The sequence below is a fragment of the Flectobacillus major DSM 103 genome (assembly GCF_000427405.1).
GTDB classification, from domain to species: domain Bacteria; phylum Bacteroidota; class Bacteroidia; order Cytophagales; family Spirosomataceae; genus Flectobacillus; species Flectobacillus major.
In genome coordinates, this window is the sequence record NZ_KE386491.1 from 470344 (window position 1) to 528014 (window position 57671).

Genomic DNA, 57671 nt, shown 5'->3' on the forward strand with positions numbered 1-57671 from the left:
AATGTACGACTGACGGCCGATTATCTGAATGTCAAAACTTTTGTAAAACCACCTATTAAGGTGAATTTGGGCGATGGGGCTTCTGATTTGAATATCAATCCTGATGTTACGTCCTTATTGTTTAGTGCCAAGTTTGACTGGCATCCTTTTCGCCAAAAGATTTTCAAGCTTGTAGCAGGGGCATCGTATGGGTCGGGTGATTTTTTGGTTGACGTTGAGCCTACTCAAAAAACAGGGCGGTTTAAATTAACCAAGGATGTTGAACTCGATGCCGAAGAATTTGGTACAGCCAAGTTGATCGTAACAGGTAACAATATCAGACCCTACTTAGGACTTGGTTTTGGCCGAGCTATTCCCAAAAAGCGATTAGGTTTTGGCGTAGATTTAGGTGTTTACTATTCGGGTTCGCCCAAGTTGGCGGTTGCAAGAACAGGGCTTATAGAGTCTATCTTGACCGACCAAAATATTGCCGATATTGAGCGAAATGTAAAAGGGTATGCCTTTATGCCCAACTTAACTTTTAGCCTTACTTACAAAATTGGTCAATAAGCTTAACACTTATCAATCATCCATTAAACATTTATCTTATGAAAAAGTATATATATACAATCCTTACTGTAACAGCGATTATGTTCTGGTATGCTTGTACTTCTCCACTAGAGGGTATTACCCTAAAACTGCCCGTTGCCCTGGCCAACTCCAATGTAATTGTGGAATTTAAGCCCGATAATAAAGATGCAGGTACACTTCCCAAAGATTTGAAAATTACAATAGCAGGCATTGATTCGGCCAAAGTTGTTAATAGTGTAGGAGGCAAAACCTTTAGCGTAAAGCAAAATATACTAACTCTGGCAGCCAAACCTACCGAAACGCCAAGTGCTAGCTCGCCCATAAAATTCAAGGTGATTGCTGAAGCTGAAGGGTATTTAAGAAGTATTACGTCTGTCGAAATTACCAGTACTACCGACCAAGTCGTCACTGTAGCGTTAACCAAAATATCAGCTCCTCCAGTGGGGGTTACTGTTGCACAGCAGCCTGCTACAGTAGCAAGTTCGGGAACTACCAGTGCGGCTATTGCCGTAACAACCCCATCAACTAATGGTGTTGCCGAAAAAGCATCTATCAATATTCCGAGTGGAACAACCATGTCGGATGAGAATGGAAAGCCTGTTGGTGGCAATATCAATATTGTGATTACAAAAGCCGATGCTACCCAAACACCCGTAGCAGTTAGCTTGGCCAATGTTGATAAGGTTTTGGACAAAAATAACCAACCTATTCCTTCATTCAATATTATACCAATTGTAGGAATGAATATAGAGATGTCGAACGAACAAAACCAGAAAGTGAAGAAGTTTTCGGGTCAGATAGATGTTCAGACAGAATTACCTGCTGGAGCAAAAGACCCTTCGACGGGTAAAATCCTTCAAGAAGGTGATTTGATAGCCATTGGCTCGTATGACGAAGATACAAGGATATTCAAATACGAAGGCTCGGTAAAATTGGTAAAAAACGCTGCAGGAAAACTAGAAGCCAAAGGTACTATTAATCACTTAACTTCTGTGTTTTTTGCCTCGTTTGGGAGTATAACGGTATCGGGCAACACTAATTCGGCCGAAGATTTGGCCAAAGCCCAAGCGGCTTTTGGGGCTACTATTACCAGCGAACAAATAGCTAGTATTCCGAGTTATTTTATATCGTTTGGCGGAGCTGTTGCCCAATATGGTAACGACCGATTCGAGGTGATTATCAATGATGGTATCCTGACTTTTGCTACTACCGACCGTGTCAATAACAAGGTAGTAACGCCCAATACAATTACAAAAATTGAGGTTAGAGATATTAATGGCAGTTCGATTATTTCGGTGAGAAATCCTTTTTCTCTTACTAATAGTGTAACACTCGACCTTCCTGTACCTAGTAATGTAATAGAACTAAGAGCTAACCTGAAATGTAAAAAGGCAGGTGAAAGCTCGAATGCCGATAATATTCACATGTATGCACGAGTAGCGGGTTTGTCGGGCGACTATTTTTATATTGGAAAAGCCATCAGAAATACAGAAGGTTTAATTACGGCAAGTTCTACGCTTTTGAGAAGAGGAGGTACTTACGATTTTAAATTTGATGTAGGTGGTACACTCTTTTATTATGATAACCAAACCGTAACCAATGGTAGTGTTCATTCGATTGATAGCACTATGCCCGATATTTTGTGTAAGTAATAGTTTATCTGTAGAATAGAAAAACATGAGTCATCCCAAATTTAGTGGATGAGTGATTATGTTTGAAGATGCTTTTCACCAGTAGAGATGTAATACTGTGCGGCTAAAGATGAATCATTTAACAAGTAAAAGGCGTTCGAAAAACTAATTTCGAACGCCTTTTGCTTGAATAGCCCCTAATTTTCTATCATTTGAGCGATTGATAAGCCTCTTCAATAAATTCGGGATGACTCATGTTTTCGGTAAGAATAATTCAATTATATATTTTTATGGAGAATGTCACTAATCTTTTACAAACTCACCATTGGCTTTTAATTCGATTTCGTCGCTCACAACAGCAGTAGGTGTTTTGCCAAGTTCAAAATCTGAACGTTTGATATTACCCACAACTTTGAATCCTGCTAATTTTTTATTGCTTCTCGGATTTACACCTGTACCATTTAGGGTGGCATCTAAGGTAATAGGTTTGGTTATACCGTGCAAAGTGAGGTCGCCATTGATTTTAAATTTCTTGGCATCAACTTTCTGAACAGAAGTACTTTTGAAAGTAATAGTAGGAAATTTGGCTGCATCAAAAAAATCGGGGCTTTTTAAATGATTATCTCTCATATCGTTGTCGGTATTGATACTGCTAACATCGGCGGTAAGCTCAAATACTGCATCCGAGAAATCATCTTTTGAAGAAGTAATAGTAGCATCTACTTTTTTGAATGAACCCTCTACATCCGATAATAACATGTGAACAACACTAAATGATACTTTCGAGTGAGATTTGTCGAGCGACCACTTTTGGGCAAAAGTGCTCATAGATACCAATAGGACAAGCGAAAGAATGGTGATTTTTTTCATGGTAATGATAGTTTAACGGGTTAAAAAGAAATCAATATGACCATTGGCAAAATACCAATAGCAGGTAACTTAGAAAATGCTAGCGTGTTGTATTGTTTCATGAAATACTTGAAATAATACAAAAAGTAAAATAAAAGGATAGTTTTTCTACGAAATGATATTGATGAAGTTAGAAAGAAAAGGCTTGTCTCGAAAAGGACAAGCCTTTCTAAATTATTATCCAAAAAACACAATTATATTGTGTGTCCTAGATAACGGGAATATTTTGACCAACGCCACGATTCCCCTAAGGTATATTGTTACAAAAGTAGTTTCAATACTACAGAGGCTTGGCTCTGAGGTTTTATTTGGGTCTTCCACCGCCAGCAGGTGTAGCTTGTTGTGTGCCGCTGTCTCCTCCGCCATCACCTTTTACGTCGTCGTTATTTACAGAACGGGTTTTCTTTGGAGCGGCAAAGCTCATTTTACCTATTTTATAACTAAACGTTACTTTTATGCTCGAATTGTATATTTTGTTTTGACTTGTTTGTTGGAATTGTGCTGTATTCAGGTTTGTTTCCATCAAGAAGCCATTGGTAAGGAAGTTTTCGGCAGCAAGACCAATACTTCCTTTTTTGTTGTTCAGATCTTTCTTTACACCTAAAGAATACATTTGAAACCCTGTTTGAGTTCCCTGTAATTGCACTTGTTTTCCTCTAAAGAAGCCAAATCCTTGAACTCCCCAGCCACTTCCTAGCTGAATCTGTGTCATTAATCGCCCACTTACTACCAATCCTGAGTTGTTGGTGGTGTAAGATAAGCCATTAATATCTTGTGCCTGTCCTTCTAAGTAGGTATGTACCAAGTCGATGCCGCCATTTAATGTCCATTTTGATGTAAGAAATACATTGGCAAAAATATTAGCACCATAATTTTGTTGTTTTCCGATATTTTGGAAAGTCGTTACCAATGCTCCCGATAGCGTATCCGATACAACTCTAATCTGTGAAATAGCATTATCGGTTTGGCGAGCAAAAGCCGATATATTCAAATACGTTTTTTTGATATTTGTACTCAATCCTAATTCAAAATTATCGGTTAATTCTGGGCTTAGGTTCGGATTACCCACTCTGATGTCTTGTGGGTTGGCTGTATTAAAGTTGGGGTTAAGCTGTTGAAGGCCAGGTCTTTGAATACGACGGTTATAAGCGGCTTTCAGTGTAGTAAGCTCACCAAGGCTTTTCGATACATTGATGCTTGGAACAAGATTGCTGTAATCTGGAATCGAAATGGTGTTTTCTAACGAATTAGCTTTTATACTGGTGTATTCGTAACGAGTACCTAATTTGAAGGTGTATTTGTTGGCGGTTGTCAATGTGTACGATACATATCCCGCAGCTACATTTTGGCTATAATTTAATAACCCCGATGGGCGATTGGCATCGTTCGAGAATATTTCCGAATTACCCGCTGCTGTTAAGTACTGAAAATTGCTATTTACCTGTCTGAAAATACCCTTTCCACCAAACTCTAGCAATTGATTTTTGGTAATAGGCGTTTGGTAGTCGGTCTGGATAGTAAATTCTTTGTTGGTATTTAAGTTAAGGTTTTTTTGACGGCTCAAAATATCGCTAGCTGTTCCCAACAAATCTGATGTAAAGTTGTTGGTCAAATTGTTTTGGCTGTATTGTGTCGAAATCGACCATTCTTGTTGTGGCTTGAAAGTACGCACATAATCAATATTAAAGTCCATCGAGTTCGATAAATCTTTTGATACTACATCACGATTGGCAAGGCTTTGTAAAACATCGTCTTTGAATAAACTCGTAATCTGGGTTTGGTCGCGGGTGAGGTTTCTTACGCCAAATCGGGCACTTGCCGATAACGATTGGTTTTTGGCAATATCATAATCAAAACCAAGGGTGTATTGTCCAAACAAGCCATTGTCAAAAGCATCGGTAGTTTGGTTAGTTTTGATTGAAGCACCATTCTGAATAGTCGACTGAGTAAGCGTACCCGACGATGGATTATAGAAAGCACGACCAAAACCACTCAAACTAAAGCCCATTTTGCCTTTTCTGTAATTACCATTGAGGCCTAAGTTTGAGGCACGATTACCCGCCCCCGAATCAACATTCAATGTTAAGCCTTCAAGCGTAGTTTTTTTGGTAATAATATTGATAATCCCGCCCGAACCTTCAGCATCGTATTTGGCCGATGGCGACGTAATTACCTCTACAGTTTTGATCATATCGGCAGGAATCTGTTTGAGGGCATCAGCTACGCTACTTGCAACAATAGTTGATGGCTTGTTGTTGATTAATACCCTGATATTAGAGCTACCCCTCAACGAAACGTTACCGTCCAAATCGACTGTAAGCATTGGTACTTTTTTCAAAACATCCGAGGCATCGCCACCTTTCGAGGTAAGGTCTTTTTCAGCATTAAAAACCAAACGGTCTACTTTTTCTTCAATCAACGATTTTTCGCCAGTTACAGTAACTTCTGCCAACATTTTTGTACTTGATGAGAGTTTCACTACACCCAAGTCGAGGTCGTCGCCTTTTTTCAAGGTAATGTTGTCAATCGTTTTGTTGCTAAAACCCACAAACGAAATTTGAATTTTGTAGTTGCCAGCCGCTAGCCCTTTCATCACAAACTTACCTTTTTCGTCGGCTACAGTACCATCTACAATTTTGTTGGTGGCTTTGTTGAAAAGAGCAATATTGGCAAACTCGACCGCCTGTGTAGCAGCAGAGTCGATTACATAACCTGTAATTTTGGCATTGCCTTTGGCTACAGGAGCCGCAAGTACAGCCGACGCTTCTGTTTTTTGTGGAGGTCGACTTTGCCCAGCAGGTATTTGAGCTTGTACCAAATGAGTACTTCCTAAAAGGGCCAGTATTGTGATGAAATGTTTCATATCTTGAAAATGTTTTATTGCGACTTTCATTGCTGCTATTGAATTTGATGCAACAAAACAATAACAATTTTCTGAGCTTTATTTTAGTATTATACCTTTCAGTGTATTGACTCGACAATTCGGCCAAATACTCGATTAAGCGGAATTATGGATAAAATGAGGGGAATTATCGTATATTATGGAGATTTGGTAGAATATAAAGCCCTTATGTGGCTATTATTGAATGAATAAATTAACTTTCCTTTGTTTTCTAATTTACCCCACCAAATTATTCAAGCTATAATGAGTACACAGTCATATATTCAACGCCACAGGATTTTGTTTATACATCTATCGTTTTGGTGTGTTTACTTTTCCTTCTTTTATTATCAATTTACTTTTCCAAAACATGGCCAAGAACCCAACTGGGCTACTGCTTTTTTCGATGTCTTTTTTCAAGTATCGTGTATGGCTACTATAGCTTACAGCAATTATTTTTATTATTTACCCCGCTTTTTACAACATAAAAAACTGTTTCAATACTTGGCAGGTTTGGCTGTGCCGTTTACTGTGGTAGTGGTGGTTTTGGTACATGGCAAAAGGTGGATTGTCGATGGCTATACTTATAAGGCTTTTTATCTGTATTCCGACCGATTCACTGTGAGCTGTGTGCTGAGTACTTTGTTTATTGTAGTTTTTGTGGGCTTGCTCAAATTTGTGGAAGATTGGTTTGAGTTAGAAGCTAAAAAGAAAGAACTCGAAAACGAAACGCTTATGGCCGAGCTGCGTTTTTTGAAGGCTCAAATCAATCCTCATTTTTTGTTTAATACGCTCAATAATTTATACTATTTGGCCTTTACCAACTCGCCCAATACTACCGAAGTAATAGCCAAGCTGTCGCAAATGATGCGGTATATGATTTATGATTCTAACCACAACAAAGTACCCTTGACCAAGGAAATAGAATATATGGAAAACTATATATCTTTGGAAGAACTACGCCTCAACAACGAAATACCTATTCATTTTGAGGTAGTTGGCGAACTCAACGGTATTTCGATTGTTCCTCTTATTCTGATTACTTTTCTAGAAAATGCTTTCAAGCATGGCGTAAGTAATAATGCCAAAGAATCGTATATTAAAATAAAGGTAGAAGTTCAGCATCAGGAATGTTGGTACTCGGTTGAGAATAGTAAAATTCCTAAAAATACCAATAACGAAGAGAAGTCGGGTATTGGATTACAAAATGTAAAACGTCGTTTGGAACTGAGCTATCCTAATCAATATGATTTGAAAATTGAAGATTCAGAGAAGAAATATTGTGTTAACTTAAAACTAAATCTGTCATGAAAATAACGTGTTTGATAGTAGAAGACGAACCTTTGGCACGGAACTTACTGATAGAATATGTCAAAAAAGTACCTTATTTAGAGCTACTCAGGGCGTGTTCCAATCCTTTGGATGCTATTGAGTTTTTGAGGGCAAATCCTGTGGATGTATTGTTTTTGGATGTACAAATGCCCGAAATTACAGGTATTACATTACTGAAAATTTTACAGAAAAAACCGCTTGTGATTCTTACAACGGCCTATTCGGAATATGCTTTGGAGGGCTACGAACTCGATGTTATGGACTATCTACTAAAGCCTATTACTTTTGAACGATTTTTGAAAGCTGTCGAAAAAGCAAGTCAACGCTTGGGTGGAGGCCCCCCCCCCGCCACTCAGCCTGTTGAGCGGATTATTCATGAAAAAATACAAATTGCAGACAACTCTCCTGCATATATTTTTGTAAAAGATGGTACAAAATTGGTCAAAATACGCCTCAATGACATACTATATGTTGAAGGCTTGAAAGACTATGTGTCTATTCATACGCCATATCAGAAAATCGTAACACTTCAACGTTTGAAATCGTTGGAAGACCAACTGCCCGAAAATCAGTTTGTTAGAATTCATAATTCCTATATTGTTTCGCTAGAGGCTATCGACTCTATTCACAAAGAAAAGGTACAAATAGGGCAGGCATATTTGCCTATTAGCGATACTTACAGGCGGTCGTTTCGGGAGTTTATTGAGCGAAACCACATTGGTGGCGATGTCTAAAAGATAGGGTTTTTAGGCAAATATTGGCCTTTCGTATCTTGCTATTCAGATTGCTTCTGTATTTTTTGTATCTTTGTAAAATGCAATTACAAGAAAACATTCAAACGATTATTTCTAATTTGGGTATTGCCGAACTCAATCAGATTCAGCAAGATGCCTTCAAAACGATTCAAAAAGAAGCTGATACTTTGCTTTTGGCCCCAACGGGTTCGGGCAAAACTTTGGCTTTTTTGCTGCCTATATTTACCAAGCTAAAAACAGACGAAAAAAGGGTTCAGTGCCTAATATTGACTCCCTCACGTGAACTAGCGATTCAGATTGAACAAGTCTGGAAAAAAATGTCGACAGGCTTTAAAGTAAATGTATGTTATGGTGGCCACAATGTGGCAGTTGAGGTACAAAACTTTAGCGAACCACCAGCGTTGTTGGTAGGTACTCCTGGCCGTATTGCCGACCATATTACCCGCCGTTCATTTGATTTGTCGGGTATTCAAACTTTAGTTTTGGATGAATTTGACAAATCTTTGGCTTTGGGTTTTCATGACCAAATGTCGTTTATTTATCAGCACCTTCGCACGCTCAAAACCAAAGTGTTGGTATCGGCTACTGCTAAAATCAAAATTCCAGAATTTACAGGTATTAGCAATCCTTGGGTATTGAATTTTACCAAAGACATAGAAGAAGAACCCCGCTTACAACTTCGTAAGGTGATTTCGGAATCAAAAGATAAAATCGACTGCCTTTTTAATTTAATATGTAATTTGGGGGCAGCACCTACGATTATATTTTGTAATCACCGCGATGCTACCGAGCGTACTAGCGAACTGCTGTGGGAAATGGGTGTAGAAAATGCTTTTTTTCATGGAGGAATGGACCAGCTTGCTCGTGAAAAAACTTTAATACAGTTTCGTAATGGAAGTACCAACTTTTTGGTGGCATCTGATTTGGCGGCTCGTGGATTAGATATTCCTGCTGTAAAAAATGTAATACATTACCACCTTCCTCTCAAAAATGAAGATTTTGTGCATAGAAACGGCCGTACTGCCCGAATGAATGCCGAAGGAAGTGCTTATATTGTTTTGCATAGAAATGAACATTTACCTATTTATTTGAATGAATCGCCTGAAGAGTTTGTCTTGACCGAAGACCTTTCGGCACCTAAAATGTCGGATTGGACTACTTTATATATTAGTGGTGGCAAAAAAGATAAACTAAGCAAAGGTGATATTGTGGGCTTTTTGGCCAAAAAAGGGGAATTGGGAAAAGACGACATCGGTTTAATCGAAATTATGGATTTTATGTCGTTTGTGTCGGTGAAGAAAGACAAGCTTAAAGCATTATTATCGTTGATTCAAGCTGAAAAAATGAAAGGTAAAAAATACAAAATTGAAGAAACGGCTCTGAATGGCTAGAGGCTATTTTTTAGGGTGGGCTTATCATCAAACATGAGTCATCCCGAACTTTGGATTTATCCAAGTGTATATCAAAAAAGCGATCAAAAATTGTTTTTCGATCGCTTTTTTGATATTATTTTTAGACACAAAATATTACGTCTCTATTGCTGCAGGGTAGATATAAAAAATAATCACTATTCTCTAAATTTGGGATAACTCATGTTTGGTGATAACGCTGATACCAATTTTTTATCGAAGGCCAACTTGTGCTTTTTTAGCATCTACAACAGTTTGGCTAAAACTAACGGCCGATGTACCAAACCACCCTGCTGCTTTTTTGGTAGAATTAGGGTTGATATTGACTACATTGGTAGGGATATTGGCCGCTGGACGCGAGAACAACCCTCCATTGTTAATTTCACTTCTGGCTTGATTCCAGAAATTGTAATGGCCTTCGGTAATAGAACGAAGCTCGACTTTGATGGTGTCTTTTTCTAAATAAAGCTCTGGCGAAATAGAGCCACGTACTGGTAACGAAAATACAATGCCGTCGGCAGCACCATTACTTTTCTGAATAGCAGCATCGTAGGCAATAGACACCGTATTGCTGAGCTCAAGAGCTTTCCCATTCTTGTAAGGAATAATACGATAGCAATCGCCAATACCCGTAAAATCGCGGGCATAAAATTGGGCATCGTATCCTTCTTTGGGTTTATTTTTATCGTCATCACGTTGGTTAAAACGGGCTTCGTCAAACTGATATGCAATAGAATCAATCACAGGTACACGTTTTAATTCAGAAATGGCTTGATACGTTTCGCCATTGGCCACAATTTTTAAGGTATAGGTTTTACCAACCACCCCAATTGCAGGAATATTGGCCGAAGGTTTCCATACATACTTTCCGTTGTTTTGTAAATCCTTAAATTCAAAAACCTTGCCTTCGTTGTCGGTTATGGTAACTGTAGCTCCCAAAATTGGCAGAACGGGTTTGCTACTGAAATAGTCTTGCGATTGTGTAAGGGTAATTACCTGATTTTCGGGTACAGTAGTTACGCTACCATCTACAATCAGAAGGCTTTCGCTGTTGATAATACCCTCCAAATTAATTACATCTTCACAGCTTGTTAAGGAAAGTGTTGAAAGGGCAAACAAAATGCTTAAAATCTGCTTTTTCATATTCTTATATCTTTATAATTACTAAGAGTGTAAATTCAGTTTAAAATCCAACTTCTACAATTGCTTGAAAATCAATTGATTATTTTTTTTTGAATCACTCTTGTTTAAGTATTTTAAAATTTAAAATTGTAAGTAACCGATGGTACAAACGACCCAATGATAGATAATTTAACAGCTTCAGATTTTGTTGGGTCATTTTCGTTTGGACGAGTATAAATCGAGAATGGGTTGCGGCGGTTGTAAAGGTTGTATACCGAGAATACCCACTCAGATTCGCCTTTGCCAAAGAGTGCTTTTTTGTTCTTTTTGGTTGCCGAAATATCTAAACGGTGATATGCAGGAACTCTAAAATTGCCTCTTGTGCCCGACGGAATATAAGGATAAACCCTACCCTCAATAACCATTTGTTGCGATGGCAATGTATAAGGTACACCTGTTACATAAGCAAAGTTAGCTCCAAACGACCATTTCTTGTTTAATTCATATTGCGTAACCACATTGAGCGTATGGGTACGGTCGTAACGATTATAATACCATTCATTATTGTTTAGCAATTCGATTTTGCGTTCAGAGCGTTGTAAGGTATAACTAATCCAGCCCGTAAAAGCTCCTTTATTTTTCTTGACAAAAAGCTCAAGACCATACGCACGGCCTTTGCCAAAAATCAAATCTTTTTCAAATAAAGGATTCAAGAATAGGTTAGCACCGTCGGCATAATCAATTTGGTTCTGCATTTCTTTATAAAATACCTCGGCCGACGCTTCGTAGGTATTGTTGGCCAAGTTTTGGAAATATCCCAAAGCCACTTGGTCAGAAATTTGTGGTTTGATATTGTTGGTACTCGATGTCCATACGTCCAAAGGCGTAGAGGCTGCCGTATTTGACATCAAGTGGATATACTGCGAAAGACGGTTGTAACTTGCCTTGATAGAACTAGCCTCGCCAGTAGTAATATTGGCCGAAAAACGAGGTTCAAAATTTTGATAGCTACTAATGGTTTTGCCTTTGGTATTAGGAATCAAATTGAGTGTGTAGCCCGACTGGTTGTCGGCCGAAATACCCACAAATTGTCTTTCATAATAATAATCTTCTTGGCTTGAATAATCATATTTCGAGAATCTCAAACCATATTGGAGCGATAGCTTTGGAGAAACCTTCCATTCGTTGCCAATATAGGCCGAGTATTCAATACCATTTTTACGTTCTTGGCCAAAAGAGCGAACCTCGCCCTGCGAAGAAGCCGTTGCTGCACCTGGCTTGAAATTATAAGAAAGTACTTGTCCGCCAAAGGTTAAAGTATTGTTAGGCGAAATATAATAAGTAAAATCAGGCTTGAAACTATAGTTGGTAATATTTGACGACCATTTGAAAGCATTGTTAGGACGTTTGTTTTTCAAATCTGAGTCCAAAGCATAGTCATAATTACTATAGAAGGCAGTGGTATTTAAGAATAGCTTATCACTAAATACATGATTCCAGCGTGCCGAAAGGGTGCTATTACCCCAGTTAAAGCCAAACTCTTGGCCAAATACGTCACGACCAAAATAACCAGACAAAAAAACTGTATTTTTTTGATTGATATTATAGTTTACTTTGGCGGTTAGGTCATAAAAATTGAAAGACGCATCGGCACTATTGCCTGTCAAAAAGGGTTTGGCCAGAATATCGATATACGAACGACGAGCCGCCACAATAAACGACGCTTTATCTTTTACAATAGGGGCTTCAATCGACAAACGACTAAAAATAGCTCCAATACCGCCATTTACTTCCAGTTTTTTGGCATTTCCTTCCTTCATTCTAACATCCAAAATAGAAGAAGCACGACCGCCATATTGGGCTGGTATACCTCCTTTAATGAGTTTTACGTCTTTTACGGCATCGGGGTTAAATACCGAGAAAAAACCAAATAAGTGCGAAGAGTTGTACACAGGGGCATCGTCCAATAAAATAAGGTTTTGGTCAACACCACCACCACGAACATTGAAGCCAGAAGCCCCTTCGCCGACCGTTGTAACACCTGGCAAAAACTGAATAGCCCGTACCAAATCTACTTCGCCCAATAAGGCTGGTATTTTTTTGATAGTTTTCATTTCCACCTTATTTACCGACATCTCGGTCGACTTTACGTTGTCGTCGTCACGTTTGGCTGTTACTACTACTTCGTCTAGCTCTTGTCCATCTTCCTGAAGTTCTATATTGAGTGTTAAACTTTGCTCATTAAGCTTGATGTCTTTGAGGCTTTTGCGATAGCCAACCGAGGTTACTACCAAGGTATAATTGCCCTTGGGCAAGGTAAGCGAATAGAATCCATAAGTATTGGTTGTAGAACCAGTCATGAGTTCCTTTACAAAAACAGAAGCTCCAATAAGCCCTTCGCCATTCTTTGCGTCTTTGATATACCCGCTTACAGTAAGCTTTTGTGCTTGCAGACTTATAGGAAATAAGAAAAGTGCAACAAGTAAATGTTTAATATACGTTTTCATTTTGGAATAATGGAATAAGTAAAATGATTTTAATGATATAACTTGATAATAGGGGGTTAGGTTTGAAAAGTACAAATTTAGCCTAGTCAATCGGGATACCCTACTCAAATTTGTTGAACGGTGTTTAGTAATTGACAAACGAAAAATACAATCCCCCTACGGGTCTTACCAATGATTTGTAAAATTCATGATGTCTTAATGTGATTCGTGAAATATCTGTATTTAGGCTTAATATGAATTGTGTTGTAGGTAATATATTGCTTCTTTTTGAATTTTCTACTCTTTGAGAAATCAAGTTCAGAACTATAATACCTGAAAAGAAAACTTTTTTTGAAAATCATGATTTTTCCCTCTGAAAAAAGAAGCGTTTAAATACGATTTAGAGGGTTTTATCGAAGATTTATCGAAAACTGTAAATTATTTTTAATAAATCGGAAATATAATGCCGAATTAAAATTTGTAATTCAAAATAAAGAATTATATTTGCATAAAAATAAGTAATATATTTCCCAAAAATATGAACTTTGAACAACTAGGGCATATCATCCGAGAAAGAAGAAACGAACTTTCTTACAGTCAAGAGATACTCAGTGATAAAAGTGATGTTGCAATCAAAACAATTCACTCTATCGAACTTGGCAAAGCCAATCCTTCTCTCAAAACCTTATCGAAGGTGTTAGGGGTATTAGGGTTAGAACTCATTGTAGTGAGCAAGAAGGAATAATATTACTTGCTTTTTCAAACAGTATTCAAACAAATAGTATATAACCAAGATTGTGTGCCCTTTAGGACACATATTTTCAAACAACTATGGAACAAGCCATTAGCTACGAACGTATCCCAACACGAATCTATTCAAATTCAGATGAAGCATCTCGTTCTGTTGCTCAAGAGATTGCTTCAATTATTCGCCAAAAGGCCAACGAAGATAAACCTGCTGTATTAGGTCTTGCAACGGGGTCTTCTCCTAAAAAGGTGTATGCCGAACTTATCAGAATGCACCGTGAAGAAGGTTTGAGTTTCCAAAATGTGGTAACTTATAACCTCGACGAGTATTATCCGATGGAACCCGATGCGGTACAAAGTTATGTACGCTTCATGCGTGAGCAACTTTTCGACCACGTTGATATTCCTTCGGGCAATTGGCATGTACCAGACGGAACGCTTCCTTTAGAAAAAGTAGCTGATTTTTGTCGTACTTACGAAGAACAAATCGAAAAGTACGGTGGTTTAGATTTCCAATTGTTGGGTATTGGTAGAAATGGCCACATTGGGTTTAACGAACCGGGTTCGTTGGTTAACTCAAAAACTCGTTTGATGACCCTCGACCTTACTACTCGTATCGATGCTGCTGCTGATTTTGGTGGTTTGGCAAAAGTATCGAAAAAGGCCATTACCATGGGTATCAACAAAATCATGGAAGCCAAACGAGTTGTATTGCTAGCTTGGGGCGAGCACAAAGCGGCCAATGTTGCTAGAGCGGTCGAAGGTTCGGTGTCGGCCGATGTTCCTGCGTCTTACTTGCAATTGCACAACAATGCCGCTTTTGTAATTGATACTTCTGCTGCAGCCGACTTAACTCGTATTAGTACGCCTTGGCTTGTTGATGCAGTCAATTGGGATAGACCAATGGTGAAAAAAGCTGTCACACATTTGGCTTTGCAAGTGAAAAAACCTGTATTGAAGTTGACCAATGCCGACTACAACGAAAATGGTTTGTCCGACCTTCTAGCTTTGTATGGTCAGGCTTATGATATTAATATTGAAGTATTTAATTATTTACAACATACTATTACAGGTTGGCCAGGTGGTAAACCAAACGCCGACGATTCTAACCGTCCTGAGCGTGCTTATCCAGCCAAAAAACGTGTAATAATCTTTAGCCCACACCCAGACGACGATATTATTTCGATGGGTGGTACTTTCCAACGTCTTGTAGACCAAGGGCACGATGTACATGTGGCTTACCAAACTTCGGGTAATATTGCTGTAGCCGATGACGAGGCATTGCGTTTTGCAGAATTTGTGGTAGATTTCAACGAGAAATTTGAGGCCAATAATCCAAAAGCCAACAGAATTTATCGTGAAGCCGTAAAATTCTTGAAAAACAAAAAAGATTCGGAAGTAGATACAGCCGAAGTACGTTATATCAAAGGTTTGATTCGTAGAGGTGAAGCCAAAAACACTTGTCGTTATGTAGGGCTTCCAAAAGAAAATGTACATTTCTTGGATATGCCTTTCTACGAAACGGGCATGGTACAGAAAAACCCTATCGGTGAAGCAGATATTTTGGTAGTAATGGATTTGATTGAAGAAATTAAACCTCACCAAATTTATGCTGCAGGTGACCTAGCCGACCCACATGGCACGCACAAAGTATGTTTGGATGCTATCATGGAAGCTGTAACTCGCTTGAAACACCGTGAGTATATGAATAGCTGTTGGGTATGGTTGTACAAAGGTGCTTGGCAAGAGTGGGACATCGACCAAATCGAAATGGCTGTGCCTATGTCTCCAGACCAAGTGTTGAAAAAACGTTATGGTATATTCAAGCACCAATCACAAAAAGATGGTGTGCCATTCCAAGGAACAGACTCGCGTGAATTCTGGCAAAGAGCTGAAGATAGAAATAGCAATACCGCCGACCTTTATAACCAGTTGGGTTTGGCCGAGTACGAGGCTATGGAAGCTTTTGTTCGCTGGAGATTCTAGTTGAAATAATATCAAAAGGAATTGATTATAGTGTTTGATTATCAGGCTATTAGCCTGATGTGGGTTAGCCGTTAGACGTTGTCTGGCGGCTACTTTGTTTTATGCCAATAATTGGCTAATAACGAGCCAGTTATATTCATAATAGGCCCAAATAAAGCAGGTGCTAAGCCTACTGTAGCTACTTTGCCCATTTGTAGGGCTATCCCCGAAGCTAATCCGCCATTTTGTAAGCCTACCTCAATAGCCACTGTTCTACAATCTTGCTCTGGTAATCCCGCAAGTTTTGCTCCGCCATAACCAAGCAAGTATCCCGATAGATTGTGTAATAAAGTACACAAAATTAGGGCAAAACCGATACTTAAAAGGCTATCTCGTCCAGTGGCTGTAATAATACTAATAATGATAATGATACCCGCCATCGACACCAAAGGCATTATGCGATGAAGAATATGAATATATTTCCTGAAAATCCAGTTGATTAGCAAACCTAAAAAAATAGGAAGTAATATCATCTTGGCAACGTCTAGCATCATGGTACTTACCGAAACCTCAATGAATTGGCCAGCTAATAGCTTCATCAATAAAGGGGTTAGAATAGGTGCTACAAGGGTAGCAATAGACGTAATCGTGATAGATAAGGCTACATTGGCTTTGGCAATATAGGCCATAACGTTTGAAGCCAAACCACTTGGCGAACAGCCTATCAGTATTACTCCTGCGGCAACTTCGGCAGGAAAGCAAAACACATGAACAAGGGCAAATCCTACTAAGGGCATAATACTAAACTGACATACCAAACCCACCAAAACTGCTTTGGGCATTTTGAGTACGCCCCTAAAGTCTTCGAGCGACATCGTTGTACCCATTCCAAACATAATCACCTGAATAAGAGGTACAATCAGTTTTTTGAGAGGAAACCCATTTATTGAAAGAAAAAAAGAAGGAAATATCAGTGCTAAACCTGCCGAAATAAGAATAAAAAGGGTAAATAAATAATTTTTTAGCGTTTGTTTCATGATAAAAGCTAGTTTCTGATAAGAAATATACAAAAAAAGCTTGTAATATAAATAAAACTCAACGAAAACAAACATATTCAAAACTCAATCAAGCAGATAAGTAAAAATGCTAAAAAGGAGTATTAAAGAACTAGTGCGAAGTGCTAAGGTTTAGCCATAGGCTATCAGGAGAATACTTTAAAAAGAAGGCTTAATTTAATCTTACAAGAACAACCAATAAAATCAACAATCACGAGCCAACTCACTTACCTATCACCCCTTTAGCAATTAAATAAGGAATAATAAGCCATAACAGCCCCTTTATCAAGAAGAAAAAGAAGCCAGCCCATCCTAATTTTTTGAGCCAAACAGCAAATGATTTTTTGGGTTTTTCAGAAGAATTCATAGAATAAAAAAGGCAAGCTGTTTCCTTAAAACGGCTGAAACCAGTAGAATGTTCCTTGTTTAAGTAAAAATTGCAAAAAAGAGGTTCGACTAAATACTCCAATGCTATTATATTGCTGTGCAAAATAGTAATTTCAAAGGTAAAGTTGCCAAATTTGGCATAAATTTGGCAATATATTTTACAAAAGTACATGTAAAACGCAACCCCCTAATGGCAAAGTCAAAACCCTCTAATCAAACGTCAAAACCACATCAACCTATTGTTGATGTAAGCCAAAAAAAGCAAGAAATCACGCCCTTTTTTGAAAAACTGTCCGATCCCAAGGCCTTATTTATGCTTTGGGCTTGTGTATTGCTGATTTGTTTGGCTATTTTCAAAGATTATATTTTTCACAAAAAATACTACCTCTTTCTCGATTTAGGGGCAGATTCTATCAATATTATCTATACCAACCTAATGTACTATGCCGAATATTTCCGTACCGAAGGCTTTCCTGCATGGTCATTCAAGGCTGGTTTAGGGCAAAATATCAACCCTTTTTGGCTCGACCCTATTGCTAGTATCTTGTTATTATTTGGTAAAGAAAATATAGCAGGCGGATTGGTATTTGTGGTGATAACGGAGATTTTTTTAGCAGCCACTTTCTTTTTCTTGTTTTTAAGAACCTTGCTTGTCAATCGTTTTTCGGCTATTGTTGGAGCTATCAGCTATTCATTCTGTGGTTATTTAGTAGTTTGTAGTACATGGGACTTAAACAAATACCCTACCGAAGTATATCAGGCTGCTTTTTTATTATTTGCCTTAGAGTATTTTCTTAGCAAAGGGCGTTGGTATTACTTACCATTGGCTATTGCCCTAGTTAGTATTCACCAGCCATTCTATTTGTATTTATATGGTGTTTTGATATTGGTTTATACCTTAGTCCGAAGCCTCGAAAAGAGTAGTGAGGTATTGCCGATGGTATTACAATTGGGTAAAATTGCTATTTTAGGAGTGATAGGAGTGGGTTTAGCATCATTTATTTTACCAATCAATATTTTACAAATCATAGAAAGTCCGCGTGTAGCAGGTGGCGTATCGTATTTTGATACACTATCGTCGGTTTCGGCATTCGATATGTCCGATGGTATTCAGATGGGGTCGGCTTGTTTGCGTTTTTTCTCAAACGACCTACTAGGTACAGGCTCGGACTACAGAGGTTGGCAAAACTATGTTGAAGCACCCTTGTTTTATTGTGGCTTATTAACACTGGTGGCTGTTCCGCAAGCATTTGCGTTGGCCTCACGCCGTCAAGTAATGCTATATGGTGTACTAGCATTTCTGTGTTTTTTGATTGTTGTATTTCCTTATTTCAGATATGCTTTTTGGCTATTTTCGGGCGATTATTACCGTACAGCAGGTTTTTTTGTAACCATTTTATTATTGTTTTTGGGCTATCGTGCCGTTTCTATTATTACTCAAGAGTCCAGAATCAATTTGGTAGTACTAGGGGCTACTCTGGTGGTGCTGTTATTTCTATTATTTGGCCCTTATGATATTCCCAAAGAAAATATCAATGTTCGTTTACGTACAGCAATTGCTTTTTTTGTGATTTTGCAAAGCTTGATTTTGTGGGCATTGAGTCGAGTATCTATCAAAAATATAGCTCAGGTAGGAGCTGTTATTTTGATAGTGATTGAGGTGATATTCTTGGAAGGAACAGCCGTAAACAAACGTAATGCCGCTTCGGTAAGTGAATATGCCGAAAAAAGTTCGTTGTTTGAAGACAACACCAACATAGCCGTAGCCAAGCTACAAGAGCAAGACAAATCTTTTTATAGAATTGATAAAGATTATGCTTCGAGTCCAGCCATATTTGCAGGCTTAAACGATGGAAAACTACAAGATTATTATGGTACAACGTGTTATTCGTCGTTTAATCAGGTCAATTATGTTCGCTTTTTGTTGGGGATGGGACTTATCAAAAAAGGAGATGAGTTTGCTACTCGTTGGGTAAATGGGCTAGGGGGCAATACCTTACTCGAAAGTATATGTGGGGTCAAATATGTATTGGTAAAAAATGCGTTGGATCTGCGATCGCAAGGCTTTACGGCTGTTGATACCGTGGGCGATATAAAGATTTTTAGTAATAATAATGTTTTGCCATTGGGTTTTACCTACAATCAGTACATTGATGAAAAGGAATTTACCAGCCTCCCTCTTTTCCCTCGTCAGAAGGCCCTTTTACATGCTTGTGTACTAAGTGCCGAAAGGGGTAAAAAGCTTGGTTTGAAGCCTTATAGCCAGATAGATACCACAGGAATATTAAATGGCGAAGAATATAATACCAGTATTGCTGCTCGCAAAGCCGACGCTTTTCAGATAACCTCTTTTAAGCAAAATGATATTCAAGGCGAAATCACGGCTAAACAAAGCCAATTACTATATTTTAGTATTCCTTTTGATCAAGGTTGGCAAGCTACTGTAGACAATAAGCCAGTTGATTTAGAGCAAGTTAGCTTTGGGTTTATGGGTTTGTCATTACCACAGGGTAGGCATAAGGTAGTCTTGCATTATACCGTTCCATATCTGAAAATAGGTATAATCGTTTCGTTATCTACATTGCTGGTATATTTAGTTTTGTTGGGACTATTTAGGAAAAAGAGTTTTTAGTTATTTATTTTGCCAAAACAAGCCCGTAGGTATTGCACTTACGGGCTTGTTTTTGTGTCAATATCTCTAAAAAAGGGTAAAATATCATGTTTTGATACTTTTATCCAAAAAACAATTATTCTATGAAGTCTATTTTATCTATTTGTGCAGGGCTGGTTTCGTTGGCCACATTTGCCCAGCAAGTCCCCAAACCTATCTTGCCCGATGTGTATGCCGACCCGCATATTGCTGTTTTCAACAAAACATACTATATCTACCCAACCACCGACGGTTTTGAAGGTTGGGGTTCTGACAAATTTACCTGTTGGTCGTCAAAGGATTTGGTTACATGGAAAAACGAAGGTGTTATACTTGACCTAAAGAAAGACCTTACTTGGGCAAAAGAAAGAGCATGGGCTCCAGCTATTGCTGAAAAAAACGGTAAATATTACTACTATTATTCGGCCGATACTAATATTGGTGTGGCCGTATGCGATAAGCCCACTGGGCCCTTCAAAGACCCTCTTGGTAAGCCATTGATAGCCAAAGGGCAATACCAAGCTCAGAGTATCGATCCAATGGTATTGGTTGATGACGATGGTCAAGCATATCTGTATTTTGGTCAGGGCCGATGTTATATTGTCAAACTAAATGCTGATATGATTTCTTTTGACCCTAACAATGTCATTTCTTATAAACCTGAAGGCTATAATGAGGGTTCATTTGCGTTTAAAAGAAAGGGGAAATATTATTTGATGTGGTCGGAATACGATACTCGTGACCCTCGCTATTCGGTAGCTTATGGTGTATCTGATTCACCAATGGGGCCGTTTGTGAAAGGTGATAAAAATCCAGTCTTGAAAGGCTCTGGCGAAGTAAAAGGAGCAGGGCATCATTCGGTTGTAAAAGTGCCTAATAAAGACGAATGGTATATTGTATATCACCGTTTCAAAATACCCGATGGTAATGGCTATAATCGTGAAACATGTATTTCGTCGATGTATTTTGATAAAGATGGTAATATTTTACCTGTAGATGTTTTTGAGGTAGTTAAAGGGAGGAAATGAAAATAATGAAATAATGAAGAAATGAAAATAATGAAATAATGAAGGAAATGAAAATAATGAAAAGAATGAAGTTTTGGGAAATCCTTCATTTCTTCATCCCTTCATTGTTTTCATCCCTTCACTTCTTCATTATTTTCACTCCTTATATTTACTAGCTTAATAAAGCAATTGTAGCTTTTTCTACTTTTTCAAAACCAAATTTATCTACAACCTGAGCCATCATTTGTTTGATTTCGGTATTACATAAATTACCTATACTTCCTTCGTGGGTATGTTGTAAGTTACGATTAGGCGAATAACTTCCCGAATTGATTTCGTTGCCAATAATTTTATAGGCTTCACGGAATGGAACACCTTGAAGTACTAATTCGTTGACACGTTCTACCGAAAATAATAAATCATATTTAGGGTCATCCAAAATACCTTCTTTTACTTCTATACCTGACAACATAAAGTGTGTCATGTCGAGACAAAGGAGTATTTCATCGAAAGCAGGCATCAAAATTTCTTTCAAAATCTGCATTTCTCGGTGGTATCCAGATGGTAAGTTGCTCATTACAAGCATAATGTCGTTGGGGAGTCCTTTGAGTTTATTGGTTTTTCCACGCAATAATTCTGCTACATCTGGATTTTTTTTGTGTGGCATAATCGAGCTACCTGTCGTCATTTCGTCTGGTAATTTGATAAAGCCAAAATTTTGCGAGTTATATAAGCAAATATCCATGGCCAAGCGAGATAACGTAGACGCAATTTGGGCAATGGCAGTAACGGCAAATAATTCGGTTTTACCACGCGACATTTGAGCGTATACCACATTGTAATGCAGGTTGTCGAAGCCCAACAGCTCGGTAGTCATGGTACGGTTTAGTGGAAACGACGAACCATAGCCAGCACCTGAGCCTAGTGGGTTTTTGTTGGCCAACCGATATGCTGTTTGTAGCATTTCCATGTCATCGACTAAGCCTTCGGCATAAGCCCCAAACCAAAGCCCAAAACTAGAAGGCATGGCAATTTGTAAGTGCGTGTAGCCTGGCAATAGTACATCTTTAAACTTGTCGCTAAGTTCTGTCAATAGCTCAAATAAATGACTGGTCGATTCGGCCAATTCTTGGAGTTTTGAGCGGGTAAAAAGTTTTAGGTCAACCAACACTTGATCGTTGCGAGAACGCCCTGAGTGGATTTTTTTACCAGCTTCGCCCAATTTACGAGTAAGCATAAGTTCTACTTGTGAGTGAACATCTTCAATGCCATCTTCAATCACAAAATGACCCTGCTGAATACCTTTATAGATATTTTTTAGCTCGGCCTGTACTTGCTCAAGTTCGGTTTGTTCTAATAAGCCAATACTTGCCAACATTTTGGTATGAGCCAAAGAACCTAACACATCGAACTCGGCCAACAGAAGGTCAAATTCGGGGTCACGGCCTACGGTAAATTTCTCGATTTTCTCGTTAACAGAAGTATTATCTTTTTGCCAGAGTTTGCTCATGGGAGTAAATTTTTGCTTGTAGGTATTAGCCTAAATAATGGTTTTGTTCAACATTTTAATGTACAGATCTATGCCCTCTTCGATTTCGCTTAGGTAAATAAACTCGTCGGCTGTATGCGAGCGTTCGGAGTGGCCAGGGCCTAATTTAAGCGATTGGCAGTCTAGTACAGCTTGGTCGGAAGTTGTGGGCGAGCCATAAGTTGTGCGTCCTAAAGCCAAGCCTGCTTGTACGATTGGGTGCTCGTGGGCTATTGCCGAAGGCTTTAACCGAACAGAGCGAGGAGTGGCCTCCGAACCAATGTTTTCACGAATCGTTTGTAATACTTCCTCTAATGTATACTGCTCAGTTACACGGCAGTCGATAGTAAAGGTACAGCTATCGGGTACAACGTTGTGTTGCTTGCCAGCATTAATTACTGTTACCGACATTTTGATAGGGCCAAGTACTGGCGAAATTTTGGGGAACTGATAATTTTTGATCCACTCTATGTCCTTGAGGGCTTTATAGATAGCATTGTCGCCTTCTTCTCGGGCGGCGTGTCCTGCTTTTCCATGAGCTACACAGTCTACTACCATCAAGCCTTTTTCAGCTACAGCAAGGTGCATTTGGGTAGGTTCGCCTACAATGGCAAATTCTATTTCGGGTAAATCATTTTCCTTGAGGAGCAATTCCAAGCCATTGACTCCCGATATTTCTTCTTCGGCCGAAGCCACAAATAAAACATTATATTTGAGGTCGGTACGATGATAATAGTAGCAAAACGTAGCCAATAAGCTTACCAAACACCCTCCAGCGTCGTTGCTTCCCAAACCGTACAGAATTCCGTCTTTTACTAATGGTGTAAAGGGGTCGAGTGTCCATTTGGGATTAGGCTTTACTGTATCATGATGAGAGTTTAGTAAAACCGTTGGAAGTTCGGGGTTGAAATACTGGTTTCTAGCCCAGATATTATTTATTTTTCTACGAAAAGGAATATTTCGTTCTCTAAAAAACTCTTCTAGGATATTTCCTGTGTTGTTTTCTTCTTTGCTAAATGATTGTGTAGCAATCAGTTGCTTCAAAAGCCCAATAGCATCTTGGGTAAGTTGTTGTTGTAGGGTCATCGTATATTCGACCGTTTTGTGAGTAATACAATTGGGAAACGCTCTAACCAATCAATATATTTGACGAGGATTGTTTTTGGAGAAATCAATACTAATAATACCTAAACTATTTATCAAATTTTTGGCTGAATCGTTGACAAAGTTCTTCAATATCTTGTTGCCTTGCTATTTGTTGAATCCATTCGTTCGGTATTTGTTCAAATCCATAATACAAACCAGCGATAGCCCCCGTAACGCTACCAATGGTGTCGGTATCGTCGCCTAGGTTGATTCCTTTCAGAACAGCATCTTTAAAGTTATCGGTTATCAAAAATGCCCAAAGCGAGGCTTCTAATGTATGTAAGATATAACCCGAAGAAAAAATTTCGCTCTCATCAGTTTTTGAAATATCATCAAATAAAATGCGGCTGTATAGTTCTAATTCGGCATGTTTGGTTTGAATAGACAACAAATAATCACGAACTGTATTTTGAGTAGTGCTGTATGCCTGAAATTTTTCTTGTTTTTGTAACAAATTCAAGAGGTATTCAATCGCAAAAAAACAACCAATAATTGTACGGGTATGTCCATGTGTAATCCCCGAAACCGCCTTGATAATTTTGAAGCGTTCGTCGATTGGTTTATTTTGAACGTAAAATGCCAAAGGTAAAATACGCATCAAAGAGCCATTGCCATTAGAATATTCGTCGCACTCGCCCGAATTTAAGGGCGAAACATCCTTCAGAAGTCGATCTATGGCATTACGTGTAGCAATACCTACGTCGAACATAGCCCCATGTGCAGTCCAGTAACCTTTGTCGTACCAGTCACAAATACGAGCACTTAGCTGGTTTAGGTCAAAACCCTCGATAAGTTGCTCTACCAAACAGAGAGATAAGGAGGTATCATCCGACCACGTACCTGCTGGCTGGTGATGTGTACCATAAGCACGCATACCTACTACGGGATTGGTTTTAAGATGTTTTCGGCTCATAAATTCAACTGGTACACCAAGTGCATCACCAGTTGCTATGCCAAAAATTAATCCTTTACTTTTCATGTGTATTTGATTTTAACGAATAGCGTTTTTTGTGCCTAATTATCGAGTAATACTGAATATGGGTTGATTTTAGCTCAATTTTATTGGGGCGGTACTATCTGAAAAGGCTAATAATAATGATTAATGCTATATCAAATTTAGTATTTATAAGCTTATTCGTAGCTCAATTTTGTACCAGCATTCCCTATATTCACGGCCTCGATTACCTCTTTGGCATGGCATATTGTTACTTGAGCTACACCCTGGGCAAGAGCCTTAAATGCGTTGTCCAATTTTGGAATCATACCTTTATTGATAGCCCCACTAGCCTTATAAGAGGCATATTCGGCAGGTTTTAATGCTGGAATCACAGAGTCGTCGTCATCGGGATTGGCGAGTACCCCTTTTTTCTCAAAACAATACACCAAGTTTACTTCAAACAACGAAGCCATGGCTGTGGCCACTGCCTGAGCTTGTGTATCGGCATTGGTATTGAGCATATTTCCCTCACGGTCGAAAGTAAGTGGTGCAAAAACTGGCGTAAGCCCTTGGGCTAGCATTCCAGCAATTTGTTGTGTATCTACCTTTTCGATATCGCCTACAAAGCCATAATCAATGTCTTTGACAGGGCGTTTTTGTGAAAGAATTACACCTCCATCGGCACCTGTTAAGCCAATGGCATTGGTATTGAATTTTTGTAACTGTGCTACCAATGACTTGTTTACCAAGCCACCATACACCATTGTTACTACATCGAGCATAGCTTGGTCGGTAATACGTCGGCCTTCTACCATGACGGTTTCGATGCCAAGCTTTTCGGCAATCTGTGTAGCGATTTTTCCACCACCATGCACCAAAATCTTAGGAGATGGGATTTGGGCAAAGTCTGCTAAAAATTGTGTACAAAATGATTGATTATCAATAACATTTCCCCCAATTTTAACAACTGTTAGTTTCATAGTAATATAAAATTGAAGGCTAACTATTTAGAAAAACAGTTAGCCTTGTGGAGTATCTTAGAATAAATATGGGCTTTCTGCACGAATCACATTTAGCAGAATTTGTTTGAGTACCACCTGTGCCGACCACACTCGGTTGCCAGCTTGTTGTACTACTACCGAGTTGGGCGAATCCAAAACAGCATCTTCTACCACAATATTACGTCTTACCGGCAAACAGTGCATAAACTTAGCATTGTTGGTCAGCTTCATTTTGTCCATAGTTACCATCCATGAAGGGTCTTGGCTAAGGATTTGGCCATATTCTGTGTATGACGACCAGTTTTTGGCATAAATAAAGTCAGCACCTTCAAAAGCTTCTTCTTGGTTGTAAGTTACTTTGGCATTGCCCACAAACTCGGGGGCAAGCTCGTAGCCTTTGGGGTGTGTAATCACAAAATCCACATCGGCAGCGTTCATCCATTCTGCAAACGAGTTGGGTACGGCCTGTGGTAAAGCTTTTACGTGAGGTGCCCAAGTAAGTACAACCTTTGGGCGAGGTTTGGTTTTTAATTCCTCAATTGTAATTAAATCGGCCAAAGACTGAAGTGGGTGACGCGTCGACGACTCCAAGCTTACTACAGGTTTGCCAGTATATTTTACAAATTGGTTCAAAACAGTTTCGGCATAATCTTCCTCACGGTTGGTGAGGGTAGGGAAGCTACGGATACCAACAATATCACAATATTGACCAATAACAGGGGCAGCCTCTTTGATGTGTTCGGCCTTGTTGCCATTCATGATTGCACCATCCTCAAACTCTAAGCCCCAGCTGTCTTGTCCAACATTCATTACCATCAATTCGAGTCCAAGATTTTGGGCAGCCCTTTGTGTACTCAATCGTGTTCGTAAACTTGAGTTGAAGAACAATAACCCCATTGTCCTATTTCTTCCTAGATGCTTATCAGCATAAGGTGTTTTCTTATATAACAAGGCTTCCTTAACAAGGGCCTGAACATCAATAGCATCTTTAACCGAAAGAAAGTTTTTCATTTTCTAAATTATGTGATAGCGGTTCGTTGCAAATTTTAATGAAAGATTGATTTAAACTACCCTTCGCCCGCTGGCTGTAAGGGTTGAAACTACAAAGTTATTCCTAATTGTTAAAATCACTATACGATTTTTGTAAAAGAATCATAATCTCAAGAAGCTTTTGTGTTGATTTATGGACAATCGCCATAATTTATAGTTTAGTATAGGCTATTGGGGCAATGAATCGAAACCTATTTTTGAGAATGGTATATAAAAAATTTGGCGAACTCTACTAGAGCTCGCCAAGATTGTATCACTAACACACCAAAATATAGTTTTGCTAATTAGAACGATTAAAATACTATTTCACAAAACCTATTTCTACTATGAAAACTAGAATTAATACGCAGGTACAATTCCGAAGTCACAGTATTCTGTAATATTTTGTATTAATTACCATTTGTTAATTTTCCTTATGCAAATAGTGGAGAAAATACGGCCTATTACACATTTAAGATACCTACGGAATAAAAGTTTTTTTGGATTGTAAAAACTGAGATTTTTATTAAAAACTCTATAAAGCAAATACTAGGAGGTTAAAAACAACCAGAAGAGGGTGGGGGTAGTCACTTTTAGCGAATAGACAAATGCCAGTGTTTTACTTTTAATAATTCTATATGTTGGACTTCGTCGATTAGGCCAAATGTTGAAAAACCACATTTTTTAAGAACTTGTTGTGACGCAATATTATCGAGGGGTGTATCGGCCAAAATAGTTTTTAGGTTAATGTCGGTCGATGCCCAATCAATCAGGCATTGAAGAGCCTCAGACGCAAATCCCTGTTGGCGAAAGGGCATATCTATACAATAACCTACCATAGTAGCTCCGTGCTTGTCGGGTAGTCCCGACAAGCCGATACCTCCAATAGAAAGGTTTTTTTCGACCAGTACAATTTCCCAGTTGGTATACCAAAAGAAATCAACAAGGTATTCGTCGGTCATCGGAATCCAATAGTTAGCCAAGGCTTCTTGTGTTTCGGTCTGAAAAAAATCTTCAATTTGCCAGTTTGAGGGATTAAGCCCTAGCTTAGCCTCCATGGCATTGCGGCCTTGCTGGTGCCATATCTGTAAGAGGTAATTGTCGAGAGGAATAAGTTTGAGACGTTCAGAAGATATATCTATCATTGCTTGAATTTAGTTATAAAAATGGGCGGAAGAATAGAGCAGCGTTGTTGTACAGACGCCCGCTGTGGTGTTAAAATGTACTAAAAAATATAACAAAGATACAGATACTTTTGAAAATTTTGGGCAGCATTGGTAGTGGTAATAGTATGATTCAGGGTGTGAGGGCTTCTCTTAATGTTAGGTTGTAGAACCTTGCATTGTTTTTGTGTCAATTTTATTGTTCAAACAAATACCGTTTGAACAATACCTTGCAAAAGCAGATAGGAACGCTAAAAATTAGTTGCTAATTTGCCTTTTAGTCCAAAGTTTAAACAAATTTTGAGTACAAAAAAAGTCTATCTGTTATTCATATCTTCTAATTCTTGTTATTCACCGACGAAATGTTTGGTTTGGTCGAAAATTGGAAAATTCTCACATCAAACCTTGCAACATTTGTGTTCATAAGTAGTCATTTGGCTGATTTGGAGGCTTTTTCCACTCATCTTAGAAACAAACCATTTGTACTTTTTATATTATTAAAAATAAAATTTATCTGGAATTTTACGTCCAAGTTGAACTAACTCGTTCAGAAAGTTTTCCAAGAAAATCATCATGAAAAAATTTTTATTATTATCAGCATTAAGCTTAGTAGGATTTAACCTTTGGGCTCAATTTCCAGGAGTACCGGGTATGGGAGGTGGACAAAATCGTCAGCAGCAAGCTATTCCGGGTACAGCACAGGCCGCACCAAAAGGCTCTGCAAAAATTGTAGGTTATGTAATAGATTCGGCAGCTACCAAGGCTGTTGAGTTTGCAAGTGTGGCACTTATCAATAAAACTACCAACAAGCCAGTTGATGGTACCGTAGCCGATGAAAAGGGTAAGTTTACATTGGCGAAAGTTGCTACAGGAGAATATATCGTTTCGGTATCATTTTTGGGCTATCAGTCAAAAAAAATGACAGTAAATATTGTCAACAAAAACGATGAAATAGATTTGGGTGTGATTCGCCTTTCGCAAAGTACACAGTTGTTACAAGAGGTAACAGTAGAAGGTCAGAAAGCTGTAATTGAAGATAAAGTAGACCGTTTGGTGTACAATGCCGAGCGTGATGCTACATCACGTGGAGGCGATGCGTCGGATGTACTAAGAAAAGTACCTATGCTTTCGGTAGACTTAGATGGTAACGTGTCGTTACGTGGTAGTTCAAACGTAAGAGTATTGATTAACAACAAGCCTTCTACAATTGTGGCTACGAGTGTTGCCGATGCCTTGAAGCAGATTCCTGCCGATATGATTAAAACTGTAGAGGTGATTACTTCGCCATCGGCCAAATACGATGCAGAGGGGTCGTCGGGTATTATCAATATCATTACCAAAAAGAATACTTTGCAAGGCTTAACCCTTAACTTGGATTCAAGTGTAGGTATTCGTGGAGGTAACTTGTCGTTGAATGGTAATTATCGCAAGAAAAACATGGGCTTCTCGTTGGGAGGTTTTGGTCGTGCCAACTACAATATCAATGGTACTTTTGAAAACCAACAAATTACAACAGCCAATAATATACAAACTATCAACAAACAGTTTGCCGATACTCGTAGCAATGGTATGTTTGGCAGTTACCAATTAGGATGGGACTGGGATATTAACAAACACAACTCGGTAACAGCTTCGGTACGTTATGGGGTTCGTAATCAACGTAACTACCAAGATGGGCTGTTGAACGAACGTTTTTCTGGAACAACGTTGTTGAGCCAAAATTTAAGAGATGTAGATGTGAAAGATTTGTCGGGGACAATCGATGCTAATATTGATTATACTCATACTTTCAAAAAACCTCAGCAAGAGTTTAGTTTATTGACACAGTTTAGCCGTAATAACCGTACAAACGACTTTATTAACAATAACTTGAATATAAGTGATTTGTCGATTTTGAGCCGTTTGAAAAACAATAACGATAGCTATAACCAAGAAGTAACTGTACAGGCCGATTACCAAACACCTTTATCAAAAACACAATTGGTTGAGATTGGAGCAAAAGGTATTTTTCGTACTGTCAATAGTGATTATAAGTACTTTTCGGCACAAGGTGCTACAGGTGAATACACCGAGTTGAATAATAGCTTGGCTTCGTCAAACGTATTTAGCTATAACCAAAACATTGTAGCGGGGTATTTATCATATACAGCCACTTTGAGCAAAAAATATACGTTGAAAGTAGGCGGCCGTTATGAACATACCGATATTAATGCCAACTTCAAAACAGGCGAAACTAGCTTGTCGATTCCTTCGTATGGTGTTTTGGTACCAAGTTTGAATATCTCAAGAAAACTGAAAGGTGCAAGTACGCTCAAGTTTGCTTATAACCGTCGTATTCAACGCCCTTCTATTCAGTTTTTGAACCCGAACGTAAATGCGTCGAACCCTTTGAGTATTTCTAGCGGTAATCCCAACTTGAGTCCTGAATATACCAACAACTATGAGTTGACATTGAATACTACTGTTAAAAGTACATTCTTGACAGTAGCAACATTTGTAAGAAATACAACAGGTAGTATTGAAAGTGTAAGAGATGTAAAAGGTGATACAATTCGTACCAACTTCCAAAATATTGGTAATCAAGATGCGTATGGTATGAATGCTTTTGCCAACGTAAGCTTATCGAATAAATTGATGATCGGCTTAGGCGGTGATGTGTATTATGCCAAACTGAACAACAACGTAGCAAATCCATTGTACAATGCTTCAAACTCTGGATGGGTAGCCAACTACCGTATTTTTGGTAGCTATAACCTTGGTAATAACTGGGGTGTTCAAGCATTCGGTTTTTATCGTTCTACTCAGGTGCAGCTACAAGGTTTCCAAGGAGGATTTGGTATTTATAGTTTGAGCTTGAAGAAGGATTTCAAAGATAAAAAAGGAAGTATTGGCTTTGGTGCTGAAAACTTCTTTACACCAAATGGTTTCAAAATTAACAATGAAATCAACTCGCCAATTATTGCTCAGAACAGTACAACTACCTTACGTAACATGAACTTTAAAGTTAACTTTAGTTACAGAATTGGTAAAATGTCATTCGATGCTCCAAGTAAAAGAAAGAAATCGGTTAATAACGATGACTTGAAAGAAGGTGGCGAAGGCGGCGGTGGCGGTCAGCAACAAGGCGGAGCAACTCCTGCAGCAGGTGGAGGCCGTCCAAGATAATCAGAGTATAAATTGATGTTAGTAATAAGTAAAATCCCCCAGTCTTTCGGCTGAGGGATTTTTATTGTTAGTAGCCCTCTAATCTCTATGAAAGTTCTATTGTCCTATTAGTTTTATTCGTCAGTTACAAAAGTTGAAATGGCTAGCTAGAATACCGAATCCTATTTTCCAATTTTTGCCGAAATACTCATATAATAAAACCCGCCGACACTTGGCCCTGCTAAGAAATTATAATAGTACTGATTGGTAATATTGGTGCCACCTAGTTTTATCAATATATTTTGTAGAGGCAGTAAATAACTTACCTGAGTATCGAGCGAAGTATATGCGGGTACAGTGCCAGTTGCCAATGATGATTGCCAAACAAAAGCATCTTGCCATTTTAGGTTTATACTAAAGCCTAGCCGTTCGGTGAGCTTTCGGTTAGCAATACCAACATTAAGTATCCATTGAGGGGTATTGAATGCCTCTTCGAGGCCGTCGTTGGTATCTTTTCGGTCGAGGTTTGCCAACGAAACATTGCTATTGAACACAAATTGTTGGAAGAAACGATAACGAACACCCCAACTTGCTCCGTAATTATAAACCTTACTTTTTGAATTGGTCCACAAGCGATAGCGGTCTTGTTGGGTTCTATCATTCAAGTAATAGGCTAATGAATCTGGATTTTTTAATGAGGCTTTCGGAATAGACACTTCAACTTGTGCCATAAAGTTTTGGTAGGCATTGTAGTAAAAATCTATGTCTATCAATAGCTTTTTGTCAAACCAATTGCCTTTATAGCCCAATTCAAAGCTATTCACTTGCTCAGGTTTAATATAGGAATAATCATTTTTTACTAATAGCTTTTTGTTTTGCTCGATAGCCTGATTGGTACTAATGCCTTGGGTATTTACATCATTGGTTACAGCTGCCTGAAAGGCATCTATGGAGGTTTTGAAATAGGAGTTTTCAAAAATACCTTGCGACATACTAGGCAAGCCTCCAACTCGTTTTACGCCACCACTATTTACATTGGAAAATGCCTCAAATAAACTAGGGAAACGATACCCATTTTGGTAAGAAATACGAATGCTATGCTCGTTAGTAGGCGAGTACACGACTGCTACTCGTGGATTCCATCGCCAATTAAAATACTGGTTTTTATCGGCTCTTATAGTAGCGTTGATTTGAATTTTTTCGTTGAGCAGTGCTTTTTCCAACTGTACAAAAGCACCATATTTGTAATAATTCAAGTTCTTGCCTGCTTCGGTCGGATTAATGAAGTAGTTGCCATCTGGATATACTTCGTAGTTGCGAAAATCAAAACCTGAAAGTACCGAAAGCCCCCAGTTATCATTCAAAGACTTTATCCAATTTTGGGTCATATTCCATTGCCCTTCGGTGTGGTACATCCACGATTTTACCCGAAGTGCCGCCCCAGTATCCCAGTTGTTGATATCTCCTAGTTTTTTGATTAAAGCATCAAATTCGGCAGTATGAGGCTGAGGTCGGCCTGCATCGGCTTGGGTTCTGGCCATAGCCAAAGCCTCCTGAATATTTTTACCAGTACCGATACTTTGGTTAAACTGTGTTGTAAAATCCTTGAACCACTGGTCGTCTGATTTGAAGGTTCTATCGATATTTTCGGCCATAGAACGGATATTATAAGACTCGCCCGTATTCTCTTGGGTTGTATATGCCTTTATAATTAGCGAAGGACTTTTGAATGTGAGGCTATGCTGACTAATTTGGTAATTATTGAGACGAAAGCGGTTGGTTCGTTGGTATAGATTGTCCAAACCTCCGATTCGATATGAATATTGAATTTCGGTATTGCTACTTGGGCGATATGCCAACGTAAAGTCTGCTTTGATATTCTGTAAACTAAAGTCGGCAAGGTCTTTTTCATAATATCCTGTACGAGCTACCGAATAACGTTTGCCTCCTAAGGTAATGGTTTTTCGGTTTGACGACTCGTTGCCGTACGAGTTGATAGCATCGTAAGCGGGATTGTCTTGTCCTGTTAGGCCCAGCGAAACATTTCCATTGGGGTTGAGGTTTTGCTGATTATCCGAAATCCAGTCGTAGCCTGTCAAGTACGAAAAGTTGGCCTTAAATGCCCATTTATTTTGCCATGCCTTTGCCCAACGGATACTACTTTCGCTAAACAAATGTGCCGATGTGTTGGCATCTGATAGATGATTGACACCTGTTTTTTGCTGAATTTCTAATCCTTGAAAATCAAATGGACTTTTTGATAGAATATTGACCATGCCATTCAACGAATTCATCCCATAAAGAGCCGAGGCTGTACCTGGAATTAACTCGGCTCGGTCAATATCCAAATCGGAAGGAGTAAGGGCACTTCCAATAGGGGCACCAATATGAGGTGCTTGGTTGTCGATACCATCTACCAATTGTACAAAACGAACATTGGTAGGATTGGCAAAACCACGGGTATTGTACACTTTGAACCCCAAGCTAGAAGTAAGCAACTGTACTCCTTTGATATGCTCAATGGCATCGAAATAACTTGGCGCAGGCGACTGCTTGATGGCTTTTGCGTCTAATAGCTCAATACTTACTGGCGACTTCATGATATTGAGAGGCAGGCGAGAAGCCGTAATTACTACCTCCGACAGTACCGTAATCGTATCTTTTTGGGTGTGCTGTACTTGTGCCATAACTGTAATAGATAGCGTGAACAGACCCAATGAGAGTAAAGGTTTTTTCATAAATCAATGCGATATATTTTGAGGAATATAGCGAATACCAAAAAAAATTAAAGCTCAACGACTTGTATCTCCGATAACCATTTTACATGTCTAGCACCCGTAATTTTATCGGTAGCAGAAATAAGCAAGAAAGGGCCATCTTTGGCAATAGGTCTATTATCGATTTCAAAAAGTACCAATACTTGTTCGCCAGTAGGGTTATTGAATAATTCATGATAACTAAAGGCAGTTGTATAATTGTCGGTAGCCTTAACAAGAACTATCAATTTGCCCTTTTCTTTAGGGTTATTTACCTTTATTTGAGCTTTGTCCAAAATGTTTGTCAACAAAACGCCTTGATAGGTTTTAAATTCTTTCCGAATATCGCCTGATGTACTTATCACTTTAAAATTTTTACCCGAAACGACTGGTAATGTTTTTAGGTCATCAAGTGTCAGTGTAAGTTCGTGTTCAACTTTTCCTGCAATATGGATTGTTGTAGTATTTTGGCCAAAAGTGGTGAATGTTCCCCAAAAGAACATCAGCATGAGTATATATTTAGCTTTCATAAAAAGAATAATTACACTAAATGAGCAATGTGCCTGAAAGGAGCAGTTATGTGAAAATGAGTTTTAGGCAAGCAATACCAAGACCAAGTGCCAGCAAATAACGCAAGGTTGGAATATTGAATCGATGACTTCCGAAATAAGCACCAATAGCCCCCCCTACAATGGTTGCCAACACGGCAAAAATCAAATCTTCACCAAGTACCAATGTGCCTTTTGAAACGGCTCCAATAAGGCCAGATACAGAGTTGACAAAAATAAATAGAGCCGATACGGCAGCCGTTTCTTTGATTTTGGCCCAACGCATTAATAACATAATAGGACTTAGTATAATACCGCCACCAATGCCAATCATACCCGAAATAAGCCCAATTGCACTACCTGTACCAAGGGCTGCCCAAAGAGGAATAGGGCGATTAGGCTCATCGTTTCTTTCAAATTGAAATAGCATACGAGCTATCGAAATCAGAATACACATCGCTAATATTTTTTTATAAATGCTGTCGGGAAGTACAAACGTTGCCCCTAAAAAAGACATCGGAATACTGGCCAAAGCAAAAGGCCAAAATAGCTTTAGCTTGAAATAGCCAGCCCGATAAAAACCTATAAATGAAAATAAGGATACCGCCAAGTTCATGACCAACGCCGAAGATTTCATCAATACAGGGGCTACTCCTAACAAGGCCATTACGGCCAAATAGCCACTAGCACCACCGTGTCCTACCGAGGCATAAAGAAATGCTACCGCCGCCAATAAGATAAGCATTAAGACTAATGAGGAAGAAATCATAATCAATAAGATTCGTTATTTTTGTAAAAATATAACGAAACGCTGTGTTTGAGAAAAAATAACGCTATTTTTTCTCAAATAAGATAATCCAAAGACCAATACGGAGGAATACAAACGTTACTATAGCACAATATTGTACAGATTTGTTTTTCTGAATCAACCCCTCTTAGTAGGTTAATGCTTGGAGATTGTGGCTTTCTTCTGCCAAAAAGTCTTTGAAGCGTAATTGTAGGTTTTTATAAGCTTCAATAGCCTTGAGGCCATTTTCGGTGACGAGTGCTCCGCCTCCTTTTTTGCCCCCAACTTGGGTGATTACAAAAGGCTTCGACGACTGAGTATTCATCGAATTGATTAGCTCCCAAGCTCTTTTATAAGACATATTCATGGCTTTGGCTGCTTGCGAAATAGAACCATGCTCAATAATCAACTCCATCAACTGAATCCGTCCTTTGCCTAAAAAACGTTCAGAACCATCTTTTTTCTCTATCCAAATAGCTCCAACAACTGCGTATTCTTGAGCGTTTACTAAAACCGAATCTTTCATATTTTACCAAAATTGAGCAATAAAAAAATAAAGTTATGCCAGAATTTCTAATTTATAGATACTTCTCTACAAAATCAGCTTTTTCACTATTGACTCCTTTCTCTTTTTAGGGGCTATCCTGTATCTGTCCTGATATAATTGTATTTTATGTAGGTAAAGTATGGTTTATATTTTGTTTTGTCAAAACAAGTTGCCATTTTTACATAAAAATTACCTACCAGTACCTACCAGTTGTAATAATGATTCAGTTATTTGATATAGATAGCCAAAGCAAAGAACCCATATACCGTCAATTGATAAATTCGGTAAATAATGCCATTTATGACAAACACATCAGCCTAGGCGACCAAATGCCGTCGGTTAATGAAATTGCCAATCATTTTTCGTTATCTCGCGATTCGGTATTTAAGGCTTTCAACGAGCTACGTGCTACAGGAGTATTGGCTTCAGTGCCGGGCAAGGGCTATTTTGTAAGTAGTGTCGAAAATACCGATAAACTAAAAATATGTTTGCTGTTTGACCAACTCAATCAATTCAAGGAACATATCTATACCGCTTTTAAAGAAACTATATGCGAGGCAGGCACAATTGATATTTACTTTCATCATTTCAACCCCAAAGTCCTAGAAACTCTTTTGCGTGAAAATGTAGGTAATTATAATGCTTTTGTGGTGATGCCTATTATCGACGAAAAAACGAAGGATATTCTAGCGTTGATTCCGCCCAAAAGGCTTTATATTCTTGATTTGGGCTTAGAGGAATTTGGACATGAATACCCATCTGTATGTCAGAATTTTGCCAAAAGCACCTACCAAAGCTTGATAGAAGCTTGGGATTTAATAGCCAAATACCGAAAAATGGTATTGGTAATTCCCGACAAAATTCGGTTTATACAGGGTATCGAGCAGCAAGCAGCTCGCTTTTGTCAAGAAAAAGGACTTGATTTTGTGATTACAGACCAAGTAATAGGGCAGCCCCTGACACCCGAAACAGTGTATTTGCTGGTAGAAGACGATATGATGGTAGAAGTAGTAGAAATGGCCCATGAACAAAACCTTACTATAGGTAAACAAATAGGGATTTTGTCGTATAACGAAACCTCTTTCAAACGAGTAATAGCAGGAGGTATTACCACTATCTCTACCGATTTTGCTTATATGGGGCGGAGTATTGCCGAAATGATTTTGAAAAAAGAAGTAAAACACCTCGAAAACCCATTTACATTAATCAGAAGAGCCTCTCTTTGAATAAATTAGCCCAATTATCTAACGAAAATAAACCTAAAAACAATGAATCTTACCAAAATACTCGCTTCAACGGTTGTGCTTACTGTGGCAGGATACGGTATCTATCTGCTCAGAAATGGCGACCAAGTTGACTATAGCACCGAGGTAAAACCCATTCTTAATAAACGCTGTATTTCGTGTCATGGTGGTGTAAAAAAACAAGGAGGTTTTAGCGTATTGTTTAAGGAAGAAGCCTTGGCTGTTACGGAGTCGGGCAAGCCGTCTATTATTCCGGGTGACCCCGACCATTCTGAGTTTATTACCAGGCTTACCAGTAAAGACCCCGAAGAGCGTATGCCTTACAAAGAGGAGGCTATGCCCCAAGAAGAGATAGAAATCCTAAGAAAATGGGTAAAACAAGGAGCTAATTGGGGCGAGCATTGGGCTTTTAGCCAGCCTCAAAGGCCCGACGTACCGGGCAAAAGTATGTTTGCTAGTGTTTTTAATTGGTTTTCTTCGTCGGCATGGGAAAAAAATGATATAGATTATTTTGTGTCCGACCGTTTAGAAAAAGAAAGTATCAACCATGCCAATCAGGCCGAAAAGGCTACGTTACTTCGTAGAGTTTGCTTAGACCTGACGGGCTTACCACCTACAAGCCAGCAATTAAACGAATTTTTAGCTGATAACTCGGCCAATGCTTATGAGAAAATGGTGGATAAATTACTCGCTTCTCCTCGATATGGCGAACGCTGGGCGGGTATGTGGCTCGATTTGGCACGGTTTTCAGATACCAAAGGCTATGAAAAAGACGAAAAACGCAATATCTGGAAATACCGTGATTATGTGATTGAGGCTTTCAACAAAGATTTACCTTATAATCAGTTTATTAAAGAACAGCTAGCTGGCGACTTGTTGCCTAACCCTACCGACGAGCAGTTGATTGCTACGGCTTTTCACCGCAACACCATGAATAACGACGAGGGAGGAACCGACGACGAAGAGTTTAGAAATGCAGCACTGGTAGATAGGGTAAATACCACATGGGAGGTACTTCAGGGTACAACATTTGCCTGCGTACAATGCCATTCGCACCCTTACGACCCTATTCGCCATGAAGAATATTACCAATACATGGCCTTCTTCAATAATACTCGCGACGAAGATGTACCCGATGACTCGCCTTTTTTAAGGCAGTTTAAGCCTGAAGAAAAAGCCCAGTATGAACAATTGAAAAACTGGATTAAAACCAATGTTTCGGCCGAATCGGCTCATAAGTTTGGCGATTTGGTGAGGTTTCTCGAACCCAAAGTTCACCCTCATTGGGGCGACCAATTTATCAATGGCTCACTGGCCGATAACAAATATTTAGGAATTAGAAATGGCGGTTCGGTACGTTTTAAAGAACTGCCTTTACAAAATAAAACACAACTCCTGATTGCTTATGGCAATAAAACAGGCAGTGCCACCACTCTGGAAGTACACAGAGGTGCTGTAAATGGCCCTATCGTAACGACAATTAGGCTAGATACTACACAAAAAGGTGGCTGGACAAACTCTTGGGATTATAAAATCGTGCCGTTACCAGCAGGTTTACCTGCCAAAGAAGATTGGTTTTTGACCTTTAAAAACCCCAAAGTAAAACCCGACCAAAGTACTTGTATTGTTGGGTATTTTATATTCATGGAGGATTTTCCAGGAAAAGGAAAAGCAGGATATGCCGAAAATCAAGCTCGATTTATTAGCTTGTTGCGTGCCGAACCCGAAAATACAACGCCTATTTTGCTAGAAAATCCTACAGAATATTATCGTAAAACACATTTGTGGGAGCGTGGTAATTGGACAGCCAAAACTACCGAAGTGCATCCTGCTATTCCTGCTATTTTTGGAAAACTACCCGACAATGCCCCCAAGAATCGTTTGAGCTTGGCTACTTGGATGGGTAGCAATCAAAATCCATTAACGGCTCGTGTGGCTGTAAACCGCTTTTGGGAACAGCTATTTGGAACAGGTTTGGTAGAAACTCAGGAAGATTTTGGCACGCAAGGATTTACTCCTTCTTATCCCGAACTAATGGACTATCTGTCGGTGAAATTTATGGATGATTTTGATTGGCAACCCAAAAAACTCCTCAAATATATAGTGATGTCGGCTACTTATCAGCAAGATTCTAGGGTAACTCCAGATTTACGAGAAAAAGACCCTATGAATCGCTTATTAGCCCGCGGGCCAAGAGTACGCCTTTCGGCCGAGCAAGTGCGTGACCAAGCGTTGCTGGTGAGTGGTTTGCTGAGTGATAAACTATTTGGCCCAAGTGTAATGCCTTATCAGCCCGAAGGGTTATGGGCCAATCCTTATAGCGGACTGAGCTGGAAAATAAGTAACTACGAAGACCAGCACCGTCGAGCTTTATACACTTTTTGGCGAAGAACTAGCCCGTATCCATCTATGATTACCTTCGATGGAGCTAGCCGAGAGGTTTGTTTGGCAAGGCGAATCCGTACCAATACACCTTTACAGGCTTTGGTTACAATGAACGACCCCGTGTATGTAGAATGTGCTATTAACTTGGCCAAAAAAATGGAGGTATCAGGTAATCAGATAGATACAAAAATAGAAGATGGCTATCGATTGGCATTGTCCAAAGAAATATCGCCTGATAAAAAGGCTATTTTACTAAAACTCTATCAAACAGCATTAGCAAATTATCGCAAGTCACCAAACGATGCTAATAAGCTACTAAATGTATGTCCCGACGACAGAATCAAGCCCCACGATTCGCCACAACTAGCGGCAATGACAATGGTGGCTAGCACGATTCTTAATTTGGACGAATTTATTACAAAAGAATAAGCTCTATTTTAACCTTAAACAATAAAATAGCCATGAAAATATTACAAGAACTTCAGAATGAAGCCTTACAATATGAAACACGTCGTCATTTTCTCAAGCAGTGTACAACAGGATTGGGAATGATGGCTTTAGGTTCATTTTTACAAAGTTGTGGTTTAGGTGGTTCAGAAACAGCCACTAATGAGCAGGTAGGTAACCCACTTTTTCCTAAAATACCTCAGTTTCCAGCCCGAGCCAAGTCGATTATTTATATTCACATGGCGGGTTCGCCCTCGCAGTTGGAGCTGTTTGATTATAAGCCCGAATTACAAAAAATGAATGGACAAAAGTGTCCGCAGTCTTTTTTGGAAGGGAAAAAATTTGCCTTTATTCGTGGTGTACCCAGTATGCTAGGCCCACAGGCCAATTTCAAGCAAAATGGGCAGTCGGGAGCATGGATTTCAGATAATTTACCTCATCTTCAGCAGGTTTCCGACGAGCTTACGTTCTTAAAAGCCATGTACACCGATCAGTTTAACCATGCGCCCGCTCAGTTGCTAATGCACACAGGTTCTGCCCGATTGGGTCGTCCTAGTATTGGCTCGTGGGTAACGTACGGTTTGGGTTCAGAAAACCAAAATTTGCCTGGTTTTGTAGTCTTGGCTTCAGGTGGCAATAACCCCGACGCAGGAAAATCTGTTTGGGGAAGTGGGTTTTTACCTTCGGTATATCAAGGGGTGCAGTGTCGAAACCAAGGCGATCCTGTTTTATATATTTCAGACCCTGAGGGTATTAATCGAAACTTGCGGAAAAGTGCTATTGACGCTATCAATGATATTAATAAAAAACAATACGAGGAGTTTCAAGACCCCGAAACCTTGGCTCGAATTTCGCAGTACGAAATGGCTTTTCGGATGCAAATGACAGTACCCGAAGTTATGAATATCAATACCGAACCCGAATATATTCATAAAATGTATGGTACAGAGCCTGGCAAAGCGTCGTTTGCCAATAACTGCTTGTTGGCTAGAAAATTGGTAGAAAATGGCGTTCGATTTGTACAATTGTTTGACTGGGGATGGGACAATCATGGAGGACAAGCCGAAAACTCGGTGATTCAGGGTTTGCAAAACAAATGCCGTGAAACCGACCAGCCTGTTGCAGCTTTGTTACAAGACCTACAACAGCGAGGGCTACTCGACGAAACGTTGGTAGTTTGGGGAGGCGAATTTGGTAGAACACCCATGTCTGAAAACCGAGAAGGGAAAGAAACACCCTTTAAAGGTCGTGACCACCACACCGAAGCCTTTACTGTTTGGATGGCAGGCGGAGGCATGAAAAAAGGCTTCTCGCTGGGCGAAACAGACCCTATTGGTTATACAGGAATCAAAGACCGAACATCGGTGTATGACCTTCAAGCTACTATTTTGCATGCTTTAGGATTTAATCATGAAAAATTCACCTATCCGTTCCAAGGAAGAGATTTTAGATTGACCGATGTACATGGAAAGGTGATAAATCAGGTATTTGCTTAATCTATTCGGCAATCTTTTACTTGAAAAAGTTTAATAAAAAAGAGGATAAGTATAATTTGAGCAAACTACCTTTTATTAGTTGAAAGTATCTCAACAATTAAAATCAACTGTAATATGAAAAAAGTAAGTGTACTATCTGTACTGTTAACTTTACTATTGGTAGTCAATTTGTTTGCTCAAACTTATACGCCTACAGCCGATAACCTCAAGGCTCGTGAGGAGTTTGACCAAGCGCGTTTTGGTATGTTTATTCACTGGGGGGCATCGAGTGTCTTGGGCGATGGCGAATGGGTCATGAACAACAAAAATATCAAAGTTGTTGATTACCATAAATTACAAAGAGCCTTCAACCCCGTCGATTTTGATGCTAAAACATGGGTAAGTATTGCCAAAAATGCAGGAATGAAATACATTACCCTTATTACAAGGCATCACGATGGCTTTAGCAATTTTCATACAAAATACTCTGATTGGGGCATTGCCAATACACCCTTCAAAAGAGACATTGTAAAAGAAATTGCAGATGAATGTCATCGTCAAGGTATCAAAATTTGCCTTTATTATTCGCTCCTTGACTGGTATCGCAACGATTATCCTTACGAAACAGGCAAAACAGGAAAAGGAACTGGACGTACCCAAAAAAGTGATTATGCTAGCTATTTGCAGTTTATGAAAAACCAATTGACAGAATTGTTGACCAACTATGGCGAGATTTCTACGATTTGGTTTGATGGCCACTGGGATCAACTCGACAACGACCATGATAAAACCTTACAATCAAAAATTGACTGGAAATATGATGAAATATATGGATTGATTCACAAACTACAACCTCGCTGTTTGATTGGTAATAATCACCATTTGTTGCCATTGCCAGGAGAAGATTTCCAAATGTTTGAAAGAGATTTGCCAGGGGAAAATAAATCGGGATTGAGCGGACAAGAAATAGGTCGTTTGCCATTAGAAGCCTGTGAAACCCTCAACGGTGCTTGGGGATTTAATATTAAAGATAACAATTATAAATCACCCAAAGAGTTGGTCGACTATTTGGTAAGAGCCGCAGGTTATGGGTCTAATTTCTTGTTGAATGTTGGGCCAATGCCCAATGGCGAAATTCAACCCGAATTTGTTGAGCGTCTAGCCAAAGTAGGTGACTTTATGAAGGTATACGGCGAAACTATCTATGGTACAAAAGGAGGTTTTGTTCGTCCGCAAGAGTGGGGGGCAGTTACCGAAAAAGGAAATAAAGTATATGTTCACTTACTCAACCAAAAAGAAGATAAATTTTTATTGAAAGTACCTTTTGCTATCAAATCAGCCAAATACTTTAAAGGTGGCACTGCCGTAAAGTTTCAAAAACTAGACAACGGTTTTTATGTGTTTGATATAAATTCAGCCCAACGTGATAGTTTAGACACGGTAATTGAATTAGAAAAATAGTGTTTTTCAGAGCGTAAATACAGCTAGATACTTTACGCTCTGCTTTTACTATACCCAAATCTGAAAAACTAATAACTATGAATAATCAATTGAACCGAAGAGAATTTATGAAAAATACAGGTGTTTTGGCTGGTGCAGGCATGATAAGAGGCACCTCTAAGCCTGTAATGCCCAAAGTGGGCGAAGTGATTATTGGGCACAACTCGCATCGCTACAAGGTAGTGGCAGGATGGGGTATACTAGACGCTGGCAAAAATCCCGTAAACGACTGTCATGAAATGGTCGAAGATGCCAAGGGGCGTTTGATTATGTGTACCAACGAAACCAAAAACAATATCGTGATTTATGACAAATCGGGTAAGCTATTAGACACTTGGGGCACTACTTACCCAGGAGCACATGGCCTTACTATTTTTAATGAAGGGGGCGAGCAGTTTTTACTGATATGCGACAATGCTCGACATCAGGTAATCAAAACAGATTTGAAAGGAAAAGTGATTTTCAAAATTGAATATCCCAAAGAAACGGGTGTTTACGATGCTCCTAACCAGTTTGTTCCAACCGAAACGGCCGTCAATCCTAAAAATGGCGATATTTATGTAGCCGATGGATATGGCTCACAATATATTATTCAGTACGATGCCAAAGGACGCTATATTAGGCATTTTGGAGGTGCTTCTAATGAATACACCGACGATAAATTTAATTGCTGTCATGGGGTTTTGGTAGATACCCGTGACAAGGCAAATCCAACCTTGCTTATTACCGACCGCATGAATAACTGTTGGAAACGGTTTACGCTCGATGGAAAATTCTTGACGGTATATCATTTGCCCGGTACTTATATCTGTAGGCCAGTATTGCATGGCGACTATGTATTTGGGGCAGCATTTAGAAGTGGCGATAGCTCGTGGAATAATTCGGGATATATACAGGTACTAGATAAAAACATGAAGGTGGTGTCTACGCCTGGTGGGTCAGTGCCTACGTATAAAGATGGCGTTTTGCAACGTCAACACAAAGATGACCCCCATAATGTATTTATGCACCCCCATGACGTATATGTAGATTCCGACGAAAATATCTATATTCCTCAATGGAATTCTCAAAAAACATATCCCATCAAGCTTGAAAGATTAGCATAATAGTATTTACTTATTTTCAAATTGTAATTAGCATATCAATGATTGTATTACAAACCACTGCCCCGTCCGACTGGGCAATGTTTTTTGGTCATTTTCATCCAGTAGTTGTGCATTTGCCTATTGGTATATTAATGATAGCCGCTATTTTAGAATACCTATCACGCCGTAAAGGGCTTGAGGCTCTTCAACCAGCCATTATACCGATTCTACTTTGGGGAACGGCCTTTGCTATTATTTCGTGTATTTTTGGTTGGTTATTATCGCTATCAGGCGAATACGATGAAAATACCCTCTTTTTACATCAGTGGATGGGTATAGGTGTAGCCTTAACGGCCTTGGCGGCTTGGTATATCAAAAAGCATTGGATGAGCGACCACACCATGCAAAAAACCTATTATCCTGTTTTAGCTCTTATTGTTATTCTTCTTACTGGTACAGGACATTTAGGAGGCAATATGACACATGGCGAAGACTACCTCTACGCATACACCCCTGAGCCATTTAGAAGCTTGGCGGGTTTGCCACCACGAAAAAACGCTGGCCCCAAGAAAATTGAGAATATCAACGAGGCTTTGGTGTACCAAGATGTAGTAGCCCCTATTATGGAACAAAAATGCTGGTCATGCCATAATGCCAATAAAATAAAGGGTGGTTTGCGTATGGATAAAGAAGATTTGTTGATGAAAGGTGGCGAACACGGTGCTATTATCAAAGCAGGAAATCCTACAGAAAGCGAGTTGCTCAAACGCCTCTTGTTACCCGCCGAAGATGAACATCACATGCCTCCAAAAGGAAAAACACCTCTTACCGAGCAGGAAATCGCTTTGGTACATTGGTGGATTCAAAATGGTGGAGGTTTTGATAAAAAGGTTGCACAAGTAAAATCGGATGAGAAAATAAAACCTATTTTGGCTGCTTTGGCTGGTGGTGGGCTGTCTGAAGAAAATACCGCAAGTGGCGAAAGTATCTCGGCTGTTTTTCAAGAAAAAGTAGCAAAGCCAGACCAAAATATCATTAAAAAACTCAACGAGTTGGATGTATTGGTAATGCCTGTTGCCAAAGACCAAAATTTCCTAGAAGTTAATTTTGTGAATGCCAAAAATTTCAACTTTGCCCAAATAAATCTACTATCAGACTTAACTGAGCAGGTTATCTGGCTAAAATTGAGCCGAACACAAGTGACAGATAAGGAGATGACCGAAATAGCTAAAATGAAAAACTTGGTTCGTCTTAATTTAGAATATACCCAAGTATCGGATGTTGGTATTGAAAAACTCCAAAATATGAAATATTTGGAATATATCAATTTGGTAAATACCCCTATTACGGATGCAGGATTGAAAAAACTAACGACTCTGAAAGGTTTAAAACGTATTTACTGTTGGCAAACCAAAGTAACACAGGCAGGCATTGACGCTCTTAAAAAAGCCTTGCCTCAAGTAGAGGTCGATAACGGCTGGAAAGAAACTCCTGTAGCTGAAAATAAGCTGACGAAATAGCAGTGAAGTGTTTTATTTATGCTTATTCTATTGGCACAAAAACCATGGGGCTACTAATAGAATAAGCATTATTATTAAAACATATTCGGGCAAACGTGATTGAGTAACAAATACCCATCTACCTATTCACAGAATTATGGAAAGGCTATTGATATTCAAATATTTAATGGCTAAATTACTCGTTGTAATCAACGAAAGGTCTATACTTAATTAGTGAATCAATATGCAAGAAGTGTTTTTACACCATGTTTGGCGATTTCAGAAATTTGCCTCTCTTCAGCTTTTTACCAGTAACCACGAATCTATCCAAGTCCTGAAAGTAGGAACATACAATACCCATGCAGGGGCAGACTTCCAAGATGCTCATATTATTATTGGCGATGTAGAATGGGTTGGCAGTGTCGAAATACACCTCAAAGCCTCAGACTGGGAACAGCACGCTCATCAGCACGATACGGCGTACCAAAATGTGATTTTACATTTTGTTTGGGACAACGACCGCCTTATTCTGAGAAAAGACGGAACACCGATTCCTACGTTGGTTGGCAAAGATATTATTGCTCAAGGGTTATGGCACAAATACCAACAGCTTTTCCAAAGCTCGCATTCAATGCCATGTGTCGAAAGTTTTGGGCAGGTAGAACGCATCAAAAAATTGATGATGCTCGACAAAGCCTTGATGAATCGATTAGAACGAAAAGCCCAAGATATACTGCAATTATTGTCCGAAAAGAAACTCGACTGGGAAGAAGTGGCGTATTTGTCGTTGGCCAAAAACTTTGGTTTCCATGTCAATGCCGAGCCATTTATGCGTTTGGCAAAATACTTACCTATTAAAATTATCCAAAAACACCGAAATAGCCTTTTCCAAATAGAGGCTCTTATTTTTGGAATAGCAGGCTTTTTAGAAGAAGAGCCTATTGATGAATATCAAAAAAAACTAAAAAGTGAATTTAAGTTTTTAGCCCAAAAATATCAATTAGAACAGGGCGTTATCAAGCAACACGAATGGAAGTTTATGCGAATGCGACCTGCCAATTTTCCAACGGTTCGGCTGGCTCAGTTTGCTACCTTATTATATCACAATATCAACCTGTTTTCTTTATTTATTCATTTTGAAGAAAAGAAAACCCTTATCCATCTCCTAAAAATCGAACAATCTGGTTATTGGCGAACACACTATGTTTTTGGAAAAACAGCCACTACGCAAGTACCTACACTGGGGCTTAGCTCTATCGAAAATATGCTTATCAATACCATTGTGCCTTTGATGGCCAGTTATGCAACTTATCGAAAAGAGGCTGATTTTATGGATAAAGCCATAACGCTTTTGGAAAGTATGAGTGCTGAAACAAATACTATCATAACCCATTGGCAGCGTATAGGTTTACCAATACAAACAGCCTTCGATTCGCAAGGGGCCATAGAATGGTACAATAATTATTGCTCTGCCCAAAAGTGTTTGGAATGTCACGTTGGCTTGGCTATTTTAAAGGAATAGCTATGTCAAATCTGAGAAGATTTGTACACAACGTTTCGGATAAGGCTATCGAGCTGTTCGGCACTTTCACGAATCATCATGACGAAGTTATGGGCATTTTCAGAAATACCTTCTCGTTCAAGCAACATCACCAAACCTAAAATATTGGTAAGTGGGTGCCGAATAATATGCGACTGCGTAAAAGATATTTCTTTGAGCTTCCTATTTTGCTCTAAAATAATTTGTTCTTTTTCCTTGATAGCAGAAATATCCTGAATAATAGATACGATATAGCTATTGCCTGATTTATCGTAAAAAATTCGTCTGTGTAAAAGAACCGAAATGGTGTGTCCATCTTTATGAAGACATCTTTTTTCAAATGGACCAAAAACACCTTTCTTTTTTAGTGTTTCTAAATGCTCTTCTATGGTTGCTATTTCGTTTTGAGGTGTTAAAACTCGGTAGTTCAATTGAAGAATTTCATCGTTTGAGTATCCTATTATGTTAGCGAATGCTTGATTAACCTCAAAAAACTGCCCATCCATGGTATTTAGTGCAATACCAACTGGCGACAATTCAAAGATATTACTATACTTTTCTTGATTTTCGAGCAGCATTTTTGAAATAACATTAGTCTTTATCGCTAGCTCTTCGGTATGCGTAATATCATGACCAATACAAAGGATTTCAGAAGGGTTGCCTGTTTCGTCTAATTGTAATGAAAACTCCCATTGGGTCGAAATAAATTTTTTATTCAAATAAGGTTTTCTCAGAACCACAGGGATTGGCTTAGTAGGCTGCTCAAAGCATTTTTCAACGGCATCTCGGCATTTTTGATGGTCTTCTATGCACACCGTGTCGAGGCTTGGAATACCTACTAAAGGATGACCAAGATAACCGAATTTCGCCTGGAATGCACTTGATGCAAAAGTGATGATACCTTCTAAATTGATGGTAACAACATAAACAAACTGAGAGTCGAGCAAACTCTGAGGAATATTGGGCATATAATTTTTAGTAAGGATATGAAAAGAGTAAATAGATATTTGTCAGCTTGGCCAAATCCTACGGGTTAGTAAATAAATATCTGATAGTTGGTAAGATATATTTTTATATTGGCGGTATTTTACTAATAATAAATGGATTATTAATTACTTTATGATGGTATTGTGAATCTAGCTAAAGCTATATTTTGCTCAAAAAAGCATCAATTTAACCAAAACTACTCAGCTTATAAATAATGCTATTCAGTAGTTAGCGAATCATTGAAAAGCTTCAGTATTGGCCTTATTCTACATTTGTAAAGAGGCATAACGTCATTTTAACCAATATCTACTGCTAACTAAGATTCGTTGATTTCAAATTGTTTAGGGATTTTCAGTTCTTTGGCATAAAATGCAGAGGCATATTGATGTAGGTAGGTAAGAAGAGTATTGAGGTCTTCGTAAAAATCAAATTGGATGTCGGGGTGTAGCTTAACTACCTTTTTGAGGAGTATTTCGGTTCGTTTAGCAACATAGAGAGCCAACGAATCGGACTTAGATGTGTATTTTTCGATCCATTTAAGCTGTTTTTCAAAACATTCTTTGAGTAGTTTTAGGGGCAACTCTACCTCGCCATATTTATCTTTGGTGATTTTGAAGTGTTTGGTGATCTGAGCATTAATTTCTCGCATATCCATCATCAAATAGCCTGATGAATAGGCACTTAAACTATAAAGACGGTCGATATTTTTTCGTATTTCTTCTCTTCTCGACTCAGTGGTTGATTGTGCTTCTAGTAATTCAAATTCTAATCGTTGTATTAGGATGTCGTCTTTGGCAACAAGGCGAAGTAATAATTTGTCTTTTTCTTTTTGAGACATTTCAAGGATAGCTCCCTGTAAGGCTTTTTCAATTTTGGCCATGCTACTGGTTATGCTTTTAAGATATAATTGGATGATTAGATATATATTGAAACCTATATTTGTAACAAAGTTACAGATATACTTGTTTTAAATATATGGAATGGATTGATAAAAATAAGGGTATCTTAATAGCGATAGGAGTTATTTCGCTTTGGGGAAGCAGTTTATGGTATTTATTAAACAGCACAGTGTCGTTTTCAGACCCTTGGCTATATGTATTTATACTATTACAAACACACTTGTATACAGGCGTTTTTATTACGGCACACGATTCAATTCATGGGGTTGTTGCTCCTCAATATCCTAAGCTCAATTATTTTGTAGGCTGGCTTTGTGCCACATTATTTGCTTTTAATAATTTTAAAAAGCTGAGTCAAAAACACCATTTACACCATCGTCATGTAGTATCCGACGACGACCCTGACTATTTTAATGGAAATTTCTTTCGTTGGTATCTCAAATTTGCCCTAGAATATGTAACCATTTGGCAAATTGTACTCATGGCCGTTACTTATAATGTATTGAAATTGGTGTTTCCGATGTGGAATCTGATTCTATTTTGGGAAATACCCGCTATTTTGAGTACGCTTCAATTATTTTATTTTGGTACTTATTTACCTCATCGTGGCGAGCATCCTACCGACGACAAATTCAAATCTCGTAGTCAAAAGCTAAATCACTGGGCAGCTTTTTTGAGTTGCTATTTCTTTGGATATCACCACGAACATCACGCATATCCCTATTTGCCTTGGTGGAAACTCGCCAAAGCAAAAGAACAAACTGAGCATATTGGTAAAAGTACAGGTTTTTGAAGGATATGTATCTGATTGTCAGGTGGTTGATTAGTAGGGTGGCTTTGTACGAAGACAGAGGAGGAGAGATGCTAGGGTGGAAACCTTAGAAACACTGATACTGTGTGATGATTTACAATCGAGACCTCTTGTTATTGGGATTTAAGAAGTAGATCCTTTTGTGTTTTTCTGAATAGGGTACGACTTAAGTCACACCCTATTCAGAAAATACACAAAAGATAGGCTTTTATTGACTATTAATCAAAAAATTCGGGATGACTCATATTAATATTGAAACTTTTGTGATGATGCTATTAAAGGCTAAGCAATTATAATTTACTTAGTTCTTTCTATGGTAAACTGCACCAAACCAGCCAACGACTGGCGATAAGGAGAGTTGGGGAAGCTGTCTAAAATAGCCAAAGCCTCTTTCACGATATTCTGCATCACCTCAGTAGCATATTGCAAGCCTCCCGATTTTTTAACAAAATCAATTACTTCAGCTACTTTTTTAGGGTTTTCCGACTCATTTTTAATCATATTGATAATCTTCCGTTTGGTATTCCAGCCAGCCTGATTAAGGGCATAAATCAGCGGAAGCGTCATTTTTTTCTCTTTGATGTCTATTCCCAAAGGTTTGCCGATTTCGGCATCACCGTAGTCAAATAAATCATCTTTTATTTGAAATGCTATTCCTACTTTTTCGCCAAAAAGACGAGCTTTTTCTACGGTTTCGGCATCGGCTCCAGCCGACGACACACCCGTGGCACAACAAGCCGCAATAAGAGTAGCAGTTTTTTGACGAATTATTTCAAAATATACATCTTCGGTAATATCGAGCCTACGAGCTTTTTCGATTTGTAATAACTCTCCTTCCGACATCTCACGCACGGCTGTAGATACAATTTTGAGCTGTTCAAAATCACCGTGGTCGATAGACAGTAATAGTCCTTTCGATAACAAATAATCGCCAACCAATACTGCAATTTTATTTTTCCAGAGGGCATTTACCGAAAAGAAACCTCGGCGATAATTAGAGTCATCAACAACGTCGTCGTGGACAAGAGTAGCAGTATGAAGGAGTTCGATAAGGGCAGCTCCACGATACGTTTTTTCCGTAATTTCGCCATAAACACCTGCCGAAAGAAAGACAAACATAGGCCGTAATTGCTTACCTTTTCGCTGGACAATATAATTCATAATAGTGTCCAGTAGCATTACTTTGGTTTTCATGAATTGCCGAAACTTTCCCTCAAAGGCCTCCATCTCAGCGGATATTGGAGCTTGTATTTCTTTAATTGATAGAGACATTGTATATAATTGCTTCGTGCCGATTATTTTCTTTGAGAATGCTTAAAAACAAAACCTTGTTTTGTGCATAAAAATCCGAAGTCTAAGCACCTTTCTAAATTTGAACGCAAATTACTTTATTTAAAGAAAAAACAGGTAACTTACTCTAACTTTATAACACAAAAAACATATTTTAGTTTGAGCTATAAGTAAAGAGTTCAGGAATTGACAACATACAAAACTAATCTCGGAGTAAATGAGTAGAATATTGGTGCTGGCAGGTGGGTCTGTAAAGGGGGCTTACCAAACAGGTGTTATCAGGAGTATTTTTGAGGCTGGGTTTCGTCCTGATGCTATTTATGGGATTTCGGCAGGAAGCATGAATGCCTCGTATTTAGTCGATAATTTTGGGCGACAGTTTTTAGAAACAGGCGTGATTGATTTTGTACAAACATCTTTAGATTTATGCGACTTTTGGCGTAACAATATCATTAACCCCGAATCGTTGGCTTTGCGGCGTGGTACTTACGAGCTTGGTTTGAGTGCTATTCGCCGCAATTTTGAAGGATTATTGGACACCACACCACTACGAGAAATCTTGGTCAACAACATTTTTATGCGAAACCTCAATTCTAGTCCGATAGGGCTAAAGGTTGGGGCTGTCGATATTATCAATGGCAATATTGTATATGCCGACCCATCTTACGAGCATTTTTTAGACTATGTAATGGCATCATCGGCTATTCCGATTTTGATGCCTGTAGTGAATATTGGTGAGCATAAAAAAATGGCTTTTCTGGATGGCGGTATGCGAGACGTAGCTCCTGTAAAGCGGGCTATTCAAGACGGTGCCGACGAAATTATTTGTGTGGCCTGCCACACCCGCAATATTGATGGAGGGTATTTTCCTTATGGTAATTTGCTAGCTTTGGTCGACAGAGTAATGGATATTGCTGTAAATGAATGTCTTAATGCCGACTTGGACTGGGCCGAATTCAGAAATGAATGCTTGCCCGACGATGGGTCTGAAGCTGTAACGGGTATTTTGAAAGGACAAAAAAGAATTAAGTTAAAAATTATCCGTCCGCATCAGCCACTCAATATAGATATTCAATCGTTTGATAAGGACGATATAGAGCGATTAATATTATTGGGGTATCAGCAGGGGCGAGACGAAATGAGGCATTACTAAGGGGCAGAGTTCACTTATTGAGAAATTTTACATTAGCTGACAAATAAACCTGCCAGCTAATGCGAAAATAACTTCATTATTAAACCGACATAATATCTTTTTCTTTATCGGCAAAAATACTGTCAACTTTTACGATATAGCTATCGGTAAGTTTCTGGACGCGTTCTTCGCCAGCTTTTACGGCATCTTCTGAAACACCATCATTTTTCAATTTTCTGATAGAATCATTAGCTTCTTGGCGTACCTTTCTTACGTTTACTTTTGCTACTTCAATTTCAGCTTTAGCTTTTTTTACTAATTCCTTTCTACGCTCTTCGGTAGTAGGAGGAATATTCAACCGAATTACCTCGCCGTCGTTCATTGGTGCAAGCCCAATATTTGAATTACGGATGGCTTTTTCAACCTCAGGAATCATTTTTCTTTCAAAAGGTTTTACCACAATGGTACGAGCTTCAGGAACGGTAATAGAAGCAGCACCTGTTAGCGGAGTCATCATTCCATAATAATCAACCTGAATACCATCTAACATTGCTGGAGTAGCCTTGCCTGCACGTATTTTAGATAACTCGATGGTTAGGTGCTTCAGTGCCCCATCCATAGTTTCTTTAGCAGCATCGATATAAAATTCTATTTCTTCCATTTGTGTAATGAGTGAGTTTTGAATTCAAAATATGGGTATGTGAAGTCAAAAAAAATCGGATAGCAACAAAGAGGTAAAAACGTCTTTGTGCAATCCGAAATTCACATTTCCTTGATTAACTAATCAGGGTTCCTACGTCTTCACCTTGTACAATCTGCGAAAGATTACCGGGCTTGTTCATATCGAATACGATAATAGGAACTTTATTTTCTTGACAAAGTGTGAAGGCTGTGGCATCCATAATTTTCAAGCCTTTGTTCAATGCTTCGCTGAAAGATAAAGTTGAATAACGTGTTGCTGTTGGGTCTTTTTCTGGGTCGGCGGTATAAACACCGTCTACGCGTGTTCCTTTCAGTACTACGTCTGCTTCAATTTCGATAGCTCTTAGGGCAGCAGCCGAATCGGTTGTAAAATAAGGGTTACCAGTACCAGCACTCAAAATAATAATACGACCTTTTTCGAGGTGTCTGATAGCACGACGACGAATCATTGGCTCGCATACTGCCTCGATTTTGATAGCTGTCATAAGGCGAGTAAACATACCATGTTTTTCGAGCGAAGCCTGAATAGCCATACCGTTAATTACAGTAGCTAGCATACCCATGTAATCGCCTTGAACACGGTCGATACCAACCTTTGCGGCACTTGCTCCACGAAAAATGTTACCACCTCCGATAACAATGGCAACTTCAATGCCTAAATCGTGGATTTTTTTAATTTCTTGGGCGTACTGCTCCAAAATAGAAGGTTCGAGCACTTCGCCATCAGAACTGAGGGCTTCACCTGAGAGTTTAAGAAGAATTCTTTTGTACTTGGGTTTGTCCATGAGAATTTTTTTTTTCGGTCGCAAAGATAAAGAAAGTTTTTTAGTTTGGAATATTTACCTGTTTTGAAGTTTTACAAAATAGGATAATTTCCTGCCAACACTATGCTTAAAAACTAACTTAGGAGATGGTATATCCACAAAAATAGCCCAATAAATAAAAATTTAGTTGGGCTAGTTAATATTTAGCTATGGATATTATTAAACGGTCATTTTTGGGTTATTCCAAGTATAGTCACTTACCAGAAAAGTATTATTCAAATTCAATCATCACTTGGTTTTTGTCAACATTCTCTTTGGCATTTACCTTGATAGCTTTCACTTTGGCATCGCCTTGGGCTTTAAGAACGTTCTCCATTTTCATGGCTTCCAGAATCAATAAGGTATCACCTTTTTTGATAATATCTCCTACCGAAACCTTGATGTCTACTACCAAGCCTGGCATTGGTGCTTTTAGGTCATTTACTTTTTTGGCTGTTGCGTTACCCATGCCCAGTTGGTCAAGCAAAATATCGAATCGGTCTTTTACCGCTATCGAATATACATTATTATTGATTTTGATTAAAAATGCTTTCGATTGGTAATCGGCCTCTAATACTTCGGCATTGTACGAGCGATTGTTGTAAAGAATATGAAATTGTCCGTTGCTGGCCACTGCAATATCCCAATTGAAATTTTGGCCATTGATAGTGGTTTCCGACGAAGCTTGTTGAATATCGAAAGTTTTATTATTGACACTGGCTTTTAACATGGCTGCTTGTATTTTGTTTTGTTATGAACTTTTATTGACCAAATATACACCAACTAAAATAATTGACATACCTAAATAATGCTCAATAAGTATAGCTTCGCCATCTAATACTCCCCAAATGATGGCTACAATCGGAATTAGGTAAGTAACCGAGCTGGCTAGTACTGCTGAAGTAAGCTGAATAAGCTTGTTGAACAACACCATAGCAATAGCCGAACCCATTACGCCCAACAGTACAGCATACGATAAGGCTTCTAAAGCATCGGGCTTTTGGAGTTTATTGATAAATTCACCTGAAAACAGTACCACACCAGCTATAGGGCCTACTGTCATAAAAATACAACTTGTAATTAGAAACGAGTCGATGCTAAGGTTGGTAAGATATTTTTTGGTGAGATTGAGGTTGATCCCATAACACACCGTAGCCAATACCACCACTAGGGCGTATGCATTGAGGCTAAAGCCGTTTTTCCCAGCCAAAACAAGTAATAATGCTCCAATAAAGCCTAAGAAAATACCAATGGCTTGTCGTTGTGAGATTTTATTATGAAAAAACAATGCTCCTATAATTAGCGTAAATAGGGGAGTCGTAGAATTTAAGGCCCCCGAAATACCACTGGCCAGCTTTGAACCTGCCAATGAGAATAAAAATGCAGGGAATAAATTACCCAAACAACCCACTAGCAAAAAATGAAACCATTTTTGAAATGGTATTTTTTGGAGATTATACAAGAAGAATGGTAAGAAAAAACAAAAAGCCGAGAAGATACGCAAAGAACCTACTTCTGAAGGACTAAATACCATTAAACTCTTTTTGACTAAGATAAAAGAGCTTCCCCAGATGAGTGCTAATAGCCCAAGTAATAGCCAAGCAATAAGTGGTTTTGATGGAGTGATACTTTTGGGGGTTGCAGCGGTAGAGTGTTTTGTCATTATAATGAAGTTGAAAAGCTAAAAGAACGAATATATACTTTTTTAACACACCGATGTAGCCTAAAGTTCAGTATACGTTACTAATAAAAGAGGAGGCAAAGGAATAGATAGAAACCTCTTTATAAAGATGTTTTGAAAAACAACAGAGAACCTACAAAGGTATATCTCTAAAATTTGGGGCATCGAGTATTTCTATGTTTGGGGCTAAACAATTTTGTGCCAGAACCTATACAACTTGTCATACCAAATTGTACAAAAGCACTGTTATTGTGTGAGGAAGAGCTAGACCCGATTTCTGCATGAATACCAAAACAGGGGTGAAGCATAATCCGCATACCAACCAATGCTCCAAGAGCGAGTTGGGCATTTCCCTGAAAAGAATCTATTCCCATAAAGCCAGCAAGATAAGGGTCGATATTACCAGATGAAATATTATTGATAGTGCCAAAATGCTGATAACCCCTTACCGAAAAATGATTATAATTGCTAAATTCTGTAACAAAACGACTGAAGTGAATACCTAGTCCATAGAATTCGCTTTGAGGAAGGCGTTTTTCTAGGCTTATACTCGTAGACTTTGGGTGGGAGTCTAGTACACGAAAAGCTTTTTCTCTGCTGAGGTCTCTGCCCGACGAAAAACTAAGGTATATGGGCTTGAGTCCTTGGGCATACGTCAACAAGGGCATACTCATAAATACAAGAAATATGATAATTCCTGCTTTCACTACAACTACTTAGTTTAGGACAATCTTTTTGTGCTATTGCTACAACATTTTACAAAAACACAAAAGGCAACATTATTGTTGTACAATAACCTTGCCTTTTATAGTATGTAGGATAATTTTTTGAAGAAAATCCTATAAAATAAAAAATAACACTTATGCAAAAGAGGGTTCAGCTTGTAGATAAAACTGATGAACATCTGCTAAAATTTCAAGAATATCATCGTAGCTCGACGACGTAACCAAACGCATCCTAAATTCTTTAAAATGTGGTATTCCTTTGAAATAATTGGCATAATGACGACGCATCTCTACAATACCAACATGATTCCCTTTCCATTGAATACTAAAGTCAAGGTGTTTTTTACAAACATCTATTCTATCCTGAATTGTTGGTGCTGCCAAATGTTCGCCAGTTTGGAGGAAATGTTTGATTTCGTTGAAAATCCACGGATAGCCGATAGATGCCCTACCAATCATGATACCATCAACACCATAGCGATTTTTATATTCTAAGGCCTTTTGTGGAGAATCAATATCGCCATTGCCAAAAATAGGTATTTTGATACGAGGATTATTTTTTATTTTAGCAATTAAAGTCCAGTCGGCTTCGCCTTTATACATTTGTACACGGGTACGTCCATGAACCGTTAAAGCCTCAATACCAATATCTTGAAGGCGTTCGGCTACTTCTTCAATATTTTTGGTAGACTCGTCCCAGCCCAAGCGTGTTTTTACTGTAACAGGCAAGTGCGTCGATTCTACGACGGCTTTGGTCATGGCTACCATTTTAGGAATATCCTGCAACAACGCTGCTCCCGCACCTTTGCAGGCTACTTGTTTTACGGGGCAGCCATAGTTGATATCAATCAAATCTGGATTGGCTTTGGTGGCAATTTCGCCACAGGCTCGCATGGTTTCAATATCTGACCCAAAAAGTTGAATACCAATAGGGCGTTCATATTCAAAAATATCAAGTTTTTGAATAGATTTGGCCGCATCACGAATGAGTCCTTCCGACGAAATAAACTCGGTGTACATCAAATCAGCACCGTTGGCTTTGCATACGGCACGAAACGGAGGGTCTGAAACGTCCTCCATAGGAGCTAATAAAAGAGGAAAGTCTCCTAATTCTATATTTTTTATCTTTACCATAATATATTCTCAATGAATGCGGTAGGCTTAGTATTATTTTCCTACAACAAACAATCAGTTAGAATCATCAAACTCACGATTTTTGCTGTAAATTTACAACCAATATGGCACAATTTGATACATTTTCGAGACAAACTGAAAAACCGCTATTTGCTAAGTTTTTGATATTGCTGGGTTTAACCCTCGTTTTTTTGGCAATAGGGTCGTCTATTGGCTTGGTGGTTTTTACTTCAATGACAGGAATTCCGATTGATAAGTTCCCCGAATTTCAAAGTAATCCTACCCAAAATCCTAATGCTTGGTATGGTATGATGGTGCTACAAATGCTAGCAACGCCTTTACCTTTTATTGGGGCTGCTCTATTTTATTGGAAATATGTCGAGAAAAGTAATATTCAGTCGTTACAAATAAAAGGTTTTGCTAGCGATGCCTTGTTGGCGGTAATACTATTGGTTATAGGCTTTATGCCTTTCGATAGTTTGTTTATAGAATGGAACAAAAATATTCACTTGCCCGAAGCCCTGCACGGAATAGAAACTTGGATGCAAAAAAGTGAAGAAGCTGCCAAAGAGTTAACCTTGTTTTTAACTAAATTCAATTCTTTGTCACAATTTATCGTAGCTATTTTGGTAGTAGCTGTGGCGGCGGCTATTAGCGAAGAGTTGCTGTTTAGGGGTGTTTTGCAGAATATTATTTTAAAAAAATGGAATAACCCTCATTTAGCTGTCTGGATTGCCGCTTTTGCATTTAGCTTTATTCATTTTCAATTTTATGGCTTTGTTCCTCGTATGTTGTTGGGGGCTATTTTTGGGTATTTATATATTTGGAGCAACAACCTTG

The 57671-nt window shown here is 38.8% G+C and carries 45 protein-coding genes (2 of these 45 only partly in view); 20 read left to right on the forward strand and 25 right to left on the reverse strand.

All coding sequences use genetic code 11. The features are described 5' to 3' along the window. A protein-coding gene (locus FLEMA_RS0103845) for a hypothetical protein (RefSeq protein ID WP_144080036.1) crosses the window boundary here: on the forward strand, positions 1-549 show its 3' portion. It extends 159 nt beyond the left edge of the window; only the last 549 of its 708 coding nucleotides appear in the window; the start codon falls outside the window, past its left edge; its stop codon occupies positions 547-549. 38 nt (positions 550-587) lie between these two features. Further along, positions 588-2222 carry a hypothetical protein gene (locus tag FLEMA_RS0103850; protein WP_026994324.1) on the forward strand — a complete coding sequence of 545 codons (1635 nt, stop codon included), beginning with the start codon at positions 588-590 and terminating at the stop codon, positions 2220-2222. 282 nt (positions 2223-2504) lie between these two features. Here FLEMA_RS0103850 and FLEMA_RS0103855 read toward each other — a convergent pair whose 3' ends face one another. Beyond that, positions 2505-3071, reverse strand: a complete 567-nt coding sequence (locus FLEMA_RS0103855; RefSeq protein ID WP_026994325.1) for a YceI family protein — start codon at positions 3069-3071, stop codon at positions 2505-2507. 343 nt (positions 3072-3414) lie between these two features. Beyond that, entirely contained in the window at positions 3415-5973 is a 2559-nt protein-coding gene (locus tag FLEMA_RS67410; RefSeq protein ID WP_044170757.1) for a TonB-dependent receptor, read from the reverse strand. 318 nt (positions 5974-6291) lie between these two features. On the opposite strand from FLEMA_RS67410, the gene FLEMA_RS0103865 reads away from it, so the two are divergent. The 3 genes from FLEMA_RS0103865 to FLEMA_RS0103875 all read left to right on the forward strand — a co-directional run bounded on the left by FLEMA_RS0103865 (position 6292) and on the right by FLEMA_RS0103875 (position 9469). Continuing rightward, positions 6292-7302, forward strand: coding sequence for a sensor histidine kinase (locus FLEMA_RS0103865; RefSeq protein WP_229359342.1), 1011 nt, complete (start codon positions 6292-6294; stop codon positions 7300-7302). After that, positions 7299-8057: a LytR/AlgR family response regulator transcription factor gene (locus FLEMA_RS0103870; RefSeq protein ID WP_026994327.1), complete on the forward strand. Its 759-nt coding sequence runs from the start codon at positions 7299-7301 to the stop codon at positions 8055-8057. Before FLEMA_RS0103865 ends, FLEMA_RS0103870 begins: the two co-directional genes overlap by 4 nt. A gap of 80 nt (positions 8058-8137) precedes the next feature. Continuing rightward, positions 8138-9469: a DEAD/DEAH box helicase gene (locus tag FLEMA_RS0103875; protein WP_026994328.1), complete on the forward strand. Its 1332-nt coding sequence runs from the start codon at positions 8138-8140 to the stop codon at positions 9467-9469. 231 nt (positions 9470-9700) lie between these two features. Here FLEMA_RS0103875 and FLEMA_RS0103880 read toward each other — a convergent pair whose 3' ends face one another. Beyond that, a complete protein-coding gene (locus FLEMA_RS0103880) occupies positions 9701-10630 on the reverse strand; it encodes a DUF4249 domain-containing protein (protein ID WP_026994329.1) in 930 nt (309 codons plus the stop codon). Between the two features lie 113 nt (positions 10631-10743). Then, positions 10744-13116 (reverse strand): TonB-dependent receptor, encoded by a 2373-nt coding sequence (locus FLEMA_RS0103885; RefSeq protein ID WP_026994330.1) that lies wholly within the window; start codon positions 13114-13116, stop codon positions 10744-10746. Between the two features lie 517 nt (positions 13117-13633). On the opposite strand from FLEMA_RS0103885, the gene FLEMA_RS0103890 reads away from it, so the two are divergent. Next, positions 13634-13840, forward strand: a complete 207-nt coding sequence (locus FLEMA_RS0103890) for a helix-turn-helix domain-containing protein (RefSeq protein WP_026994331.1) — start codon at positions 13634-13636, stop codon at positions 13838-13840. 86 nt (positions 13841-13926) lie between these two features. Continuing rightward, positions 13927-15828, forward strand: a complete 1902-nt coding sequence (gene nagB, locus FLEMA_RS0103895) for a glucosamine-6-phosphate deaminase (protein WP_026994332.1) — start codon at positions 13927-13929, stop codon at positions 15826-15828. A gap of 89 nt (positions 15829-15917) precedes the next feature. On the opposite strand, the gene FLEMA_RS0103900 is transcribed toward nagB, so the two are convergent. Both FLEMA_RS0103900 and FLEMA_RS77045 read right to left on the reverse strand, forming a co-directional pair. Next, positions 15918-16844: a bile acid:sodium symporter family protein gene (locus tag FLEMA_RS0103900; protein WP_044174287.1), complete on the reverse strand. Its 927-nt coding sequence runs from the start codon at positions 16842-16844 to the stop codon at positions 15918-15920. 241 nt (positions 16845-17085) lie between these two features. Next, on the reverse strand, positions 17086-17229 hold the full coding sequence (locus FLEMA_RS77045; RefSeq protein ID WP_169719927.1) for a hypothetical protein: 144 nt from the start codon (positions 17227-17229) through the stop codon (positions 17086-17088). A 210-nt stretch (positions 17230-17439) separates the two neighbouring features. Between FLEMA_RS77045 and FLEMA_RS0103910 the strand changes: the two genes are divergently transcribed. Next, on the forward strand, positions 17440-19881 hold the full coding sequence (locus FLEMA_RS0103910; protein WP_144080037.1) for a YfhO family protein: 2442 nt from the start codon (positions 17440-17442) through the stop codon (positions 19879-19881). A 122-nt stretch (positions 19882-20003) separates the two neighbouring features. Further along, on the forward strand, positions 20004-20927 hold the full coding sequence (locus FLEMA_RS0103915; RefSeq protein WP_026994335.1) for a family 43 glycosylhydrolase: 924 nt from the start codon (positions 20004-20006) through the stop codon (positions 20925-20927). Positions 20928-21078: 151 nt separating this feature from the next. On the opposite strand, the gene argH is transcribed toward FLEMA_RS0103915, so the two are convergent. From argH to FLEMA_RS0103945, 6 genes are all read right to left on the reverse strand, one after another. After that, on the reverse strand, positions 21079-22416 hold the full coding sequence (argH, locus tag FLEMA_RS0103920) for an argininosuccinate lyase (protein ID WP_026994336.1): 1338 nt from the start codon (positions 22414-22416) through the stop codon (positions 21079-21081). Positions 22417-22446: 30 nt separating this feature from the next. Then, a complete protein-coding gene (locus FLEMA_RS0103925; RefSeq protein WP_026994337.1) occupies positions 22447-23520 on the reverse strand; it encodes a M20 family metallo-hydrolase in 1074 nt (357 codons plus the stop codon). A 106-nt stretch (positions 23521-23626) separates the two neighbouring features. After that, a complete protein-coding gene (locus FLEMA_RS0103930; RefSeq protein ID WP_026994338.1) occupies positions 23627-24559 on the reverse strand; it encodes an ADP-ribosylglycohydrolase family protein in 933 nt (310 codons plus the stop codon). Between the two features lie 152 nt (positions 24560-24711). After that, complete coding sequence (gene argB / locus FLEMA_RS0103935; RefSeq protein WP_044170760.1) at positions 24712-25497, reverse strand: acetylglutamate kinase; 786 nt, start codon at positions 25495-25497, stop codon at positions 24712-24714. A gap of 57 nt (positions 25498-25554) precedes the next feature. Then, entirely contained in the window at positions 25555-26529 is a 975-nt protein-coding gene (locus FLEMA_RS0103940) for an N-acetylornithine carbamoyltransferase (protein ID WP_026994340.1), read from the reverse strand. Between the two features lie 611 nt (positions 26530-27140). After that, on the reverse strand, positions 27141-27692 hold the full coding sequence (locus tag FLEMA_RS0103945) for a GNAT family N-acetyltransferase (RefSeq protein ID WP_026994341.1): 552 nt from the start codon (positions 27690-27692) through the stop codon (positions 27141-27143). 591 nt (positions 27693-28283) lie between these two features. Here FLEMA_RS0103945 and FLEMA_RS0103950 point away from each other — a divergent pair. Next, positions 28284-30875 (forward strand): TonB-dependent receptor, encoded by a 2592-nt coding sequence (locus tag FLEMA_RS0103950; RefSeq protein WP_026994342.1) that lies wholly within the window; start codon positions 28284-28286, stop codon positions 30873-30875. A 161-nt stretch (positions 30876-31036) separates the two neighbouring features. Here the strand turns inward: FLEMA_RS0103950 and FLEMA_RS0103955 are convergent, their stop codons facing one another. The 4 genes from FLEMA_RS0103955 to FLEMA_RS0103970 all read right to left on the reverse strand — a co-directional run bounded on the left by FLEMA_RS0103955 (position 31037) and on the right by FLEMA_RS0103970 (position 35471). Next, positions 31037-33592, reverse strand: coding sequence for a TonB-dependent receptor plug domain-containing protein (locus FLEMA_RS0103955; protein ID WP_026994343.1), 2556 nt, complete (start codon positions 33590-33592; stop codon positions 31037-31039). 47 nt (positions 33593-33639) lie between these two features. Then, the gene (locus tag FLEMA_RS67420; protein ID WP_081681253.1) at positions 33640-34140 is read right to left on the reverse strand and encodes a molybdopterin-dependent oxidoreductase; all 501 of its coding nucleotides are present in this window, start codon (positions 34138-34140) and stop codon (positions 33640-33642) included. A gap of 46 nt (positions 34141-34186) precedes the next feature. Next, the gene (locus tag FLEMA_RS0103965; RefSeq protein WP_026994344.1) at positions 34187-34927 is read right to left on the reverse strand and encodes a sulfite exporter TauE/SafE family protein; all 741 of its coding nucleotides are present in this window, start codon (positions 34925-34927) and stop codon (positions 34187-34189) included. A gap of 166 nt (positions 34928-35093) precedes the next feature. Next, entirely contained in the window at positions 35094-35471 is a 378-nt protein-coding gene (locus FLEMA_RS0103970; RefSeq protein ID WP_026994345.1) for a winged helix-turn-helix domain-containing protein, read from the reverse strand. 239 nt (positions 35472-35710) lie between these two features. On the opposite strand from FLEMA_RS0103970, the gene FLEMA_RS0103975 reads away from it, so the two are divergent. From FLEMA_RS0103975 to FLEMA_RS0104005, 7 genes are all read left to right on the forward strand, one after another. Next, positions 35711-36718 carry a GntR family transcriptional regulator gene (locus tag FLEMA_RS0103975; RefSeq protein ID WP_052353940.1) on the forward strand — a complete coding sequence of 336 codons (1008 nt, stop codon included), beginning with the start codon at positions 35711-35713 and terminating at the stop codon, positions 36716-36718. A 42-nt stretch (positions 36719-36760) separates the two neighbouring features. Beyond that, a complete protein-coding gene (locus tag FLEMA_RS0103980) occupies positions 36761-39550 on the forward strand; it encodes a DUF1553 domain-containing protein (protein ID WP_044170762.1) in 2790 nt (929 codons plus the stop codon). Positions 39551-39582: 32 nt separating this feature from the next. Continuing rightward, on the forward strand, positions 39583-41064 hold the full coding sequence (locus FLEMA_RS0103985; RefSeq protein WP_026994348.1) for a DUF1501 domain-containing protein: 1482 nt from the start codon (positions 39583-39585) through the stop codon (positions 41062-41064). Positions 41065-41178: 114 nt separating this feature from the next. Beyond that, positions 41179-42504: an alpha-L-fucosidase gene (locus tag FLEMA_RS0103990; protein ID WP_026994349.1), complete on the forward strand. Its 1326-nt coding sequence runs from the start codon at positions 41179-41181 to the stop codon at positions 42502-42504. Positions 42505-42581: 77 nt separating this feature from the next. Further along, positions 42582-43649, forward strand: a complete 1068-nt coding sequence (locus tag FLEMA_RS0103995) for an NHL repeat-containing protein (RefSeq protein WP_026994350.1) — start codon at positions 42582-42584, stop codon at positions 43647-43649. Positions 43650-43687: 38 nt separating this feature from the next. Continuing rightward, positions 43688-45148, forward strand: coding sequence for a c-type cytochrome domain-containing protein (locus FLEMA_RS67425; protein WP_044170763.1), 1461 nt, complete (start codon positions 43688-43690; stop codon positions 45146-45148). Positions 45149-45371: 223 nt separating this feature from the next. Further along, entirely contained in the window at positions 45372-46649 is a 1278-nt protein-coding gene (locus FLEMA_RS0104005; RefSeq protein ID WP_026994351.1) for a DUF2851 family protein, read from the forward strand. A 5-nt stretch (positions 46650-46654) separates the two neighbouring features. Here FLEMA_RS0104005 and FLEMA_RS0104010 read toward each other — a convergent pair whose 3' ends face one another. Beyond that, positions 46655-47635 (reverse strand): PAS domain S-box protein, encoded by a 981-nt coding sequence (locus FLEMA_RS0104010; protein ID WP_026994352.1) that lies wholly within the window; start codon positions 47633-47635, stop codon positions 46655-46657. A gap of 335 nt (positions 47636-47970) precedes the next feature. Beyond that, entirely contained in the window at positions 47971-48534 is a 564-nt protein-coding gene (locus tag FLEMA_RS0104015) for a hypothetical protein (protein ID WP_026994353.1), read from the reverse strand. Between the two features lie 95 nt (positions 48535-48629). Between FLEMA_RS0104015 and FLEMA_RS0104020 the strand changes: the two genes are divergently transcribed. Continuing rightward, positions 48630-49346: a fatty acid desaturase gene (locus tag FLEMA_RS0104020; protein WP_026994354.1), complete on the forward strand. Its 717-nt coding sequence runs from the start codon at positions 48630-48632 to the stop codon at positions 49344-49346. Positions 49347-49661: 315 nt separating this feature from the next. On the opposite strand, the gene FLEMA_RS0104025 is transcribed toward FLEMA_RS0104020, so the two are convergent. Beyond that, positions 49662-50636, reverse strand: coding sequence for a polyprenyl synthetase family protein (locus FLEMA_RS0104025; RefSeq protein ID WP_026994355.1), 975 nt, complete (start codon positions 50634-50636; stop codon positions 49662-49664). Positions 50637-50871: 235 nt separating this feature from the next. Here FLEMA_RS0104025 and FLEMA_RS67430 point away from each other — a divergent pair, with 235 nt between their 5' ends. Next, a complete protein-coding gene (locus tag FLEMA_RS67430; protein ID WP_044170765.1) occupies positions 50872-51807 on the forward strand; it encodes a patatin-like phospholipase family protein in 936 nt (311 codons plus the stop codon). Positions 51808-51886: 79 nt separating this feature from the next. On the opposite strand, the gene frr is transcribed toward FLEMA_RS67430, so the two are convergent. The 6 genes from frr to dusB all read right to left on the reverse strand — a co-directional run bounded on the left by frr (position 51887) and on the right by dusB (position 56831). Then, a complete protein-coding gene (frr, locus tag FLEMA_RS0104035) occupies positions 51887-52447 on the reverse strand; it encodes a ribosome recycling factor (RefSeq protein ID WP_026994356.1) in 561 nt (186 codons plus the stop codon). 115 nt (positions 52448-52562) lie between these two features. Further along, positions 52563-53273 (reverse strand): UMP kinase, encoded by a 711-nt coding sequence (gene pyrH, locus FLEMA_RS0104040; RefSeq protein ID WP_026994357.1) that lies wholly within the window; start codon positions 53271-53273, stop codon positions 52563-52565. Between the two features lie 250 nt (positions 53274-53523). Continuing rightward, positions 53524-54021 (reverse strand): acyl-CoA carboxylase biotin carboxyl carrier protein subunit, encoded by a 498-nt coding sequence (locus FLEMA_RS0104045; RefSeq protein ID WP_026994358.1) that lies wholly within the window; start codon positions 54019-54021, stop codon positions 53524-53526. Between the two features lie 21 nt (positions 54022-54042). Further along, entirely contained in the window at positions 54043-54954 is a 912-nt protein-coding gene (locus FLEMA_RS0104050) for a DMT family transporter (RefSeq protein ID WP_026994359.1), read from the reverse strand. 167 nt (positions 54955-55121) lie between these two features. Then, complete coding sequence (locus tag FLEMA_RS0104055; protein ID WP_026994360.1) at positions 55122-55679, reverse strand: hypothetical protein; 558 nt, start codon at positions 55677-55679, stop codon at positions 55122-55124. Between the two features lie 153 nt (positions 55680-55832). Next, entirely contained in the window at positions 55833-56831 is a 999-nt protein-coding gene (gene dusB / locus FLEMA_RS0104060; RefSeq protein ID WP_026994361.1) for a tRNA dihydrouridine synthase DusB, read from the reverse strand. 104 nt (positions 56832-56935) lie between these two features. Between dusB and FLEMA_RS0104065 the strand changes: the two genes are divergently transcribed. Then, positions 56936-57671: the 5' portion of a CPBP family intramembrane glutamic endopeptidase gene (locus tag FLEMA_RS0104065; protein ID WP_026994362.1), read on the forward strand. The gene runs 185 nt beyond the window's last position; 736 of the gene's 921 nt are visible here — the first part of the coding sequence; its start codon is at positions 56936-56938; its stop codon lies off the right edge, out of view.

Bases quoted from the DNA above. Each gene is read 5' to 3' on its own strand.
- FLEMA_RS0103990 (WP_026994349.1), top strand. From the start codon at position 41,179: ATGAAAAAAGTAAGTGTACTATCTGTACTGTTAACTTTACTATTGGTA.
- FLEMA_RS0103850 (WP_026994324.1), top strand. From the start codon at position 588: ATGAAAAAGTATATATATACAATCCTTACTGTAACAGCGATTATGTTC.
- pyrH (WP_026994357.1), bottom strand. From the start codon at position 53,273: ATGGACAAACCCAAGTACAAAAGAATTCTTCTTAAACTCTCAGGTGAA.
- FLEMA_RS0104050 (WP_026994359.1), bottom strand. From the start codon at position 54,954: ATGACAAAACACTCTACCGCTGCAACCCCCAAAAGTATCACTCCATCA.
- FLEMA_RS0103995 (WP_026994350.1), top strand. From the start codon at position 42,582: ATGAATAATCAATTGAACCGAAGAGAATTTATGAAAAATACAGGTGTT.
- FLEMA_RS0103950 (WP_026994342.1), top strand. From the start codon at position 28,284: ATGAAAAAATTTTTATTATTATCAGCATTAAGCTTAGTAGGATTTAAC.
- FLEMA_RS0103880 (WP_026994329.1), bottom strand. From the start codon at position 10,630: ATGAAAAAGCAGATTTTAAGCATTTTGTTTGCCCTTTCAACACTTTCC.
- FLEMA_RS0103980 (WP_044170762.1), top strand. From the start codon at position 36,761: ATGAATCTTACCAAAATACTCGCTTCAACGGTTGTGCTTACTGTGGCA.
- FLEMA_RS0103965 (WP_026994344.1), bottom strand. From the start codon at position 34,927: ATGATTTCTTCCTCATTAGTCTTAATGCTTATCTTATTGGCGGCGGTA.
- argH (WP_026994336.1), bottom strand. From the start codon at position 22,416: ATGAGCAAACTCTGGCAAAAAGATAATACTTCTGTTAACGAGAAAATC.
- FLEMA_RS0103900 (WP_044174287.1), bottom strand. From the start codon at position 16,844: ATGAAACAAACGCTAAAAAATTATTTATTTACCCTTTTTATTCTTATT.
- FLEMA_RS0104025 (WP_026994355.1), bottom strand. From the start codon at position 50,636: ATGTCTCTATCAATTAAAGAAATACAAGCTCCAATATCCGCTGAGATG.
- FLEMA_RS0103975 (WP_052353940.1), top strand. From the start codon at position 35,711: ATGATTCAGTTATTTGATATAGATAGCCAAAGCAAAGAACCCATATAC.
- FLEMA_RS0103930 (WP_026994338.1), bottom strand. From the start codon at position 24,559: ATGAAAAGTAAAGGATTAATTTTTGGCATAGCAACTGGTGATGCACTT.
- FLEMA_RS0103875 (WP_026994328.1), top strand. From the start codon at position 8,138: ATGCAATTACAAGAAAACATTCAAACGATTATTTCTAATTTGGGTATT.
- FLEMA_RS0103985 (WP_026994348.1), top strand. From the start codon at position 39,583: ATGAAAATATTACAAGAACTTCAGAATGAAGCCTTACAATATGAAACA.
- FLEMA_RS67425 (WP_044170763.1), top strand. From the start codon at position 43,688: ATGATTGTATTACAAACCACTGCCCCGTCCGACTGGGCAATGTTTTTT.
- argB (WP_044170760.1), bottom strand. From the start codon at position 25,497: ATGAAACTAACAGTTGTTAAAATTGGGGGAAATGTTATTGATAATCAA.
- FLEMA_RS0103910 (WP_144080037.1), top strand. From the start codon at position 17,440: ATGGCAAAGTCAAAACCCTCTAATCAAACGTCAAAACCACATCAACCT.
- FLEMA_RS0103970 (WP_026994345.1), bottom strand. From the start codon at position 35,471: ATGAAAGATTCGGTTTTAGTAAACGCTCAAGAATACGCAGTTGTTGGA.
- FLEMA_RS0103915 (WP_026994335.1), top strand. From the start codon at position 20,004: ATGAAGTCTATTTTATCTATTTGTGCAGGGCTGGTTTCGTTGGCCACA.
- dusB (WP_026994361.1), bottom strand. From the start codon at position 56,831: ATGGTAAAGATAAAAAATATAGAATTAGGAGACTTTCCTCTTTTATTA.
- FLEMA_RS0103855 (WP_026994325.1), bottom strand. From the start codon at position 3,071: ATGAAAAAAATCACCATTCTTTCGCTTGTCCTATTGGTATCTATGAGC.
- FLEMA_RS67430 (WP_044170765.1), top strand. From the start codon at position 50,872: ATGAGTAGAATATTGGTGCTGGCAGGTGGGTCTGTAAAGGGGGCTTAC.
- FLEMA_RS0103925 (WP_026994337.1), bottom strand. From the start codon at position 23,520: ATGACCCTACAACAACAACTTACCCAAGATGCTATTGGGCTTTTGAAG.
- FLEMA_RS0103890 (WP_026994331.1), top strand. From the start codon at position 13,634: ATGAACTTTGAACAACTAGGGCATATCATCCGAGAAAGAAGAAACGAA.
- FLEMA_RS0103945 (WP_026994341.1), bottom strand. From the start codon at position 27,692: ATGATAGATATATCTTCTGAACGTCTCAAACTTATTCCTCTCGACAAT.
- FLEMA_RS0104010 (WP_026994352.1), bottom strand. From the start codon at position 47,635: ATGCCCAATATTCCTCAGAGTTTGCTCGACTCTCAGTTTGTTTATGTT.
- FLEMA_RS0104020 (WP_026994354.1), top strand. From the start codon at position 48,630: ATGGAATGGATTGATAAAAATAAGGGTATCTTAATAGCGATAGGAGTT.
- FLEMA_RS0103940 (WP_026994340.1), bottom strand. From the start codon at position 26,529: ATGAAAAACTTTCTTTCGGTTAAAGATGCTATTGATGTTCAGGCCCTT.
- frr (WP_026994356.1), bottom strand. From the start codon at position 52,447: ATGGAAGAAATAGAATTTTATATCGATGCTGCTAAAGAAACTATGGAT.
- FLEMA_RS0103870 (WP_026994327.1), top strand. From the start codon at position 7,299: ATGAAAATAACGTGTTTGATAGTAGAAGACGAACCTTTGGCACGGAAC.
- FLEMA_RS0103955 (WP_026994343.1), bottom strand. From the start codon at position 33,592: ATGAAAAAACCTTTACTCTCATTGGGTCTGTTCACGCTATCTATTACA.
- FLEMA_RS0103885 (WP_026994330.1), bottom strand. From the start codon at position 13,116: ATGAAAACGTATATTAAACATTTACTTGTTGCACTTTTCTTATTTCCT.
- FLEMA_RS67410 (WP_044170757.1), bottom strand. From the start codon at position 5,973: ATGAAACATTTCATCACAATACTGGCCCTTTTAGGAAGTACTCATTTG.
- FLEMA_RS67420 (WP_081681253.1), bottom strand. From the start codon at position 34,140: ATGAAAGCTAAATATATACTCATGCTGATGTTCTTTTGGGGAACATTC.
- FLEMA_RS0104045 (WP_026994358.1), bottom strand. From the start codon at position 54,021: ATGTTAAAAGCCAGTGTCAATAATAAAACTTTCGATATTCAACAAGCT.
- nagB (WP_026994332.1), top strand. From the start codon at position 13,927: ATGGAACAAGCCATTAGCTACGAACGTATCCCAACACGAATCTATTCA.
- FLEMA_RS0104015 (WP_026994353.1), bottom strand. From the start codon at position 48,534: ATGGCCAAAATTGAAAAAGCCTTACAGGGAGCTATCCTTGAAATGTCT.
- FLEMA_RS0104005 (WP_026994351.1), top strand. From the start codon at position 45,372: ATGCAAGAAGTGTTTTTACACCATGTTTGGCGATTTCAGAAATTTGCC.
- FLEMA_RS77045 (WP_169719927.1), bottom strand. From the start codon at position 17,229: ATGAATTCTTCTGAAAAACCCAAAAAATCATTTGCTGTTTGGCTCAAA.